We start from the raw sequence: 54,563 nt of genomic DNA, 5'->3' as shown, positions 1-54,563 counted from the left end.
CGGTGGGCTCGTCCAGCATCAGGAAGCTCGCGCCGGTGCGCAGGATGCGCGCGATCGCAAGCATCTGCTGCTCGCCGCCGGACAGCTTGGTGCCCTGGCTGTTGAGCCGCTCCTTCAGGTTCGGAAACAGGTCGAATATCTGCTCGAGCGGCAATCCGCCCGGGCGTACCACCGGCGGCAGCAGCAAATTCTCCCGCACGTCGAGACTGGAGAAAATCCCCCGCTCCTCCGGACAGAACGCGATGCCCATGCGCGCGATCTTGTCGGACGTCGCCCGAATGATGTCCTGATCGTTGAATTTGATCGAACCGGCGCGCTTACCGATGATGCCCATGATCGACTTCAGCGTGGTGGTCTTGCCAGCGCCGTTGCGCCCCAGCAACGTCACGACCTCGCCCGCCTTCACGTCGAAATTGATCCCGTGCAGGATGTGGGACTCGCCGTACCAGGCTTGCAGGTTGCGCACCTCGAGGATGTTGCCGCCGGTCGCAGCCTTCACTGGTGCCTCGGCCATTGCAGTTTCAGGCATGACCGGCTCCCAGATAGGCTTCCTTGACGCGCTCGTCCTTGGTGAGGTCGGCGTAATGGCCCTGCGCGAGCACCTGCCCGCGCGTCAGCACGGTGATGATATCGGAGAGATTGGCGACGACGCTCAGATTATGCTCGACCATCAGGATGGTATATTTCGCGGAGATGCGCTTGATCAGCGCCGCGATCTTGTCGATGTCCTCGTGGCCCATGCCTGCCATCGGTTCGTCCAGCAGCATCATCTCCGGATCGAGCGCCAGCGTGGTCGCGATCTCGAGCGCGCGCTTGCGCCCATAGGGCATCTCGACCGCGGGCGTATTGGCAAACTCGCTGAGGCCGACATCGTTGAGCAATTCCAGCGCGCGGTTGTTGAATCGGTTGAGCACCGATTTCGAGCGCCAGAAATCAAACGAGCTGCCATGCTGGCGCTGAAGCGCGACCCGAACGTTTTCCAGCGCGGTCATGTGCGGGAACACGGCCGAGATCTGGAATGAACGAACCAGCCCCATGCGCGCCACATCGGCCGGCGCCATCGCGGTGATGTCCTGTCCCTTGTACAGGATTTTTCCGGCAGACGGTTTGAGGAATTTGGTCAGAAGGTTGAAGCACGTCGTCTTGCCGGCCCCGTTCGGGCCGATCAACGCGTGGATACTCCCACGGCGAACCTTGAGCGCGACGTCGCGGACGGCGAAGAAGCCCGCGAACTCCTTGGTCAAGCCTTCCGTTTCGAGAATGAACTCATCGGCCAAACAGATTTCCCCCCGCCCGCGCAAACAGCGCGTGGCTGTCCTTGTTACTTCGGCTTTCCGGAGGCCTTGGAGCCTTCCCGGAACGCCGCCTCCGGGCGCGGAATATGCCGGAGGTGACGGGGGTTAGGCAAGGCGGAAAGCTGAGCAGGTCAGGCCTTTGACCGGGAGTCTTATGCTCCCTTAGTTGGAGGTTTTCAGACGTCGCCCGCCGGCTTCCCGGTTCGCAAGACACCGGTCATCAAGCCGTCGTTAACGGTCTTTGGTCCCGCGCGCCAGCCTTCATCAAAAATTTTCCCGCTCCGGCGATGATGCCCGGGTTTCGTTCTCCGGGAATTGCATTTTGGATTTCGCCAGCGCCGCTCCCTCCGTCGTCAAGTCGATCAAGCAGCGTGACCTGCTCAACACGTGGCTGCGACTTTATGCGCGCCAGCAGATTGCGCCGGCGATCTGGGAGTATCAGCCCGCGCGGCTCGAGGAAGAGCTGTCCGACCTCATCTATTACACGGTTGACAATTCGACGCCGACGCCGCGCCTGACCATCCAGAGCGAGGGCACGCGTATCTCGCGCGCCTACGGCCATACCGGCAAGGGAGTCCTGCTGGAGGACTATGTCGGGCCGCGGCTCGCGCCCTTCGTGATGCCGGTTTATCGTGAGTGCGTCGCGCGCGGCCTTCCGGTCTACAGCGTCGCCGACGTCGACGACATCTACGGCCGCGTCGTCGCCTATGAACGGCTGCTGCTGCCCTTCTTCACCGACGACAAGGTCAGCCACGTCATCGCCTCGCTCAAGACCTTCTGCGAGGATGGCGGCTTCGAGATCAAGAATCTGATGCGCGGAAATGACGCGCCGCCGCGTCCGAAACTGCGCACGGTGATCGACCGCGACCTGTTTCACCGCGCTCCGGGCCGCATCGCGGCTGCCGAAATTGTCGAATTCGCCGATCAGCCCAGTGGTCCTGGTATCACCGCCGAAATCATCGAGCTGAACTAGCCCTTGCGCGATTTTGCGCTGATTTCCTTGTCATAGATATCGGGCTTGAAACCGACCAGCAGCTTGCCACCGATCTCGAGCACGGGCCGCTTGATCATCGATGGTTGCGCTAGCATCAGCTCCAGCGCCTTCTTTTCCGTCAGGCCTTCCTTGTCCGCATCGGACAGCTTCTTGAAGGTCGTGCCGGCACGATTGAGCAGCGTCTCCCAGCCGAGCTTGTCGCTCCATTGCTTGAGCTTGTCCTTCCCGACGCCCGCGGCCTTGTAGTCATGGAACTCGTAGGCGACGCCATGGGTATCGAGCCAGGCGCGCGCCTTCTTCATGGTGTCGCAGTTCTTGATGCCGTAGATGATGTTGGGCAAGACGATCCTCGCGCATGCGTCGTGACGTGCTATGGCGTTGTACGAAACTCCTGATCGCGCGACAATATTGCGAACGACGCTTTCGACATCCCTGAACGGACCGACCATGCACGTCACCCACGATCCCGCCGCATCAGCCTCGCCAACCATCGACTTCAACACCTTCCTCGCGGTCGATATCCGCGTCGGCACCATCGTCGATGCCAAGCCGTTCCCCGAGGCGCGCAAGCCGGCCTGGCGGCTGTGGATCGACTTCGGCCCTACTATCGGTGTGCGCAAGAGCTCGGCGCAAATCACCGAGAATCATCCGCTCGAAACGCTGGTCGGACAGCAGGTCGCCGCGGTCGTCAATTTCCCGCCGCGCCAGATCGGACCTGTGGTCTCGGAGGTGCTCACGCTCGGCTTCCCCGATGCCGACGGCAAGGTCGTGCTGATGCAGCCGAGCAAGCCGGTGCCGAACGGCGGGCGGCTGTTCTAGCCGGGCAGCTTACGGCCTCTTCGGAATATTGAGCCCTCGCTGAACCGCAGGACGCGCCAGTCCGCGTTCGAGCCAGGCACCGACCGACTTGAACTCGGTAAATGCAACGAGATCGCCGGCGCCGTAGAAGCCGATGAGGTTGCGTACCCAGCCGAGCATGGAAATGTCGGCGATGGTATAGTCGTCATCCATGAACCATTGCCGGCCGGAAAGATGCGCCTCCATCACACCAAGCAGGCGCTTGGACTCATTGACGTAACGCTCGAGCGGACGCTTGTCCTCGTAATCCTTGCCGGCAAATTTGTGGAAGAAGCCGACCTGGCCGAACATCGGCCCAATGCCGCCCATCTGGAAATGCAGCCATTGAAGTGCCTGGTAGCGGCGCGCAGCGTCCAGCGGCAAGAGCTTGCCGGTCTTCTCCGCGAGATATTGCAGGATCGCGCCGGACTCAAACAACGGCAGCGGCTTGCCGCCAGGGCCGTTGGGATCGAGGATCGCCGGGATCTTGCCATTGGGATTCAGTGAGAGGAATTCGACCGTCTTCTGATCGTCCTTGCCGAAGTCGACGAGATGGACCTCATAAGGCAGCCCGATCTCCTCCAGCATGATCGAGACCTTCACACCATTCGGTGTCGGCAGCGAATAGAGCTGAAGCAGCTCGGGGTGCTTGGCAGGCCACCGCTTAGTGATCGGGAAGGCGGACAGATCAGGCATCGGAACCCCGGCTTCGTGCGTGACATGCCGTCTAATCTAGACGCGCGAACGAACGGTGCAAGGCCAAGCTGTCAAAACTACAATGGCCGCAGCAGATGATTGACGACGTAGACCGCTTCCCTTTGTGCGCGTTGTTCTACGAAAAGCTGCCCGGTGATGAGCAATGCTCCGGTGAAAACGAGCGCGAGCATCGCTGTCGCGAACTGGCTGGCATCACGCATCGCGCGAGCTTCTCTCCATCAGGTTCGCACGGGGAACGCGGGACGACCAACGCCAGTTCCTGCATGGTTCAAATAATTTGCCTGTTTTTCCTGCACCTGCCCCTCCGCCGGCGAGTCAGTAATTGATTTCCATCCGCAGTCGGCGTGGATCGATCTCCTCTCCTCCAACACGCTGCGTGCTGTCGCGCGCCGCGACCGCGCAAGCGCAGGCGTCGATCAGATCATCGCGGCCAATGCCGGTGCCATGACGCTGGGTCAGCCACTTTGGCAGGCGCGTGAAGCCGCGCTGGGCCAGCAGCGCGATGCGCTGCTCGCGGCCGTCCAACGATGTTTTTCTTGCAAGCCGGCGTTGCCCTACGAGATTCCAGAAGATCAATTCGGGATGCGCCTCGCCGATCGTGTCTTGCAGTGCCGGCGTCATGATCTCATCGACCTCGCGGATCTTGTCGGCGATATTCCAGAGCTGGGCCGACACGCCCTTCCCTTTGCCCTCGTGCTCCCAATAGTGCCTGTTGGCCGCAGCCATGTCGGGAAATGTCCAGAGGTCGCGGCGGGCCCCGAGAAACACCGCGGGGCCGACCATCTCGCGCGCACGCAAATCGCATTCCCTGTAGCCGCTCGGCTTCAACCCGATCGGCATGTCGATCATCGCGCGTGCATGTGGCATCGCTAGCAAGCGCGTGAGGCCCGGCGAATAGTCGAAGCCGTGCCCGCCACGATCATCGATCCACGCGGCGACCCAGCCGAAGCGAAATCCGTCGAGGCCGAGATAGGTGTTCACGTGTGCGCTTCGGTCTCCAACCAACGCTTGTTCATCCAGCCTCCTTATGCCGCGCGAACAGCCGCTGCGCCAGCAGCGCGTGGCCGAGCGTACCGCCAGCGCGCACTGCTGCCGCAATCAACGACGCTTCCGCGACTTCCTCGCGCGTGGCACCGGCTTTCGCGGCCTGCGCCGTATGGACGTCGAGGCAATAAGCGCATTGCGTGGTGAGCGCGACCGCGAGAGAGATCAGCTCGCGATATTTCGGCGGGATCAATCCGTCCTTGCGCTCGACCGCATGGTTGAACGCGAGGAACGCGTTGGCCTCGACCGGTGCAAGCACGACAAAGGCCGGGATCGATTTCAGATCTTCGGGTGTTTGATAATCGGCCATGGCTTACCTCGTCAGATATTCGCGCATCAAGGCGCGGGCGCGATGCAGGCGCGCCTTTACGGTTTGCCGCGTCGCGCCGAGCGCTTCGGCGATTTCATCGATGGTCATTTCCTTGACGTCGCGCATCAGCGCGACATCGCGATAGTGCGGCGGCAGCGCCTCGAACGCCGCGGCGACGTCGAGCCGTAAATCAGCCTCAGGACGCGCGAGCAACTTGGCCTCCGCCTCGCTTTCGTCGATCGCCGGCGCAAGGCCCGCCTTGCGCGCGAGCCGCAGGCATTCACGGCGGACGACGCTGAACAACCAGGACGAAAAGGCGAGCAGCGAGCGGATCGAGCCGACATGGCGGAACAGGATCCAAAGCGCCTCCTGCGCTGCGTCCTCGGCATCCGCCGAGCTGCGGCAGGTTGCGCGTGCATAGCGGCGAATATCTGGCTGCGCCGTCTCGAGCAGGCGAGTGATCGCCTGGGGATCGCCGAGCCGCGCTGCCTCGAACTGGTCGGGCGATATCGCCGCAGCACTCACGACACACCTCCCCGCCCAATGCCCGCCATCGCGCACATCGGGCAATAGCCGACGAGACCGGTCAGCGCGAAACCGGCGCCGGCAAATGCAACCAGCCATGCCGCGGGGCCGGTGAGATAAACCAAGGCCGCAACCGTCACGCCGATCCCTGCGGCAACCCGCACCGCCTGGTGAAGGCCACCAATGTTCTTCCTGTAAAATGCCATCGCATCCTCCTGATCGAGCCGAGGCGGAATACCTCGACCAGTAGGAGGGCCCGATGGCGCGAAAGGATTCGCTGGGCCGAACAATTTTTCCGCGCTCAGGCTCCGACCGCCTGGTACGCCAGACGCTTGAACTCGAAGAAGAACGGATTCCAGAAGCCCATGTGGCGCTGGGCCATCAGGACGCCCGCGGTATTGGCCGCAGGGCAGATCCACCAATGGGTGCCCGCGAGCCCTCCCCACTGGAATTCGCCGGCGGAGTTCGGTGGATCGAATGGCGTCGGGGCAAAGGTGACGGCGCCGCCAAGGCCAAAGCCCTTGCCTGGTATCGGGCCGAGATTGGCGAAGCGGATCGTCTGGCCCTCCGGCAGCTGGTTGGTCATCATCTGCCGCAGCGTGTCAGGCTTCAGCAGCGCATCCGGCCCGGGCACCAGCGCCTTCACCAGGGCCAGCATGTCAGGCAGGGTCGAAACCAGCCCGCCGCCGCCCGACAGCCGCGGGAATGACCGCCGATAGGCCTGAGGGTAAGGCAGATTCTCGGCTCGCGTGAGGCCAGGCTTCATCGGATCGAGCACGTCGGCGCCGGTGTAGTGCGCAACCAGCCTGCCTTGCTGCGCTTCGGGCACCGCGAAGCCGGTATCGGTCATGCCGAGCGGATCGAAAACTCGTGCCTTGAGGAACGCATCGAGCGGCTTGCCCGAAACGACCTCCACAATGTGGCCGAGCACATCGGTCGCCACGGAATATTCCCAGCTGGTGCCGGGATGATAGGACAGCGGCAGATCGGCGAGCTGGTCGATCATGTCGGTCAGCGGCGTCAGCGGATTGAGCACACCCGCATCGTTGTAGCCTTTGAACAGCACAGATCCCGGATCGAAGATGCCGTAGCTGAGACCGGACGTGTGCGTCAGAAGCTGGCGGATCGTGATCGGGCTTATCGCCGGTTCGACATCGGCAAGGCTGGAAGCCCCCTGCTTCAGCACTTTGCGATTGCCGAGCTGCGGCAGAACTTTTTCGATCGGTTCATCCAGCCCAATGCGGCCCTCCTCCACCAGCAGCATGATCGCAGAGGTGACGAAGATCTTGGTGTTGGAGAACGCCCGGAAGATATGGTCGGGCCGCAGCGCCGTCTTCGCCTCGCGATCGGCAAAGCCGACGCATCGCTGGTCGACGACATCACGGCCACGCAACACCGCCCATGACACGCCGGGAATGATCTCCTGATCGACGTAGCGCTGCATCGCAGTCCGCGCCGCGGAAAAATCTGGTGTCCTGACGTCCATGGATTGGCTCCTCCCCGAGATGATTGCGATGGATATAGCAACGAATCGGCCGGGGGGAAGCCCGCACATGCGAGGCTCCGGCCGAACCGGCCATCCCGCTATTTTTGTTTCGCCACGTGTTCGTCTCCGCGCGAGCAACACAACGAAAACACCAGCAATCCCCGCGGCAAGACCTCGTTAATCGCGCGACCTTTAGCCTCACAGCCATGTTCAGCGTATCTTCAACTCCATCAAGGGTGACCGGCAATGACCTCGATCTCCGCAACGACCACCAATTCCTACTCCCCACTCGACCGCCTTAAGAGCGAGCTCACCAAGGAAGTCTCGGCGGGCACCATCTCGTCGAGCGACGAGTCCGCGCTCTCGTCTGCGCTCAACGACATCGATTCGGCGATGAAGAGCGGCGCATCGAGCTCGAGCTCCTCGTCGCCGCCCTCGGCTGACGAGATGCAGTCCAAGATCGACGACCTCATCCAGAACGAGGTGTCGAACGGCAAGCTGACCAGCAGCCAGGCCAGCGAGCTGAAGAACGTCTTCGCCAATACGTTCTCCGGCAGCGCCGGCGGGCCGCCGCCCCCGTCGGATGGCAGCAGCGCCTCATCGAGCACCAGCAGCACGGACTCGACGTCTTCGACCTCCTCGTCGGATTCCTCGTCCAGCTCGTCTTCGGCCACCACCGCAGAGCTGATGAAGGAGCTGATCTCGCTGCTCCAGAACGCGACCAGCCAGTCGACCTCCTACAGCTCCAGCGGCAACGCTGCGTCCTCCAACGCATCGAGCGCGCTGCTCGTCGACTATTCGACGTGAGGATCAAAGCGCGACTTCATCGTCGCGCTCTGGATTCTTGTTTGAGCATGATCTCCGCGCAAACGCGTTCCGCTGATGTCGCGAGGGAAAACCGCTTCGTACTTTTCCGGATCATGCTGCGGTCCGGCGCATGCCGCCGGGCCGTCACCCCTGCTTCATGAACGCCGTGACGTGCAGGCGGCGACGGAGACGCATGCCCTGCCGCTCGTAGAGTGCGATCGCGGAACTGTTGTTCGAAAACACGTGCAGGAACGGAATTTCGCCGCGCGCCTCGATCTGGCGCGCGACGGCCGCAAGCAGCGCCTGCGCGTAGCCGCGCCCGCGATAATCAGGATGGACGCAGACCGCGGTCATCTCGACGAACTTGCCCGGCTTCATCCGCTCGCCGGTCATCGCGACCAGCTTGCCGCCGTCGCGAATGCCGAGGAACGTCCCGAGCTCATGCGTGCGCGCGGCGAACGGGCCGGGCTTGGTCAGCGCTACGAGCGACATCATTGCGGGCACGTCAGCAGCCCCAAGCCTCACGATCTCGGCGTCACGCAACGGACTATCGGCGGGCGAGCCGATCATCTGATCACCGCTCTGTGCAATCACGACGTTGAACCCAGCGGGGACCTCGACCGGCTCCGGTGTGAACAGCGCGGCAACCTGCGAAGGCGCCATGAGATCGCCGAGCGCAGCAAAGCTTGCCGCCGACATGTCCACCATGTCGGCGAACGGTGTCATGTCCACGGGATAGCGCAACGCCCGAGGGCCTCCCTCCGCCAGATGCTTCTGGCTCGTCGTCAACGCGCTCCAGATCGGACGATCCAGCAACGCTTCACTGCTGTCGGACACCGGCTCAGTCCTTGTCGAAGCTGACGATGACAGCGGCGTTGGCAATGAGGATAGGATCGTTGGCCACTTCCGTGGCCGAGGGAATTTCGAGGCCGCCCTTGACTGCGGTAACGGTCACGGTGCCGTAGGGAAGCTCCTTCGCAACCGCCTCCTTGTCGACAGCCTCGGGATTGGGCACGCCGATGGTGACGTCGACGAACATGTCGTTCGCGGTCTTGCCGATCATCCGGAAGAAGCCAAGGCTCGAATGCCTGATGGCATCCGACACGGCGCGCTTCGCCGCCTTGGTGGCGTCCCGGCCGTGGACGTCGACGCCCATGCCCATCTCGGTGATACAGCGAACGCGAGTCATGTCTTATTCCTGTGGTTGGTTGGATGCCGAGTTTCCGTGATTGGGGCGCGCGAGACAAGTGCGGCCGCTCCTCTGGTGTCCCGGACGCGCTGCAACGCGCTTGGCGTTGCAGCGCAGAGACGAGGCCTCACACCTTCGCCTTCTCATGCGCGCGCAGCTCCTCGACCAGCACCCGCACGTTCTCTGAATAGTCGATCGGGATCGAGACCAAGTGCACACCGCCCTCCTTGAAGGCGGCCTCAAGGGTCGGACCAAAGCTTTCGATGCTCGCAATACGATGGCCCTTGGCACCGTACGCCTTGGCGTAAAGCGCAAAGTCGGGATTGCCGAAAGTCATGCCGTAATCGGCGAAATGATCAACGGCCTGCTTCCAGCGAATCATCCCGTAGGCGTTGTCCTCCAGCACCAGCACGACCAGATTGAGCTTGAGGCGAACCGCCGTCTCCATCTCCTGGCTGTTCATCATGAAGCCGCCATCACCGGCGACCGCAAGCACGCGACGGTCGGGGTAGAGCATCGCGGCCATCATCGCCGACGGCAGGCCGGCGCCCATCGTCGCCAGAGCATTGTCCAGCAAGAGCGTGTTGGCGACGCGCGTGCGGTAGTTGCGGGCGAACCAGATCTTGTACATGCCGTTGTCGAGCGCGACGATGCCGTTCTCGGGCATGACCTGGCGGATGTCGTGCACGATGCGCTGCGGTGTCGGCGGCCAGCGCGTCTCGGTGGCGCGATCGGCGATGTGGTTGAGGATCTGCTCCCGCAATGGCAGCAGCGCCGCCGCCTGCGGCAGCTTGCCTTCGAGCCGGTCGGCCAGAAGCTCCAGGCTCGGGCCGACGTCGCCGACGACCTCGGCATCGGGGAAATAGACCAGTTCGACGCTGGCCGACGTGTAACTGACGTGAATGACCTTCGGTCCTGATGGACCCATGATGAAGGGCGGCTTCTCGATCGGGTCATGGCCGATCGCGATGATCAGATCGGCGGCGTCGATGGCATCATGGACATAGTCGCGCTCGGACAGCGCCGCAGTGCCCATATAGAGATTGGTGCCGCCGGGCACGGTGCCCTTGCCCATTTGCGTGGTGAAGAACGGAATGCCGGTCCGCCGCACGAAGCTCGCGATGCCGTGGGTGGACCGCGGCCGGCTGGTTGCCGCGCCCATCATCACCAGCGGACGCTTTGCGGCCAGGATCATCCCGGCGGCCCGGTCGAGCGCGGCGCGATGCGCGACGGGGATCTCGATCGGGTGGATCGGGATCACCGGAACAGCCTCGACCTCGTCGCCCGCAATGTCCTCGGGCAATTCGAGATGTACCGGTCCCGGCCGCTCTTCCATCGCCACGCGGAACGCATCGCGCACCACGGTCGGGATCGAGGACGCACTGACGATCTGCCGCGACAATTTTGTCAGCGGCTTCATCGTCGCGACCACGTCCACGATCTGGAAGCGCGCCTGCCGGCTGCTCATGATCGGCTTCTGCCCGGTGATCAGGATCATCGGCATGCCGCCGAGATTCGCATAGGCCGCGCCGGTGGAGAGATTGAGCGCGCCGGGGCCGAGGGTCGAGAGACAAACGCCGGGCTTGCCGGTGAGCCTTCCATGGGTCGCCGCCATGAAGGCAGCGGCTTGCTCGTGGCGCGTCAGGACCAGCTCGATTTTGGAGGTGCGTAGCGACTCGACAAGGTCGAGATTTTCCTCACCGGGCACGCCAAAGATGCGATCGACGCCTTCGTTCTCAAGCGCCGCGACGAACAGGTCCGATCCCTTGACTTTGCGTTCCTGCCCGCTCATGTCGCCTCCCGCTTGCTGCTCCCGTGCTTCGGGATCGGCGGCATGGTAGCCCATCGCTGCTTCGAGACAACTCACAAAGAGTGGCACATCTGCATCAACGGCGTCATTGCGAGCACAGCGAAGCAATCCAGAATCTCTCCGCGGAGACAGACTGGATCGTTGCACTCACTTCACCTTCAGCGACAGCTCCGTACCGCCCTTGAGCGGCAGCGTCATCGACACGAAGCCGTTGCTGGGGTCACGAATGTAGGCGAGATAGTCGGGCTCGCCGTTATCGTTCATCGCGTAGCCGCCGATGAGCAGCTGCGGCGCCACGATCTCGATCACTTCGCGGGCAAGCGAGGGACCGCCCTCGCCCGGCCAACCGTCGATCAGCACGAAATCGACGGGGCCGCCGAGATCGTTCAACGTCTTGCGGGCGTCGCCTTCGCGGATCTCGGCATACTCGGCCAGTCCCGCTTCAGCGAGGTTGCGTTTGGCGGCCTCGACCTTGGCTGGCACAATCTCGGAGCCGATCACAGTGCCGCCGCCATTGTCGCGGAGGGCAGCCGCAAAGTAGAGCGTCGACATGCCGACCGAGGTTGCGAACTCGGCGACGCGCGTGGCGCGCAGGCCGCGGCACAACAGGTAGATCAATTCGCCCTGCTCGGGGTGAATCGAAAAGCCCTGCTCGGCATAGGCGTGAGGATCGCGGTTGCCGAAGGCGCCGCGCGGGCCACCACCGGAAGGCCGCTGCCGCGCGCCTTGCAGACGCGCGATCACGGCGTTGACGCGCGGATCTTGAATCGGGCTGTGCGGCTGATCATCCATGACTGGCATCCCTTCTCGTTACTTGCCGAGGATTTCCGCGGCCGCACGCTCCAGGATGCCGGCGACGCGACGCGCCTCGGCGGAATCGCTGCCGTGCTTGCTGCGCAACGCGCGCTTGAGGTTGTGGCGGGCGCGGTGCAGCTCGTCGGAGGCATCGGCATCGAGATCGCTGACGCCGGCGAATGCCTCGCGCACCTCGTCCATACGGCGACCGATCCGCGACAATGCCTGGAGGATCGCGTCAGCGGTCCCGCGCTGCTCGGCGAGGAAAGCCTCGCCCTGCGCCGTGATGCTGTAGAGCTTGCGGCCGCCATCCTGCGCAACGCTCGCATGGCCGACCTCTTCGAGATAAGTCAGCGCCGGATAGATCACGCCGGGGCTCGGCGTATAGAATCCCTCGGAGCGTTCCTCGATGATCTTGATCAGCTCGTAGCCATGTGCGGGCTTGTCGGCGAGCAGCGCCAGGATCACCAGCTGGAGATCCTGCGAGGACAGCCGCCGTGCGCCCGGAAACTCGTCGCCGCCGCGCCCGAAAAAGCCATGGCCGCCGCGGCCGAAGCGATGCCGCCCGCCATGCCGACCCACGGCGAAATGGGCGAAGTGCCCGAAGTGGAAGTCTTTGTGGTCTCGGTGTTTGCCGAACATATCGTACGTCTCCTTCTCAAAATATATCTTACGATATAGTTTGCGATAATTCAGACGCAAATCACGGGTCCGTGATCGGCTCTCGGTAAGAACAGCGACGACCGGCCGCTATTCGGCGGCTTCGCTGTGCGGAACGCCCTGCTCGACCTCGAGCTGGAGAATGTCGTTGAAGCGGTTGAAGGCACCGCACAGCGCGATGCGCCAGGTCAGCTCGACGATCTGGGCCTCGGAGAAGTGGGCGCGCAGGCGAGCAAAGATCTCGTCGCGCGTTCTGTTCCAGTTGTTGGTCACAGCAATGGAGTATTCGACGACGAGCTTGTCGAGCTCATCGAGTTCAGGGTGATCCTTGTACGCGACGAGGCGCGCGGCGCCCTCCTCCGACACGCCCTGCACCGCGAGCTTGGGCGCGTGATGCGAGACGCAATAATCGCATTTGTTGAGCAGCGACACCGTGACCAGCGCCAGCTCGAGATGGCGCTTCGAGATCATGCCCTCGCTGGCGAGATCGACCAGCAGCGACCACATGTGCTTGAAGATCGGCGCGCGATGCGCCATCACACCGGCCTGATTTTCGAACGCACCATAGGTCGTCATCTTGTCCCACAGCGGGCGCAGTGCTTCCGGCAGATCGTCCCTGGTCTTGATCGACAAGCGCGACATGACATGTCATCCCCTCTTGGAAGGCGCATGCTGCCACAAGGGCGGGCTCGCGCGCTACCTTGTGATTGCAAACGCATGACACCCAAGACATTCGAAACACGCTGCCTGCGCCTGCCCGCTGCCACCAAGGTGGTGCAGTGGGAAGGCACTTCCGTGTTCAAGGTCGGCGACAAGATGTTCGCGATCAGTGGCGGCTTCACGACCGGCTCCGGCGGCTACATGATCAAGGTCTCGAACATGGCCTATGCCATGCTGATCGAGCACGGCCTGGCGCGGCCCGCGCCCTATCTCGCGCGGGCCAAATGGGTGCAGCTTGTCAGCAACAACGCGCTGTCCGATGCCGAGCTGACGGCCTATCTCGCACAGGCCCATGCGTTGATTGTCGCAAAGCTGACGCGGAAGGCCCGCAAGGCGCTCGGGCTTGTGGCGCAAGAAGCCGGGCCCACATGACGATCTCCACGTGCAGCGGATGATCTGCGCGCCGGATCAGTTTCAGAGCTTCGCCTCGGCAAAAATGCCCGAGATCCAATCGAGGAAGACGCGCAGGCGCAGCGCAAGCTGGCGGTTTTGCGGATAAAGCGCGGAGAGCGGCGTCGGCGACGGCGGGTGATCGGCGAGCACCTCGACCAGCGTGCCGCTGGCGAGGTCCTCCGCGAAGCGATAGCGCGGGGCCTGCGCGAGGCCGAAGCCGAGCCGGGCGAGATCAGCCATGGTGTCGGAATTGTTCACCCGAACCCGGCTCGGCAGCACGATGTGGCGCAGCGCGCCCGCAACTGAAAATTCGAGCGGCAGCACATCGCCCGTCCGCGACGAGACGAACGCGACCATCTGATGGCCGTCGAGCGCATCCGGCGTCGTCGGCAAGCCGTGCTTCGCAATGTAGGACGGACTCGCCACCGTGATTTCCGCGATCGTCCCGAGGCGGCGCAGAATCATGCCGCTGTCGCCGGGATCGCCCGATCGGATCACGCAATCGACGCCTTCGCGTACGAGATCGACCAGCCGGTCGCCCTGCCCAATCTGCAATTGGAGCTGCGGATGCCGCGCCAGGAAGGCTGGCAGATGCGGCAGGATGAAGGTGCGGGTTAGCAAGGGATGCGCATCGATGCGGAGGAGACCGCGCGGCTCTGAATCGCGCATCGCTCCTTCCGCTTCCTCGACCTCCGCGAGGATGGCGACACAGCGGCGGTAATAGTCCTCACCGTCGAGCGTCGGCGTGACATGCCGCGTCGTGCGCTCGAGCAGGCGCGCGCCGAGACGCGCCTCGAGACCGCGCAAGACCTCGCTCGCGGTCGAACGGGGAATACCCATGTCCGCGGCGGCAGCCGTAAAGCTCTGCCGCTCGACGAGGCGGACGAACAGGCGCATGGCGTCAAAACGGTCCATGGCGATTGTTCACCACAGCCGACAGGTGATGGCAAGTTCACGATGATTATCCGAGGAGAGCGATCAGCTATCTCACGAGCCGAAAGCACGACGGAGGTCCACATGACCACTCAACAGCAGCGCGCCGCCATCGTCACAGGCGGTTCCCGCGGCATCGGCGCGGCCATCGCCCGCCGGCTGGCGCAAGACGGCATCGCAGTAGCAATCAACTACGCCACCGGCAAAGCGGCTGCCGATGCGCTCGTAGAGCAGATCCAAGCCGCCGGCGGACGCGCCCTGGCGGTGCAGGCCGATCTTGCCGATCCAACGACGGCGGAGCAGCTGTTCGATGCGGCCGAGAATGCCTTCGGCAAAATCGACATCCTCGTCAATAATGCCGGAGTGATGGAGCTCGCCCCGCTCGCCGAAATGAGCGATCAAGCGTTCGCCCGGCAGATCTCGATCAACCTCGAAAGTGTGTTCCGATCGTTGCGCGAAGCGGCGCGGCGGCTCTGCGAGGGCGGCCGCATCGTCAACTTCTCGTCCAGCGTCGTCGGGCTGTACCAGCCGACTTACAGCGTCTATGCCGCGACCAAGGCAGCGGTCGAAGCCATGACACACGTCCTCGCCAAGGAGCTCGGCAGCCGGCGCATCACCGTCAATGCGATCGCGCCCGGACCGGTCGAGACCCGGCTGTTCCTCGACGGCAAGAGCGAGCAGCAGGTGCGCGCCATTGCGGCAATGAACCCGTTCGGCCGGCTCGGCCAGCCCGACGAGATCGCCGGCATCGTCGCCTTCCTCGCAAGCCACGATAGCGGTTGGATCAACGGCCAAATCATCCGCGCCAATGGCGGCGTGATCTGACGCGGCACAGATTTCACACGGAGAGACCTCATGCCTTTCGCCAACATCAAGATCCCGCAAGCCGCGCTGTCGCGGAGCCAGAAGACCGAGATCGTGCACCGCCTCACGGCACTGTTCGTCGAATATTTCGGCGAAGCGGCGCGGCCGCACACGATGGTCCTGATCGAGGAAGTCCCCGACGGCGGCTATGGCCGCGCCGACGAGGTGTTCGTCGTTCCCGACGCTTATCGCGCCAGCGACGCATGACGCAGCGGTCACTTCGTCAAGTTGACCGCGACGCGATATCTGACTAAAGTCAGATAATGCTCGATCCCGTCTCCCGCGTCCGTCGCTTCAACCGTGCCGTGACCTCGGCCGTCGGCGCGCTCGATACATCCTTTCTCGGGCGCGGGAGACCGCTGGGGGCGGCGCGTGTGCTCAATGCGATCGGGCACGGACGGTCCGATGTCGGCGAGATTCGCGACTATCTCGGCCTCGATTCCGGACTGATGAGCCGGCTGTTGCGCAGCCTGGAGGATGAAGGGCTGATCGAGACACACGCGCATGAGGACGATGCGCGGCGGCGCGTTGCCAGCCTGACGCGCGCGGGCAAGCGCGAGTTTTCGGCCTATGAGGCGATGTCGAACACGCAGGCCGAGAGGTTTCTCGCCCGCAATTCGCAACGCGAGGCGCTGCTGGCGGCGATGGATCTGATTGCCTCGGCGCTGACGCGGGACCGTATCGCGCTCACGGAGATGGATCCGCAAAGCGACGAGGCACGCCATTGCCTCGGCGAATATTACGCCGAGCTCGGCCGCCGCTTCAAACAGGGCTTTGACGTCTCGCTGTCGCGTGATCCCGATGCCAAGGACATGCGCCGTCCGCAGGGCAGTTTCATCGTTGCGATGTCGGACACGCTGCCGATCGGCTGCGTCGGCCTGAAGGGCTCAGATCACGGCTATGCCGAGATCAAGCGTCTCTGGGTCGCCCCCTCCGCGCGCGGATTGGGGCTCGGCAAGCGCCTGATGAACGCAGCCGAGGACGCCGCACGCACGCTCGGCATCGCGCTGCTGCGATTGGACACCAACAGCGCGCTGCCGGAGGCCGGTCAGCTCTACCGCACCACCGGCTGGCGCGAGATCCCGCGTTTCAACGACGACCCGTACCCGGACCTGTTCTTCGAAAAACAGATCCGGGCCTAGGCTCCGTCAGGCCGCAATCGGGGCTGGCTCCGGCTGGCTTTGCGGCTTCGGGAACGGACGGAACGTCATCGCCATCAGGAACGCACCTAAGCCCATCGCCCAGGAGCCGATGTAAAGCCAGGCGTAGCTGGAGAACGCGTCGTAGATCAGGCCGCCGGCGAGCGGACCGGTTGCCATGCCGAGGCTGCCGGCCATCGCCGTGCCGCCGATCACGGTGCCCATCATCTTCAGCGGGAAGTTTTCGCGGATGATCACCGCATAGAGCGGCATGGTGCCGGCATAAATAAAGCCGAACACCGTCGCGACCAGGTAGAAGGTCGTGAGCTGATGGGCGAAGACATAAGCGAGTGCGCCGAAGGACTGCGCGAGCAGGCCCGAGACCAGCACGCGCTTGGCGCCGAACCGATCGCCCATCAGGCCGAAGGCGATGCGGCCACCGAGGCCGGACAGTCCCTCGACGCTGTAGATCGTCACCGCAGAGATCAGCGGAATGCCGCAGCTCACGGCATAGCTGACGGTGTGGATGATCGGGCCGGAATGGGTGGCGCAGCAGAAGAAATTGGTGGCGATCAGGATCAAGAATTGCGGCGAGCGTAGCGCCTCTCCCACCGTCATCTCCGACTGCGGGCCGCCGGCGCCTGCGGCCGGACCTTGCGGATGCGCCAGCGCCGGCGGACGGCGCACCAGCAGCGCCACCGGGATCATGATCACGGCAACCACCAGCGCCACGATCTGCATCGCCGTGCGCCAGTCGTGATGCGACACCAGCCAGGCCGCGAGCGGCGCCATCGTCATCGGCGCCACGCCCATGCCGGCCGACACCAGCGAGACCGCAAGGCTGCGATGGGTGTCGAACCAGCCGGTGACGGTCGCCATCATCGGCGCGAAGATCGCCGCGCAGGAGGCGCCGACCAAAAGGCCGAACACGAACTGGAACACGATCAGCGAGGTCGCGTGGCTCGCGGCGAACAGGCTCAGCGCCAGCACGGTCGATCCGGTCAGCACCACCGGCAGCGGTCCGAACCTGTCCGTCAGCGTGCCCCAGATCATGCTGCTGCACGCCATCGCCAGGAAGCCGATGGTCATCGCGCTGGAGATGCCGGTCACCGACCAGCCGGTGTCCCTGGCGATCGGCTGCAGGAACACCGGCAGCGAAAACATGCCGCCGATGGCGACGCAGCCGAGCACGCCGCCGGCGGCGACGATCACCCAGCGATATCTGGACGCAGTCATTGTTGTCTCCCGTCAGGTCTGTCTCACGTGGAAGACGATTGGAGAGGCCAAAAGCAGACGGGGCGAGCCTACTTTATTTCGCAGACCCTCGCGACCGCAGACGGCGCACAGTTCCACGGCAAGCGCCTCTGGTGCGCTCCGCTCGCACTGCCTACGTGCTGGCGGTAGATGTCAGGACGGTCCCGCATGCCCAAAATCGATGTCGCCAGCGTCCCGGCCCGCAAGGGCTCGGGCTATCCCGCACCGTTTGACGCCCCCTGCGCGGATCGCATCCGCAAGCGGCTCGGCAATGCCGGGGGCCTCACTGATTTCGGCGTCAACCTGATGCGCCTGCCGCCGGGCAACTGGTCGAGCCAGCGGCACTGGCACTCGCACGAGGATGAGTTCGTCTATGTCCTCGAAGGCGAAGTGGTGCTGATCGAGGACGATAGCGAAACCGTCCTGCGCGCCGGCGACTGCGCCGCCTTCCCGAAAGGCAGCGGCAACGGCCATCACATGATCAACCGCTCGGATACGGTGGCCGTCTATCTCGAGGTCGGCTCGCGCGCGCCCGAGGACCTCACGACCTGTTCGGACATCGACATGATGAGCGCCAATTCCGACGGACGGTTCGTGCACAAGGACGGCACGCCCTATTCGGACTGACTGTCTCTTTGTTTTTCGATGCCAAGCGTCAAAAACAACCCCATGCACAGTAGATGGCCGCAGCGAAATCAATGAGTTGCGATCCCGATCATGGGCGATGCCGGTGACACGCGATTGAGAGCCGCGATTTGACACGTCGGGCAAAACACCGGCCGCGCGATCGCTTCGGCCCTCACGCAGAGCGACGTCAACGCTCTGTTCGACTGCGCCGCCAGCGCGACGAGAGCATAAGGTGCCTCGTGTCGCAGGACATTGGCGGTGGGGCGCCGGGCGAGAACAGGAAGCAATCCGACGTCCTTGGGCGGAGACAGTCCGGATTGCTTCGTCGCAAGGGCTCCGCGGACGATATCCCGGCCCGTCATCTTTCGGTGCAAGGCATGGAGTGCAACATCACCCCAATTGAGCTCGCCTGTGCTGACGCCAATCGCTGACGGTGAGCCAGACGGCCGAGACCAGGAAGTAGATCGCACCGACACCGGCATAACCCGCGACATCAGCGATCGACGGCACCGCGGGCGTCGTGGCTTGAAAGATGAAAAAGCCGCCTGCGAGCGCCGACTGAGCGCCGCTGAGCACCATGGCCCATTGCGCGCCAAAACTCTTCCAGCGCCGGATGGCGGTCCCCAACTGGAGCAATCCGGCCAGGATCGCCCAGGCACCGAAGACGCCGAGCACCCAGTTCATGCTCGTCTGCAAGGCAGCGATGACTGCGATCATGGTCGCCAGGCTGACGAATACGTTCAGCGCCTGCGTTCGGTTTTGCGCGAGGCCACCGCTGCGCAAGGCGTCGACGAAATTGGCTGCGGCGTCCCATGCCGGATAGAGCACGAGCAAGGCGCCGGCGATCGCCGGAGAGGACGGTGCGACAGAAAACGCGGCAACGACCCAGGCAACGGAAAACGCCGCGCGGATGAAATAGTATTGTTTGAGCCATTGCCCGCGATCGTCACGAACGAGATCGATTTGAGCCATTTCTTTCAATCCTTTACCTACTAGTTGGTAGTTTGATGTCGCAAATTGCGTTCCCCAGGGGGGCGTTGTCGTCTCGCCGATCTCTCTCAGTGCTTCGCGGACAGCCGCTCCAGCAGCGGCGCGGTGATCACACCGAACATTTTGGGATCACCATAGGCACGCGCCGACAGCATCGCGCCGTGAATGGTCGCCATGAATCCTTCAGCTTCGACCTTGGCTGAGTTGGAGAGGTGAAGCCGCCCCTTCCGCTTGCCGCGCTCCATCACCGAGGTCAGCCAGGACGCGAGCGCGCGGAAGTGGGCGCGGACTTCGAGCGCCACCTCCTCCGGCAGGATCGGCAGTTCGCTGGCGAGAAGCGCGCAGACGCAGAAGGGCGCCGTTGCGTCGGTGATGCACGCTTCCCAATATCCGACATAGGCTTTGAGCTGGTCGCGCGGGTCCGGGATATTGCGCTCGAGCGCCGACAGTCCCGCCACCGCTTCCTCGCGGTAGCGCGACACGAGAGTGCGAACCAGATCGACCTTACTGGCGAAATGGTGATGGATGCTCGGTTTGCGGATGCCGACAACTTCGGCCACGTCAGCGTAGCTGAAGCCGTTGTAACCGCCCGCGATGATCAGCGTGCGAGCACAGGCCAGGATCTCGTCGGCGGTTGAGGAAGGATTGGTCATGGGGTATAGCTACCTTCTAGTTGGTAGATCGTCAAGAACGAGGTGTTTCACTCCCTCGTGAGTGCTAGGGAGCCTCACATGGCCATTCGCCCCATCGTCCGCTATCCCGACCGCCGGCTCGCGATGCCGGCCCGCCCCGTCACCGCCTTCGACGACGGCTTGCGCGCGCTTGCGATCGACCTGCTGGAGACGATGCGCGCCGCGCCCGGCATCGGCATCACGGCGCCGCATATCGGCGTACCCTTGCGCGTCGTCGTGCTCGAGCTCGACGCCAAGGCGGGAGCGCAGACCTACGTCAACCCGCAAATCGAGTGGGCCTCGCCCGAGATGATCCTGCACAAGGAAGGCAGCGTGTCGATGCCCGGCGTCAATGACGATGTGCAGCGCCACGCCCGGGTGCGGATCAGCTATCAGGATCTCGACGGCAACATGCAGAGCGAGGAATCCGACGGCTTGCGCGCCGTCTGCCACCAGCATGAGATCGACCAGCTCGACGGCATGTTCTGGATCCAGCGGCTGTCGCGGCTGAAGCGCGAGCGGCTGGTGAAGAAGTTCGAGAAGATGTCGCGGGGGTGAACACCTCTCCCGTAGGGAGAGGTGAAACCGAGATCGCCGGGCGATCTTCGCTTCTAACGGAGCGCTGCCGTCGTTTAGGCGCCCTATTTCAGCGGCAAGAACAGCTCCGCGACCGTCTCGTGCTCCGGCACGTCAGGAAAGAAGCTCAGCCGCTGGCAGTAGAGCGGAAAGTCGCGCGTTTCCTCGCCGCTATCAGGAAGCCAATCGCGATACAGAAAGAGCGCGGCAGGCTCGAGATTGTCGGTGTAGCCGACGACGCGCAGCACGGCGCAGCGGCCGCCGGGGATTTCGCCGGCCTTGATCCCTTCGCCATTCGCCCCGATCGGCTGGTCGGTGCCGACGCAGAGGTCGGTGCTGTAATCGGCAGGCGATGCGGGATCGCGTTCGGATCGCCAGACATTGAAGGTTGGGCTTGTGCTGGGGTGCAGGCCGCGGGCCTTGCGCCAGGCGATGAAGCGCTGGATGGTCGCGCCAAGCGTCGCCGGGCTCCCGCGATGCTCCATGATCGCCACCTTCGTGGTCGGCACTTCGCGGATGGTGACGTTGGCGGCCGTATAGTCTGTCTTCATGAGCTTGCTCCTCGCGATATCCAGAGGCCCGAAGGCCGCAAGCCACGGTTCCCACACCGGCGATTTCCGGAACGACGACGGCGATTGCCCGAACCGTTGCCGAAAGGCGCGGGCGAAGGCATCGGGCGCGTCATAACCGGCATCCATCGCGATCTCGGTGACATCGAGGGCATCCATATGGGCCAGCTGATATGATGCGCGCTTCATGCGGGCCAGCTGGACATAGCGATGCACTGACAGACCGAAGGTCGCCGTGAACTGCCGGTGGAAATGGAATTTCGAGAAGGCCGCAACGGCGCTCACCGCGTCCAGGTCCAGATCCGCGTCGAGATGCCGGTCGATATGATCCAGCACCCGCCGCATCCGGGCCTCATAGTTCTGCAATGCCGCCGTCATCGTCCCTCCTCCGTGGCGGATGCAGTTAGGCCGGGATGGCCGGGGTGTGCTCGACCGATCTTGCGGTTTGGCTGGAACCGGTAGCCCGGATGGAGCAAAGCGCAATTCGGGACGGACCAACCGCTTCGCGCGACTGCCGATGGGGCGCCCCCCGGATTACGCTTCGCTCCATCCGGGCTACGAAGCGCCCCGTTGCAGTCCCTCGTGGCGGAGCGATAGCCGCTCGACTGATCCTGCAAGCTCCGATCTCGATCAAGCTGCCTTGGTCGGCTCGGACATCGTGATCCGGTTCCTGACGCTAGGACGCTGCTGCATCCTTGCATACCATGCCAAAAGAGCCTCGCACTCCACCGGCACGCTCACGAGTCCCGCGAAGATCAAGCCGCCGATGAGGGTGATATCGGCCATCGTGAACGCCTCGCCGGCGACGAACGGCTGTTCTCTCAGAATGCCGTCAAAATAGTGCATCCCCCTGAGTGCCTTGTCGCGCTGGCGGAATCCCCATTCGGGATTCTGATAGATCTCGACATGAGGCCCAAGACCCGGCGTGGCGTGATGGAAATAGACACTGATGGCATCGAGCACCTCCAGTTCGGCGCGCTTGCTCATCATATGAATCACGCCCTTTTCGCGCGGGGTCCTGCCGGTCAGCGTCGGCGCGCCATCGAGCGCATCAAGGTACTCGGTAATTGCCGTGCACTCGCCAATGAAGGTCCCGTCGTCGAGTTCGAGCACCGGCAGGGTGCCGGAGTAGTTCTTGGCAAGGAATTCGGGCTTCTTGTGCTCGCCCTTGTAGAGATCGACCAATACGAACTGCACTTGCGACTGCAGGTTCTTTTCAGCCAGGGCGATACGAACGCGGGCCGGGTATGGACCCGTTGGCCAATCGTAAATCTTCATCACGACTCCTATTTTGTCTACCTGTCACTTGGTAGGCCCGATATGAAGACTTCCCATCCTGGGGGTCAAGCCCTACCTGTCACTTGGTAGATAACGAAGCAGTGAGGCATTGAGGTGAGTTCAAGCGCTCGGGAGGCCATCCTGGCGGCAGCAAAGCGGACCGCGCAGGCGCGCGGCTATGGCGGCCTGAATTTCCGCGATCTCGCTGATGAAGTCGGGATCAAGGCCGCCAGCATCTACCACCATTTTCCAAGCAAGGCCGATCTGGGCGTAGCCGTCGCACGGCGCTACTGGGAGGACACCGCCGCCCAGCTCGAGGCGATGCTGGCAGAAACCGCCGATCCTGTCCGCTGCCTGCGTCGATATCCCGAAATGTTTCGCAAAGCGCTCGAGAACGACAATCGCATGTGCCTCTGCAGCTTCATGTCAGCGGAAATCGAGGACCTGCCGGACGCCGTCAAGAAGGAAGTGCTGGCATTTGCCGACGTCAACGTGGCGTGGCTGAGCAAGCTGTTGGTGGCTGCTAGCCTGGTCAGTTCGAGAAAGAGCGAACAGCGGGCCCGCGCCATTTTCGCCGCCATCGCCGGCGCGCAGCTCTTCGCCAGAAGCCGCTCCGATATTTCGCTCTACGACTCGACGATCGACAGCTATCGCGCCGCGGGTCTTCTGCCAGCGTAGATGGCGCTGACGTAAGACCACGGTGCACAGCAACGCCCTGCTCCCATTCGATCGTCAGTTTCGCTGCGCTCTACCAATCCTACGGGCTCTCAAAACACCTCACTCAACCGTAATCTTGGCTTTCGTTGCTGAACGCTTCTTGGCAACTCGCTCGGGTTTCGCGGAATTTGTTGCAACAGATCCTCGACGCCTCGTGCTCAACAACGTGAGATGCCTCTCTCCTCTTTCGGTCAGCGTCACACCTCGAAATAGGCTTCCATCTGCTTCTTTTTTCTCGGCGAACGTCAGCAACCCGAGTTCCTTGAATTGGAGGATGCAGGCATCTAGCTGGCTGCCCTCCATTCCGATCTTCCTGCCTTGAACGCGATCTACAATTTTTGATCTAATGTGCGCTTCTAAGCTGTCTTGAAACGGATATGTGCCCGCATCGTTATATCCGGTTCCTTTTCTCACGATGTAGCCGTAGATCGTTGGCCCAATAACCTTGAATACCTCATCCCAGGTCAGTACGATGTTTTCACAGACAAGCTTTTTGTCCTGGCTCTGGAACGTGATTGTTAGCTCACATGGGTCATCACCTTGAGCCAACATATCTTCAGGCACTTCATCTCCAAGAATTGCTCGGTCGCGAAGCTCCCTCTTGAGCTCGCCGACAAGATTTCGCGCCGCTTCAAGCTCGTCACTCAGCTTGCGCTCGCGAACCAAATCTTCTTCTGAGCGTGCCTGGTCTGCACGAACCCACCCCGTTCTCGGTCTAACGCGAGCCTCCGCCATAAGGCTCTTCATAACAGCCATACCAAGCTCAGTAGGTGTCGAGTACTTTCTGCACGTTCGAGACATTACCTTTTGTCGGAAGGCGTCAAGCTGCTTTCGGCCCTTCTCCGTTTTCTCGGCGTTATTTAGAGATATCTCACCCACGTTATCTCGAACAAATCCAAGAACCGGTATACCTCTCGCGACGGCGTAGTCGTATTCCATTTCCGTGAAGCTCGTTCCCTCCGGCCCGACGCTTCCATAGCGACCCGCGACAATAACAATGTAGTAATCGCATTCCTCAATGACGCGCTTTATCAACTCCCATTGCGAGTCGTCGGAAGCCGGAAAGAGCTCCATCCCAGAGGGAAAGCAACCAGCCTCCAATATAGCCTGAGTGGCCTGCTGACGTTCGGCCCGGAGATCTTCATAGGTTGAAGAAACAAACACCTGGTACCGAACCGGAGGGTTCATAGTTGGCCTTTTCCAGTTGTTCTAGGAAACGTTAGAAATCATTCCCACTCGATCGTCCCAGGCGGCTTGCTGGTCACGTCGTAGACCACCCTATTCACGCCCTTCACCTCGTTGATGATGCGCGTGGCGGTCTCGCCCAGGAATTTCATGTCGAACTGGTAGAAGTCGGCGGTCATGCCGTCGGTTGAGGTGACGGCACGCAGGCCGACCACATAGTCGTAGGTGCGGCCGTCGCCCATGACGCCGACGGTCTTGACGGGGAGCAGCACGGCGAAGGCCTGCCAGATGTCGTCGTAGAGGCCGTGCTTGCGGATCTGGTCGATGTAGACGGCATCGGCCTTGCGCAGGATGTCGAGCTTATCCTTGGTGATGTCGCCGGGGCAGCGGATGGCGAGGCCGGGGCCCGGGAACGGGTGGCGGCCGACGAAGATTTCGGGCAGGCCGAGCTCGTAGCCGAGCTTGCGCACCTCGTCCTTGAACAGCTCGCGCAGCGGCTCGACGAGCTTCATGTTCATGCGTTCAGGGAGACCGCCGACATTGTGGTGCGACTTGATCGTCACCGAGGGGCCGCCGGTGAAGGAGACGCTCTCGATCACATCAGGATAGAGCGTGCCCTGCGCGAGGAAGTCGGCGCCGCCGAGCTTCTTGGCTTCCTGCTCGAACACCTCGATGAAGAGACGGCCGATGGTCTTGCGCTTTGTCTCGGGGTCGGTGACGCCTTCGAGCTCGCCGAGGAACTGCTTGGAGGCGTCCACGTGCACGAGCGGGATGTTGTAGTGGTGGCGGAACAGGTCGACGACGGTCTTGGCCTCGTCGAGGCGCAGCATGCCGTGATCGACGAAAACACACGTGAGCTGGTCGCCGATGGCTTCATGGATCAGCACGGCCGCGACGGCGGAATCGACGCCACCGGAGAGACCGCAGATCACCTTGCCCTTGCCGACCTGGGCGCGGATTTTTGCGATCTCCTCCTCGCGGAAGGCGCGCATGGTCCAGTCACCGGTGAGACCGGCGATCTTGCGGACGAAATTGCGGATCAGCTTGGCGCCATCGGGCGTGTGCACCACTTCGGGGTGGAACATCAGGCCGTAATATTTGCGCGTCTCGTCCTGGATGATGGCGAAGGGCGCGTTCGGGGAGGTGCCGGCGACGGAGAAGCCCGGCGGCATCCTGGTGATGCGGTCGCCGTGGCTCATCCAGACCTGGTTCTTGCTGCCTGACGACCAGACGTCCTCGAACAGCTTGCTCTCGGCCTTGACCTCGACATCGGCGCGGCCGAATTCGCGGTGGTGGCCGCCTTCGACCTCTCCGCCGAGCTGGGCGGCCATGGTCATCTGGCCGTAGCAGATGCCCATCACGGGCACGCCGGAGGCGAAGATCAGCTGGGGGGCGCGGGGGGAGCCTGCCTCGTGGACCGACTCCGGCCCTCCGGAGAGGATCACCGCTTTGGGCTTCATCTCCTTGAAGGCCTCTTCGGCCTTGTTGAACGGGACGATCTCGCAATAGACGCCGTCCTCGCGCACGCGACGCGCGATCAGCTGCGTCACCTGGCTGCCGAAGTCGACGATGAGAATCTTGTCGTGCGCCGAGGCCACGGAGGGCGTCGACGCTGAGCGGTCGTTCTGTGCTGCTGTCATGGCAAGCAAATACGCGACGGGGGGCCGCGCCGCAACCGCGCGAGTGCGCGCGCCCACATGCTTCTTTGGGCGTGGACAAATGGATATAGGTAAGTATTATTGACCTAATATGCCTCGCCTGCCAAACAGGGGCCGATCAGGGAGAACGCCATGACCAAATTTCATCAGCCATCCACGCTTGCCGCGCTTGGCCGCACCTGGGTCGAGGCCTGGAACGCGCGCGATCTCGAGCGCGTGCTGACGCTTTACGACGACGCCACCGTGATGACCTCGGACCGCATTCCGGCGATGGGGTTCGACGCCAGCGGCACCGTGCGCGGCAAGGACGCTTTGCGGGCGTATTGGAGCAAAGCGCTCGGGCTCCTGCCGGAGCTGCACTTCACGTTGATCGAATTGTTCGTCAGCCCTGACAGCGTGGTGGTGTTTTACGAGAACGAGCGGGGTAAGAGGATCTGCGAATATCTGCGGGTGAATGATGCGGGGCTGATCGTGCAGGGCTCGGCGAATCATTTGCCGCATTGAGGGCTGCTATCTTCTCCGTCATTGCAATGACGGAGACTGTAGAGGCAGCTTGCGCTAACAACTCTCCGCCGCCTCCGCCATAGGATTTCCCATCATGAAGCTCCCCACCTCGCCCTTCACCGTCACCGACTGGAGCAAGGTCGAGGCGACCACGCATCCTGGCGAAACCGGCGAAGCCAAATGGCGCACGCTCAACATCGGCGATCTCCGCGTGCGGATGGTCGAGTATTCGCCGGGCTATCTCGCCGATCATTGGTGCGACCGGGGCCACGTGCTCTACGTGCTGAAGGGCGAGCTCGACAGCGAGCTGCGCGATGGGCGCAAGTTCAAGCTGACGCCTGGCATGAGCTACCAGGTCTCGGACTTTGGCGACGCCGCGCATCGGTCGTCGACCGCGGTGGGCGCGACGCTCTTCATCGTGGACTGATGGAACTATCGTTCAGGAGGCGTTTTGCAGCGCAAAATAGCAAATCTTACCCGGCTCGCCACGAGCGCGTGCCGCCTTGAAGTTGCCCCAAAAAATCGCTAGATTGTGAACATCGATCCTTGGCCGAACGACTGGGCCGCTCCGTCTCATTTCCAATGGGCGAGCACGTTTCAGGTATTTCTCCAAAATCGACCAATCGGGACAGTGGGCGCAGACTGCGCATTTGTCCCCCTGAGTGCATCGTCAATTGAAAGGAAATGACTATGGCAATGGGCACCGTGAAGTGGTTCAACAACCAAAAGGGCTTTGGCTTCATCCAGCCGGATGACGGCGCAAAGGACGTCTTCGTTCACATCAGCGCCGTTGAGCGCGCTGGTCTGTCGACCCTCAACGAGGGCCAGAAGGTCTCCTTCGACATCGTTGCGGACCGCCGCAGCGGCAAGTCCTCGGCCGACAACCTCCGCGCCGGCTAGTTGACCCCGACATTCGCGATCTGACCGCGGACGTACCGGCAGATCGTTGAGTTCGAAAGACCCCGCGACCGGGATCCGGTTCGCGGGGTTTTTGTTTGCGGCCAAGCCGTCATTCCGGGGCTCGCGAAGCGAGAGCCCGGAATCCATTGATCCTCAGATTATGCCGCCCGATGGATTCCGGGCTCGCCCTTCGGGCGCCCCGGAATGACGACGGAGCGGAATCAGCCCGCCTTCTTCAGAACCGAGACGAAGAACCCGTCGGTGCCCGTGCGGCGCGGGGTCATCAGCCAGCCCTCGTCCGATCGGAGTGCGGCTTCTGCAAACGCCTCGGCCTTGTCCCAGAGCACGCTTGCGGTCTGTTCCGGCGGCACCACCGCAAACTCCGGATGCCTCGCGACGAAGGCCTCCACCTGCTCGCCGTTCTCCTCAGGGAGGACCGAGCAGGTGATGTAGGCGATGCGGCCGCCGGCCTTCACCAGCGGAACCGCGCGCGCGAGCACCTCGGCCTGGTCCTTCAGACGAATCTCCAGCGCGCCCGGGCGCATGCGCCATTTGGCATCGGGGTTGCGGCGCCAGGTTCCGGTTCCCGTGCAGGGCGCGTCGATCACCACGAGGTCGGCGGTCGTGCTGATGTCCTGGAGCGGATCGGCCTCGCCCTTGGGCGTGCGGACGTCGGCATTGTGGACGCCCGCGCGCGACAGGCGTTCGTGGATCGGCGCGAGCTGGCGCTTGTCGCTGTCGGTGGCAATGAGCCGGCCCTTGCCCTGCATCAGCGCTGCGAGCGCCAGCGTCTTGCCGCCGGCACCGGCGCAGAGATCGATCACCTGCTCGCCGGGTTTTGCCGCGGTGAACAGGGCCGCCAGCTGCGATCCCTCATCCTGCACTTCAACGCCGCCCTTGATGAAATCCTCTTCGGCCTGGATGCCGGGGTTGCGTGCATCGGCCGAAAGCTCGATGCGCAGGCCATTTGGCGACCAGGGCGTCGGTTTCGCATGAAGATGAGCAAGTGCCTTCAGCACCTTGTCGCGATTGGACTTTAGCGTGTTGACGCGCAAATCGAGCGGCGCCCGGCTCGCCATCGCCGCCGCCTCCGCGGCGCGGTCCTCGCCGAACACTTTGGCGAGATGAGAATCCAGCCACTCCGGATAGTCGCCGGCAATCGCGGCGGGCGCGCCTTCGAGGGAGCGCGAGCTGAGGGCGGCCTGCTCGGCCTCGGTCAGCGGCTCGGGCGCGAAGCGGCTGCCGTCGAACAGAGCGGCCATGGTCGCGATGTCCATGTTGCGCTCGAGGCGCAGCATGCCGATCAGCCGCGCGCGGGCGGTGTCGGAATCCATCAGGAAGGCGCTCGAGGCATAACGGCGCAGCACGTCCCAGACCAGGCCGGCAATCGCGGCGCGGTCACCGGAGCCGGCGAAGCGGTGCGCGGTGCCCCACTCCTTCAGCGCCTTCGCCGCGGGCACGCGGTCCTTCTCGATGGTGTTGATCACTTCGATGGCTGCGGACAGCCGGGCAGCGGGAGTCATTTGAATCTTTCAGATCGGGATTGGCGTGCAAGCGCCTAGATCAGCAACAGGATTTTCAGGGCGAAGTAGATCCACATCGCCAGCAGCACGAGGACGCCGGCGAGCCAGACCGTCGAGCGCCGGCCAAGATCGTTCGTGGTGACGAACACGCCGGCATGGGCAAAGCGTGTCACCACGAACACCCAGGACATCAGCACGATGAAGAGATCGGCGTGCCGCAGCGGCAGCGCCAGCGCGATCAGGGCGTAGAACAGCACTGGCAGCTCGAACTGGTTGCGGTAGCAATTGGCGATTTGCGTGGCGCCCTTGGGCCAGTTGGGCTCACCCAGAGCGATGTCGCGGATCTTTGTCTCGCCAGAAACCAGCGCATTGCGGCGCCCAAACACCATGCCGATCAGCAGCGCGAAGGTGAGCCCAATCTGCGCGAAGACCGGCAGCAAAACCATTTGAACGGACATCGGAACTTTCCCGAAAATGGCGCGAACGGCGCGCGAGGCGATCACCGCTACACGGTGCGGTCGAATTCGACAACGCCGGACTTGGCCAAACGAAACAATTGCGCTGGCCGCGCCGTCGCTTTGCTGACGGAACCGGTCACGGGCTCGATCATCCGGAGCTCGTCAACCTTGCGGCGAAAGGCGCTGTCGTTGAGCGAGCGGCCGAGCGCGGCCTCATAGGCGCGCCGCAGCTCCGGCAGCGTGAATTCCACCGGAAGCAGGAAGGCCGGCAGCGACGAATAGGCTGCACGGCGCCGGCAGCGCTCCAGCGCGCCGGCGACGATGGCGTCATGGTCGAACGGAAGCCCCCTCGCCTCAGCAACCGGCAGCATTTTCAGCGACGCATCGCCCCGCGCGGCGAAATCCGCGCGCGGCAGCAGCGCGTAATAAGCGATCGACGCCGACCAGCCGCGCGGATCGCGCTTCCCGCCCGAAAACGTCATCAATTGCTCGAGCACGCGCACGGAAAGCCCGGCCTTGTCGCGCAGCACGCGGACTGCCGCGGCATGAGTCGACACGTCCTCCTCGGGATGAACGTAGCCGCCGACCAGCGCGAGCTGTCCGGCGTGCGGGGCCTTTTCGCGCGCCTGGAGCACGACATGGATGCGGTCATCGTGCAGGGTCAGCAGCACGACATCGACGGTGAGAATGGGGCGGATCAGTTCGGCGGCCATAGGGCATCCTAGCTCGCGCGAATAGCAAATTGCAAATAACAAGTTGCAATACATGGGCGACGGGCCCAGGCTTCGTCAAGGCGATGGCAATCATCGTTTGAGACACTGACGTAAAGAGAGAGGCCAACATGATCGTCGTCTGGCGTGTCGTGAACAGTTGCAACCTTGCCTGCGGATTCTGCGCCTATGACAAGCGTCTCGGCTTTCCGCGCAGCCAGGCTGCGCCCGCCGAGATCCTCCGCTTCGCCACGGTGCTGGCCGAGCATCAGGCGCAAACCGGAGACGGCGTTCTTCTGAGCTGGCTCGGCGGCGAGCCGCTGCGCTGGCAGCCCCTGCAGGCTTTGACCCACGCCGTGCGCGGGCTTGGCCTCGAGGTCAGCGCGACGACCAACGGCACCACGGTCGGCAGCCTGGCGCTGCGCCAGCATCTTTGCGAGACCTACAAGGAGCTGACCATCAGCGTGGACGGTTTTGCCGCCTTCCATGACCCCTCGCGAGGCTGGGCGGGCGGTTTCGAGAAGCTGCGCCGCTGGGTGCCTCAGCTGGCGCGTGAGGCGCGCGTGCACGGTTCGAGACTGAAGCTGCGCGCCAACGTCGTGCTCATGCACCAGAATGTCGGCGAATTCGCCACGCTGTGCGATGAGCTTGCCGACTGGGGCATCGTCGAGATCACCTACAATCAGCTCGGTGGCCGCGACCGGCCGGAGTTTTATCCGCAGCACCGTCTCACCGGCGCAGATGTCGATGCGCTGGAACGGGCTCTGCCGGCAATTCGCCAAAACCTCGCTTCACGCGCGGTCATGCTGATCGGCGGCGAGCACTATCTGGCGCGGATCCGTGCGAGCACGCTGGGCCAGCGGATGCCGGTCAGCGATTGCGATCCTGGACAGAGCTTTCTGTTCATCGATGAGAAGGGCCAGGTCTCGCCGTGCAGCTTCACGACGCAGGACTACGGCATCGACATCGGCAGCCTGCGAAGCGCCGCCGATCTGGCCGCCCTGCCCGCCCGCTTCCGCCTGTTGCAGCAAGCCGCACGTTCCCGGGAGTGCGACGACTGCCTGAGCACGCAGGTCTGCGGCAAGTTCAACGCCGCGCGCCGTAAGGCACCGGCCATGGCGGCCGCGGAATAGCGCTTCAGAATCCAAGGCAGAATTTCGGCCAATCCATTTGAACAGCCACCGCAAATGCCGCCGGTGCCACAGCGCCGGCAGCCTCGTTCGCGGCAAGGGCAGCGATCGTCCGCGAACGACTTGAACCGGCATTCCCGATCTTGCGACCAACTGCCGATCGGCAAAGCGATTTTGCCCCCCGGAGCCGGCGAAGACCGCCATGAACACCCTGTCCAGCCTTTGGGCCGAAACCTCCGACGGCCAGCTCGGCCTCTGGATGTCGGCGCTGTCAGGCGTTGCGGCGGCTCTGGCCGTCGCGCTGGCGCTGACGGTCTATTTCCGCCTGAGCTACCGGAGCTGGCGCGATGTCGTCAGGCACGGATTGGCCCTGTTCGCTGCCATCGCCCTGTTCGCGTTCGTCGGCTACGACATGCGCCATGCCGCGCTCGCTTTTCTCGGCGTCAACCCGTCGAAGCCCGCAGTCGAGTTCGAGATCCGCATGCCCCGCGAGACCCTGACCACGGCGGCCACCGACCCCCAGATCGAGCTGCACACCGACCGCAACCAGACCCTCGCGCTCGTCGACGGCGTCAGCGACCTTTCTGACGGACGCGCGGTGCTGCGCGGCGCGGTCGCGCTCAACTATCGCACCACCGACCGAATGCTGGTGATGAACCTGCCCGGTAAAGGCACATTCGAGTTCCGCCTGCGTCTGCCCGCCGAGCCGCATCGCAGCGAGCAGTTCGGCCCCTGGCATCTCGCCGATCGCATCGCCTCGCCGGTCACTGGCGGCGTCGCGCAGCAGGACGCCTATTCGATCCGTTATCGCGTGCTGTGACCGATATGCCCCGAGCAAGATCTCGCGCAACGGCCGCGCTCACTCTCGCGACTATCCTTTGTTCTGCGCCGCTGAGACCGGTCATCGCTGGACCAGCCGACATCGCGGCCTGCGACCGGCTCGCCGCACATCCCACCGATGTGGACAGGCCTGCCGATGTGAAGGGCAATCTCGACATCGCCGATGTTCCAACAGCGCTGAAGGCCTGCAAGGCGGCCGCAGCGGCGCCCGATGCGCCGCGCCGGATCTGGATGGAGCTCGGCCGCGCCTATGAGTTCAATCGGCAGATGACCGAGGCCGCCAGCGCCTATCGCAAGGCCGCCGATGCCGGCAGCACAGCCGCGATGACCGGACTCGGCGTGCTCCTGATCAACGGCAACGGCCTCAAGAAGAACATCGCCGAGGGACGAATGCTGATCGAGAGAGCGGCTGAAGCCGGCGATGTCGACGGCATGACCAACCTCGCCTCGCTCTACGGCGCCGGCGTCGGCGGCAAGACCGATTTCGGGATGGCGCGCAAATGGTACGCCAGGGCAGTCGAAGCGAATTCCAGCGAAGCCATGTATCAGCTGGGATTAATGACCCAGGACGGTGATGGCGCGGCGAAAGATGACGTCGCCGCCAAGGCGCTGTTCGAAAAGGCCGCTGCGCTCGATCATGCCGACGCACTCGAGCGGCTTGGCGCCTACGCCGAAGCCGGCCGCGCCGGGGCGAAGGATGCGAGGGCCGCGATCGCCTATTACAAGCGCGCTGCCGCTCTCGGCAATGAAGATGCCGGCAGGGCGCTGGAACGTCTGCGTTGTCCGTTCGCGCTTCGGGATCGCGACGGCAAATCCGCCGGGCGGATTTGCTTTGACGGCGGATAGATCCGCTCTCGTCTGCTTTAAACGTTGTCCGCTTTAAACTTTGTTTCATCGCGGATCTTGCGCAGATGTCATCGTTCCGACGTTTGGCTAGATGATACTTTGCGCATGTCAGAATTTCGCCTCGTCCAGATTTCCGACACGCATCTCGGCCGGCGCTTCCCCGGCCTGATCGCGAACTTCCAGGCGGTCAGCGAGCACATCGACGCAAGCCGGCCTGATCTCGTCATCAACACCGGCGACGTGTCGTTCGACGGCCCGAGCGACCGCGACGATGTCGAGTTTGCGAAGAGCCTGCACGCGGCCCTTCCGGTCGAGTGCCGCTACATCCCCGGCAATCACGATATCGGCGACAACCCGACCGCGCTCGGACCTGCGCCCAAGCCGCCGATCGCGGAAGCGCACCGCCAGCAATTTTGCGACATCATCGGCGAAGACCATTGGTCTTTCGAGGCCGCCGGTTGGCGCTTCATCGGCCTCAACTCGCTCGTCATGAATTCAGGCCTCGCATTCGAGGCCGAGCAGTTCGACTGGCTCGCTTCGGAGATTTCACGCGTGAACGGCAGGCCGGTCGCGCTGTTCATCCACAAGCCACTGTTTCTCAACCTGCCCGACAATCCTGAACTCCCGGAGACGTCGATCCGCTACGTGCCGCAGCCGGCGCGTGCGCGCCTGATCGAGATGTTCTCACGCGTCGATCTCCGCCTCATCGCCAGCGGTCACGTGCACCAGCGTCGCGACTTCACGTTTCGCCAGACGCGCCACGTCTGGGCGCCGTCGGCCGGATTCAAGATCAACGATCAGCGCCAAGACCGGATCGCGATCAAGGAGACCGGCCTCGTCGAGTACCGCTTCGCCCCTGACAGTTTTGAAGTCCGCCACGTCCGCGCCGCGGGCCAGGTCGACGTCGATATCGAGGAGCTCTTCGCCCAGATGGGCGGCGCGCATTAGCGTGCGGTTCAGGCGACGCTCTTGAGATCCTGCTGGATTGCAGCGAGCAACGATTGCAGCGCATCGCTGGTCACCGGCTTGGCCGCCGGATCATTGGCAGGCGCAATTCTGGTGGGCTCAGCCGCCTTCACGACCGGACGGTTCGGAAAGCGCGGCGGAGGCGCCGGCATCGCGGCTTGCACGAAGGTACCTTCGTCCTCGCTGTGCACGAACTTGCCGTGGATGACGTCGTCATGGCGGCCCATGACAAACATGGTCGCCCAATAGCCGGCGGCCAGAAGGATTACGCTGAAAATACCGATCTCTAACATCGCAACGCCCTAAATATGCGCGATGATTCAATGCCTTCACCCTGACGTCAATGAACCCTCGGTCACACAGGCGGGTTTTTGCGGGAAGGTGTTGCCGATCGGTTACATTTTGTTAACCACCGGTGTCAGGAGTGTGACACCGGTGCAACTACGAGACGTCCCAGACCTATCGGAGACGGTTCAGCCTGGCAGGTCTAAGCCTTGTCCGGCCCGACCCGGACCAGCTGCTTGCCGAAATTGGCGCCCTTCAGCAGTCCCATGAACGCGCCGGGAGCGCTCTCCAGGCCCTCGGTGACGAACTCCTTGTACTTCACCTTGCCGTCGCGGACCCAGTTGGACATGTCGCGCAGGAAGTCGCCATGGCGCGAGGCGAAGTCGGAGACGATGAAGCCGCGGAAAGTCAGCCGCTTGGTCAGCGTCGCGCGCATCATCGCTGCGGCCCATTTCGGCGGCTTGGCTTCGGTGTCGTTGTAATGCGCGATCAGGCCGCAGACCGGCACGCGCGCGAAGGGATTGAGCAGCGGGAACACCGCCTCGAACACGGCGCCGCCGACATTCTCGAAATAGACGTCGATGCCTTTCGGGCAAGCATCCTTCAGCTTCGCCGCGAGATCAGGATCACGGTGATCGACGCAGGCATCGAAGCCGAGCTCCTTCACCACGTAGTCGCACTTGTCCTTGCCGCCGGCGATGCCGACTGCGCGTGCGCCCTTGATCCTGGCGATCTGTCCCACCGCCGAGCCGACCGCGCCCGAAGCACCGGCGACGACGACAGTCTCGCCGTCTTGAGGCTTGCCGATGTCGAGCAGGCCGGTATAGGCGGTCATGCCGGGCATGCCGAGCACGCCGATCGAGGTCGAGATCGGACCGAGCTTCGGATCGACCTTGATCAGACCCTTGCCGTTGGAGATCGCGTGCGACTGCCAGCCAGTCCGGGCACGAACGATGTCGCCCTTGGCAAAGTCCGGATTGTTGGAGGCCGTGACCTCGCTCACCGCTTCGCCTTCCATCACACCGCCGACCGGCACCGGCGCGGCGTAGGACGGACCCTCGCTCATGCGGCCCCGCATATAGGGATCGAGCGACAGCCAGATCGTACGCAGCAGCACCTCGCCAGCGCCGGGCGCCGGCACTGCGAATTCCTCCAGACGAAAATCAGATGATTTGGGCTCGCCGACGGGACGTGCGGCGAGAACGATGCGTTTTGCTTGGGACATGGCTTCCTCCGGATTTTCTTTCAAGCCGGACGGAAGCGGAGGCAGCGAGGCGCGTCAATACAAAAACGGTGGCGCCACATACTCACCGTCATCGCCCGCGAAGGCGGGCGATCCAGTATTCCGGAGGCGATTGTAATTGAGCCGAGACGCCGCGGCGTACTGGATGCCCCGGTCAAGCCGGGGTATGACAGCGGAGCGCGCAATAACTAACCCCCGCCCGGATAGTTCGGGCTCTCGCGCGTGATGGTGACGTCGTGGACGTGGCTTTCGCGCAGGCCGGCGCCGGTGATGCGGACGAACTGGGCCTTGTCGTGCAGCTCCTGCATGTCCTTTGCGCCGACATATCCCATCGCCGCGCGCAGGCCGCCGGCGAGCTGGTGCATGACGTGGCCGACCGCGCCCTTGTAGGGCACCTGGCCCTCGATGCCTTCAGGGACGAGCTTGAGCGTATCCTTGATGTCCTGCTGGAAATAGCGGTCGGCCGAGCCGCGCGCCATTGCGCCGACCGAGCCCATGCCGCGATAGGCCTTGTAGGAGCGGCCCTGCCACAAAAACACTTCGCCCGGCGTCTCGTCGGTGCCGGCGAGCAGCGAGCCGACCATGGCGATGTCGGCGCCGGCGGCGAGCGCCTTGGCGAGATCGCCGGAGAACTTGATGCCGCCGTCGGCAATGACGGGAATGTCGGCCTTCTTCGCCGCCTCCACCGCATCCATGATCGCGGTGAGCTGCGGCACGCCGACGCCGGCGACGATGCGCGTGGTGCAGATCGAGCCCGGACCGATGCCGACCTTGATGCAGTCAGCGCCCGCGTCGATCAGCGCCTGCGTGCCTTCGGTGGTGGCGACGTTGCCGGCAACGACCTGCACGGAATTGGAGAGACGCTTGATGCGGTTCACCGCGTGCAGCACGTGGCGGGAGTGGCCGTGCGCGGTGTCGACGACGACGAGGTCGACGCCGGCATCGATCAGACGTTCGGTGCGCTCGAAGCCGGTGTCGCCGACTGTGGTGGCGGCCGCAACGCGCAGGCGGCCCTGCGCGTCCTTGCAGGCGAGCGGATGGGCGACCGCCTTCTCCATGTCCTTCACAGTGATCAGGCCGACGCAGCGATATTGTTCATCGACCACGAGCAGCTTCTCGATGCGATGCTGGTGCAGCATCCGTCGCGCTTCGTCCTGGCTCACATTCTCACGCACTGTCACGAGCTTCTCGTGCGTCATCAGCTCGGAGACTTTTTGCCGGCGATCGGTCGCGAACCGCACGTCGCGGTTGGTGAGGATGCCGACCAGCTTGCCGGGCGTGTTCTTGCCCGCGCCGGTGACGACGGGAATGCCGGAGATGCCGTGATCGCTCATCAGCTTGAGCGCATCGTCGAGCGTGGCCTCGGGGCTGATGGTGAGCGGGTTCACCACCATGCCCGACTCGTAGCGCTTGACCTGCCGCACCTGTGCGGCCTGCCCTTCGGGATCGAAATTGCGATGGATGACGCCAAGGCCGCCGGCCTGCGCCATGGCGATCGCCATGCGGGCCTCGGTGACGGTGTCCATGGCCGAGGCCATGATCGGGATGTTGAGCGGAATGGCGCGGGTGACGCGGGAGCGGATGTCGACCTCGCCCGGCATGACGTCCGACAGGCCCGGCTTCAACAGCACGTCGTCGAACGTAAAAGCTTCGCGGATGCCTTGAAGTTGCACCGTGGCCATATGCCAACTCCTTCCTGCGGCCCTGCCGCAAATGAGAATGGATGAGCGCCACCCTCGGCGTACCTTGCGGCATCGCCTTGAGAATCGGAGCCCATCGGTGGGGTTGACGCGGGTCGATAGCACGGCCGCGTGACGAATCAAAGGAAATCGGACCGCTGGCCAGCCATGCACAGGCATTTTTGCGCAAATTCAGCGGGGGAAAGCCCATCCACGCCGTCATTCCGGGGCGCGCCACTTGGCGCGAGCCCGGAATCCATCGAGCCGCAGGGACGCTGCCTGATGGATTCCGGGCTCGCGACTTCGTCGCGCCCCGGAATGACGAGGGAGCGCCAGCCGGCATCTAGGTGCTATGCGCTGATCCGCAATGGCCCCGGCCGGATGGCGGTGATAAGCCGCAATTCTCGCTGTTCCTCGTGATTTCCATTACCAATCCGTCATGGTCGACAAGCAACGCACCATTCCGCTGATCGTGGCCACTGCTCTCTTCATGGAGAACATGGACTCGACCGTGATCGCCACCTCGTTGCCGGCGATCGCTGCCGATATCGGCACCAGTCCGCTGACGCTGAAGCTCGCGATCACCTCCTACCTGCTGTCGCTCGCGGTGTTCATCCCGGCGAGCGGCTGGACCGCCGACAGGTTCGGCGCGCGCATGGTGTTCGCGATCGCCGTCGGCGTGTTCATGATCGGCTCGGTCGGCTGCGCCCTGTCGGGCTCGGTGACCGATTTCGTGATCGCGCGCATCCTGCAAGGCATGGGCGGCGCGATGATGACGCCGGTCGGGCGCCTCGTGCTGCTGCGCTCGGTTGACAAGAGCGCATTGGTCAACGCGATGGCCTGGGTGACGGTCCCTGCCCTGATCGGTCCCGTGATCGGCCCGCCGCTGGGTGGTTTCATCACGACTTACGCGTCGTGGCACTGGATCTTCCTGATCAACATCCCGATCGGGCTGCTCGGCATCTTCATGGCGCTGAAGTTCATCGATCCCATCAAGAGCGAGACGCAGGAGAAGTTCGATCTCTACGGCATGGTGCTCGCAGGGCTCGGGCTTGCCGGCATCGCCTTCGGCCTGTCGGTCGCCGGCCTCAATCTGTTGCCCTGGAGCACAATCGCGGCCCTCGTCCTCGGCGGCTCGATCTCGATGACGCTTTACGTGATTCACGCCCGCCGGACCGGATCGCCGGTGTTGGACTTTTCACTGCTCAGGCTGCCGACGCTGCGCGCGGCCATCATCGGCGGCTTCATGTTCCGGCTCGGCATCGGCGCGCTGCCCTTCCTGCTGCCGCTGTTGATGCAGATCGGTTTCGGGCTGTCGCCGTTTCATTCCGGCCTCGTGACCTTCTCCTCCTCGCTCGGCGCCATGGGCATGAAGACGCTGGCAGCGCGTCTCATCCGCGCCTTCGGCTTCCGCAACCTGATGACGGTGAATGCGATCGTCAGCGCATTCTTCCTCGGCGTCTGCGCGCTGTTCACGGTGACGACGCCGCTTCTGATCATCATGGTGATCCTGGTGGTCGGCGGCTTCTTCCGCTCGCTGGAGTTCACCGCGATCAACACCGTGGCCTATGCCGACGTCGAGAGCCCGCAGATGAGCCGAGCCACGACGCTGGTCAGCGTCAACCAGCAGCTCGCCGTCTCCGCCGGCGTCGCGGTCGGTGCCGCCTCGGTGGAGACGACGATGTGGCTGAACCACGTCAGCGAGCTCAACGCCACCGTGTTCATGCCGGCCTTCATCGTGGTGGCGCTGACCTCGGCGGCCTCGAGCTGGTTCTTCTGGCAGATGCCGGCCGATGCCGGCCACGAGATCTCCGGCCGCAAGGCGATCGAGGTCGCGAGCCGCAAGGGCGCGGCGAAGAGCGCCGCGAGCGCCGCCGTCAAGGCAGCGACGGAAGACACGCAGGACATGCGGGATCAACGGCTGGGGTAATCAGGCCTAGGATTGGAGCGGCATGAGCGCATAGCCGACGCCGCGCACCGTTGCGATCGGTGCCGCCGTTCCGTCGTACTGCATCTTGCGACGCAGCCGCACGATCAAATTGTCGACCGTGTGCTCGCTGATCTCGCGCGGATCGCGATTGGAGATGACGTCGAGCAGGAAATCGCGGCTCAGCGGCCGCGTCATTTGCGAGGCAAGGGCCGCCAGGATGTTGAATTCGCCCGAGGTCAGCTTCACCATGCTGCCGTCGGGCCGAAACAACTCGCGCCGGACCGGATCGAGAATCCATCCGTCGAAGGTAATGATCTTCTCCTTGGTCCGCCGCAACACGCTGCGGATGCGGGCGAGCAGCGTGCGCAGATTGATCGGTTTGGAGACGTAGTCGTCGCCGCCGGCCTCGAGCCCGGATAGGACGTCCTCATCGGAATCGCGGCTGGTGACGAAGATCAGCCCGCATTGCTCCCCGAGGCGCAATTCACGCGCAAGCGCGATGCCGTCGGCGTCCGGCAGATTGATGTCGAGCAGGACGATGTCGGGCCTGAGCGCTGCGAGCCCCGCACGCAGCTCGCCGCCGGTCGCCATGCCGTGCGCAACCATGCCCTCTTCCCGGAGGAACGAGGTCAGCATCAGCCGGATCTCCGGCGCGTCTTCAACCACGAGGATGATCGTCGACATTGGCCCCTTCGAACGCGCTGTTGATTGCCGCCGGCACCAGCCTGCTCTGACCGGCGACATCCAGGTCCCGCAGGACGAGCCTGATTTGCCGCCTGAGCGCTCCAACGGCTTCGTCCCGGTCGCCGCGCCTCACCCCCGTGGTCTTCGCCGCCATCAGCGCATCATCGGCGCGCGTGGCGAGTTCGGGCATGCGCAGATTCGCCGCACTCCCCTTGATGCGGTGGGCGATGCTTGCAAGATCCTTTGGCGTCAGATCGCCGCGCGCCAAGTCGCGGTCCAGTTCCAAGAGGCTGTGCGCGAACAACCCCTGCAATTCATTGATGCGATCACGCTCGAAGACCTCTTCGAGCGCGAACGATCCGTGCGCCTGCGGAGGCGCCAGGAACGCCTCGATCTTCCATACGATGTCGTCAGTCGCAAGCGCGGGCGCCAGCGCGAGATCGGCGCCCTCCTCCAGCAGACCCACGGCTTCGCCGTCAGTGGGAACGCCGACGATGAACATGCCTTTGCCTTCCCCTGCGGTGCGCTGGCGCAGCGACCGCAGAAATCCCGACGGCGGAGCGACCGCCACCAACGCCGCGAATTCCCGCGCGGACACCATCGTGCCGGCGGCTTCGAACGATCGGGCCGGGAAAACACGAAATCCGAGTTGCTGGAGCGCAGCGTGCGTCGCCTTGCGTTCGTCGCCCACCACGAGAACGTCGCCGCCGGCATTCAGGGATACGCTCGGGCCGGATACGGGCCAGCGCCGGGATAGCAGCGCCGCCTCGATCGCGGCATGCAGTGCCGCGACATCGATCGGTTTCGCCAGATGTCCGTCCATGCCCGCGGCGCGGCATGCGGCGACATCCCCCGACATGACATTGGCCGTGAGCGCAACGATCGGCACCTGGCCGTGCGGAGCCGCGAGGGCGCGGATTCGGCGCGTCGCCTCGAGCCCGTCCACGTCAGGCATCTGCATGTCCATCAGGACCGCGTCGAACCGCGCGCTCTGCACGAGTTCGATCGCCTGCTCGCCGGACTTGACCAGCGCGATCCTGTGGCCCGTTTTTTCCAGAATCCCGCGCGCAACCATCGCGTTGACGGGAAGGTCCTCGACCAGCAGCAGATTGAGCCGCCTGACCTGCGCAGCCGCCGCGTCGATCGCATCGCGCTCGACCGGCTCACGGGTTGCCGGCAGCGGCAGGCTGAAGCGAAAGCGGCTGCCCTGCCCCGGGGTGCTCTCGACGTCGATCTCGCCGTTCATGCCATCGACGAGCCGCTTGCAGATCGCAAGTCCGAGCCCGGTGCCGCCGAAGCGGCGCCGGATCGACGCATCGGCCTGCCCGAATGCCTGGAACAGGTGCGCCCGTTGCTCCGGCGTGATTCCGATGCCGGTATCCGACACGCAGAATGTGATCCGCGCCTGCTCGTTCGGTGCAGCTGCCGTGACCTCGATGCCGACGTTGCCCTGGCTCGTGAATTTCAGGGCGTTGCCGATCAGGTTGAACAGGATCTGCCGCACCCGCGATTGATCCCCGAGAACCCATTGGGGCACCAGCGGCGAGAGCACCAGTTGCAGGCTCAATCCCTTCTCGCGAGCGCGCGGCGTCATCAGATTGACGATCTCGCGCAGGCTCTGCCTGAGATCGAACGGCGCGCGCTCGTAGAGCTCGGCCTGCCGTTCGAGCTTGGAGATGTCGAGAATGTCGTCGAGGATGCCGAGCAGCCCCTCTGCCGACGATTTGATGATCGACAGGCGCTTGCGCTGCACTGGCGGCAGCGGCTCATCGAGCGCCAGTTGCGCCATGCCGAGGATGCCGTTCATGGGCGTGCGGATCTCGTGGCTCATGACGGCCAGGAAGTCCGCCTTGACGTTCGCGGCCGCTTCCGCCGCATCCTTGGCCTCGCGCAAATCGAGGTTGACCTGCCGCTCACGCGCAATGCGCAGATATTCCTCGCGCCGGAGCCTGTTAAACTGGGTGCGCGCCACGGCGCCGACGACATAGCCGACCAGCACGACCAGCATGATAATCGTGAGATCGAGCGGGCTCTCCGGATCCGGCCTCAGCACGGCCCAGAACAACAGGCTGACGATCGGCGCATAGGCGCTCATCAACGCAACCCAGCGAAATCGCCCGGGGACGCATAGGTTGAGCGCGATGGCAATCAGCGGCAGCAGCAGGCCGCCATGACGGGTCAGGCTCGGATGGTTGAAGACCAGCGCGTTGAGCGTGAAGAACGCAAGCTGATGCAGATGCGTGATCACAACGATGCGCGCGTAGCGGTTCGTCCGCAATAGCGCCAGCACGGCGGCAACCGCGGCGAGCGCGATCAGGACCCGCACCTCCACGAAGAACGCCAGCCGTGGGCCGGTCAACGTCAGGACATCCAGCGGCACGAAGGACAGGCTCGCGACCGTCTCGGCGAGGACGCACAACAGGGCCATCGCGCGCGCCGACTGCCAGACGCTCGCGGCGAACGCCTCCTCTGTCTTGCCGTCGCGAAACTCGCCGGTCTTGCCGATCAGTCCAGGAAGGTCAAATTCTACCGCCGGCATCCCGGCCTATCCTCACACTCGTCACTTGCGGCCTTCAATTGCAGAAGTGATCGGCTCTCGTCCAGAGCCAATGTCGATACAGCGTCGCCGCTTCAGGCTGGCAGGATTTCGGCTTAGCACGACCCCGCCATCCCAAAGATCAACCCGCGTTGATGGCCGTTTCCGTCTCTTTCGCCTACGAGCCATTTCCAGTCGATCCCAGATACGTCCGACGTCGCGCCGCCTGGACTTACGGCCGTCGACCGGCCGCGCCGTCAGTGCCGTACCGCATCACGGTCAGTCTTCGGCAGGGATGCGGACAGGTTGGGGATTGGGTATGATTTTCTTTGGTCTCGATACACGCGCGCGTCTCGGCGGCGTCGCACAGAATATCGCGGCGGCGATCCGGGCTCTGTCCCGCCTCCTCGTGCTGCTCGCACTCGGTCAGGCAATAGGTATCGGCTCGGCGTTCGCGGCGACCAGCTGCGCCGACATCAACGCCGGCGTCTTCAATTTAGGCGGAGCCGACAACCAGTCCGCCACGGTGTCGCTGACCGCCGGCGACGTCATCACGCTGAACTACACCTTTGTCGTCGACACGACGTTCTTCTACAGCATCGAGCTTGGCGTCGGCGGCCATTATGCCGACGGCTCCGGCACCGTATCGGGCTCGCTGCATGTCACCGTGACCACGACGGGCACACAGACTTTCAGCTGGCGCTCCCTGAGCGAAATGGTGCCGTCGCAGATCGATGTCACCGTCGCTTGCACGGCTGCGCCCAGCCCAGGCCCCGTGGTGACCAGCACCAATCCGGCCTCGGGCCCGGTCGCCGGCCAGCAAACCACAATCGTGATCGGTCAGAACCTCGCGGGCGCCACGTCGGTGAAGTTCGGCGGTGTCAACGTGCTCAGCTTTACGGTGCTGAGCGTGACGCAGATCTCGGTGGTGACGCCACCGCACGCAGCCGGCGCCGTCGACGTCACGGTCACGACGCCGCTCGGCTCGGCCACGGGCACAGCCATCTACCGCTATGCCGCGATGCCGGACCCGACCGCAGATCCGACGATCAAAGCGATGGTCGATTTTCAGGTTCACACCGTGCAGGTGATGGGTCAGCAACAGATCGACAATGTGCAGGACCGCCTGATCGAGCTGCACAATGACGACGTCCCCCTGATCAGCAACAGGGCCGCCTTCGCGCAGATCCCCTCGCCGCAGCGCCAATATGGCCCGCCGGCGGATGCGGGAGACCGCGCGAGCTCCACATCCGACATGGCGCAGACCCGGCAGACGCCGAAAGATGGGCAGGCCATGCCGGTGCCCGCGAATTCGGATTCATCGCTGCGCTACTGGACCGCGGGCTCGCTGCTGTTCGGTCGCGACACCACTTATGCCAAATACAATGTGTCCTCCATCGGGCTGACCGCCGGCCTCGATTCGCGCCTGACCCGAAACCTGAAGGTCGGTGTCGCCGTCGGCCTCGGCATCGATCATGCAACGATTGGCAGCGACGGCTCGCACATCAACGCCAATGCCTGGTCGACGCAGGCCTATGCCAGCTACCGCGTTGCGCCGCAGTGGTTCATCGACGGTATCCTCGGCTATGCCGCGGGCAGCCTCGGCAACTTTCGCTACGATAGCGCGGCGCGGGCCTTCGGCTCCGGACATCGCGGCGCCGAGGACCTGTTCGGCTCGGTGTCGGTGAGCCGCGAGATCAAGGTCGAGCGCTGGAAGATCGCCCCCTACGCACGCCTCGATCTGCAATGGATCAGACTGGACGGCTATGTCGAGGCCGGCGCCGGCATTTACAATCTGGCCTTCAACCAGACCTCAGCCGTCGATCTCGCGGGCGTGCTCGGGACAAGGTTCAGCCACGTGATGAACACTTCGGCCGGAGCGCTCAAATCGAGCCTCGAGCTCGCCTATCGTCGCAGCTTCAGCGGCGCCTATACGCAGCTGATCGCGTACAGCTTCGACCCCACAACCACCTACAGCCTGTTCGGTTCGGCGGAGAAGCGCGATCAGGCCCTGATCGGTCTCGGCTTCGAGCTGCAAGTGAACCGCTCGGTCAGCCTCGGCATCCAGCTCGATGAATTGATCGCCAATAATTCGCGGAACGAGCGCGGCCGGGCCCACCTCAAGATTGGGTTCTAAGGCCGCACGCGCCATCCGCGGGTCGCGGCGAAGTGAAATACGGATTCTGTTCATGCCAAGCTTGGAGAGTTACCGATAATGTCAATCGGAGAGCGAGAGGCGCGCGAGAGCATCATTCCGGCTCCGCTGCTAAGCGAGAATACGCTGCTGATGATCGCAGCCGCGGGCTTCGTCATTCTCCACGTCCTGACGGCCGTGCGCCTGCTGCCGCCCTCGGTGACGACGATCGCGGCTCCATCACTGGAACAGATGCTCGCGCATTATGACTGATGGCAACGAAGGTCGGTACGGCGGCGCAGATTCGTGCTACCCGCCACGAAACCCCGTCGCGAGCACATAGCGCTCCGACGAATCCTGTCGGCTTGCCGCCGGCTTCACGTGACGCACCGTCGCAAAATCGCGCTTGAGCTGCGCGAGCAGATCGGCGTCGGCGCCGCTCTGGAACGTCTTGGCCAGAAACGTTCCGCCGGGCTTGAGCACGTCACATGCAAAGGCAGCCGCCGTCTCGACCAGGCCGACGATCCGGAGCTGATCGGTCTTGCGGTGGCCGGTGGTGTTGGCGGCCATGTCGGACATCACGACATCGGCGCCGCCGCCCAGCATCGCGGTGAGCTTGTCGGGCGCGTCATTGTCCATGAAGTCGAGCTGCGCGAAGTCGACGCCGGGGATCTCCGGCATCTCCAAGAGGTCGATCGCGACGACCTTGCCCTTGCCGTCGACCGAGCCGACGCGCTTCGCGGCGATCTGGCTCCAGCCGCCAGGTGCGGCGCCGAGATCGATCACGGCCATGCCTGGCTTCAGCAGCCGAAACTTGTCGTCGATCTCCAAGAGCTTGAACGCGGCGCGCGAGCGATAGCCCGCGGCCTTGGCCTTGGCGACATAGGGATCGTTGAGCTGCCGCTCCAGCCAGAGCTTCGACGACAATTTGCGCTTGCCGCCGGTCTTGACCTGAACGTGCAAGCGGCCGGTGGTGTCCTTGGCCATCTCACCAGCTCCTGAGCGCGCCGTCCTCGCGCATCATCTCGACCAGCATGCCCTCGCGCAGGCCGCGGTCTGCGACACGCAGGCGCGGCAGCGGGAATGCGCGCCTGATGGCATCGAGGATGGCGCAGCCGGCGAGCACGAGATCGGCGCGCTCGACGCTGATGCAGGTGTTGTTGGCGCGGTCCTCGTAGCTCATGCCGAGCAGCTTGTTGATGGTCGCGGTGATATCGGCATCGTTCATCCAGATGCTGTCGATGCGGCGGCGATCGTAGCGCAGGAGATTGAGATGGATGCCGGCGAGCGTGGTCACGGTGCCCGACGTGCCGAGCAGATGCATGTCGGTGAGGTCACGGCCGTGCTCCGCGGCGAACGGCGCCACGTGGCTCGCGACCTCCTGCTCCATCGCGGCATAGATCTCCGGCGTCACATCGCGGCCGCCGAACTGCTCGGCCAGCGTCACGACGCCAAGCGGGATCGACATCCAGGCCTTGATGCGCGGCTGCGGATTTTGCAGGTCACGCTCGATCCGCACCAGCTCGGTCGAGCCGCCGCCGATATCGAACAGGATGGCGCCGCGTCCCCTGGGATCGACCAGCGGCGAGCAGCCGAGCATGGCGAGCGCGGCTTCGGTCTCGCGGTCGATCACTTCGAGCTCGATCCCCGTCTCGGCCGCGACGCGGCTGCGGAAACCCTCCGCGTTCGAGGCCGCGCGGCAAGCTTCGGTGGCGATCAGCCGCAGCCGCTTGGCCTTGCGCAGATTGATCTTGTCCCGGCAAATGCTGAGCGCGGCGATGGCGCGGTCGATCGCCGCCTCGCTGATGCAGCCCGTCGCCGAGACGCCCTCGCCGAGCCTGATGATCCGCGAGAACGAATCGACCACACGAAAGCCGTCGTGGGTCGGACAGGCGATCAGGAGCCTGCAATTGTTGGTGCCGAGGTCCAACGCCGCGTAGACGCCGGTTCCCGGCGCTTGCGCGCCGACGACAGGCTCCGTGGCCAACGCCACCGCCGCCATCGACCCCTCGAGCTCACCGTGCGGCGCAAGGCCGTCGCGGAGCCGCGTGTGGTCATTCATACAAACTGTCTTTCCACGACCCTCAGGGCCGATCCGAAATTGCTTTTTCGCCTGAAACATTAGCAGCGCGGCTGACATGCGCAACAACGCATCACAATGGGACCATGCCCATTCGTGCGTTGTCGTGAACGGGGCCGTGGGCTATTTTTGGAGGGTCCGGTCCCCCTAGGCGCCCTCCAAAACGCGCAATTGCCGGCTTTTCAGGTCAATTCCATGCAAGAACACACGAAATCCTCCACGCTCGAAAACGCTATTGCACTGCAAAAATACGGGGTCGGGCAGCCGGTCCGCCGCAAGGAAGACGACACGCTGGTCCGCGGCAAGGGCCGCTACACCGACGATTTCAACCTGCCCGGCCAGGCCCATGCCGTGATCGTCCGCTCAACCCATGCCCATGGCGTGATCCGCGGCATCGGCCTTGACGCCGCCAAGGCGATGCCGGGCGTGCTGGGGGTCTGGACCGGAACGGACCTGAATGCCGCCGGCTACGGCCCCTTCACCTGCGGCCTGCCGCTGAAGAGCCGTGACGGCTCACCCCTGCTGCAGACCAACCGCCAGCCGCTGGCGACCGACAAGGTGCGCTTCGTCGGCGACCCCGTCGCCTTCGTGGTGGCTGAGACGCTGGCGCAGGCGCGCGATGCGGCCGAGGCCGTCGAGCTCGATATCGAGCCGCTGCAGGCCGTGACGGACCCTGAGGAGGCGGCAAAGCCCGGCGCGCCGCTTCTCTATGACCACATCCCGAACAATGTCGCGCTCGACTACCACTACGGCGACACGGAGAAGGTGAACGCGGCCTTCGCCAGCGCCGCCCATGTCACCAGGATCGATATTGAGAACACCCGTGTCGCCGTGGTGTCGATGGAACCGCGCGTCGGTCTTGCTTCCTATGACAAGGCGACCGAGCGCTACACCATCCAGATGCCGACGCAGGGCGTTGCGGGCAACCGCGCCAACCTCGCCAAGAATTTGAAGGTGCCGAACGAGAAGGTGCGCGTCCTCACCGCCAATGTCGGCGGCTCCTTCGGCATGAAGAACGTGAACTACCCCGAATATATGTGCATCCTGTATGCGGCGAAGGCGCTCGGGCGCCCGGTGAAGTGGCTCGACGAGCGCTCCACCAGCTTCCTCTCCGACAGCCATGGCCGCGCGCAGAAGATCCACGCCGAGCTGGCGCTCGATGCCGAGGGCCATTTCCTCGCGGCAAAATTGTCCGGCTACGGCAATCTCGGTGCCTACATCACCGGCGTTGCGCCCAGCCCGCTTTCGCTCAACACCGGCAAGAACTTTTCCAGCGTCTACCGCACACCGCTGATGGCGATCGACATCAAGACGGTTTTGACCAACACCACGCTGATGGGGGCCTATCGCGGCGCCGGACGGCCCGAGGCCAACTACTATATGGAGCGGCTGATCGACCGCGCCGCCGACGAGATGGGCATCAACCGGCTGACGATGCGCAAGCGTAACTTCATCAAGCCGAACCAGATGCCCTTCCCGGCCTCGTCAGGCGTCACCTATGACAGCGGCGACTTCCAGGCCGTGTTCAACAAGGCGCTCGAAATCTCCGACCACGAGAATTTTTCCAAACGCAAGAAGGAGAGCAGGAAGGTCGGCAAGCTGCGCGGCATCGCCGTCGGCTCCTATCTCGAAGTCACCGCGCCGCCAGGCCCCGAACTCGGCAAGATCGTGTTCGATCCTGATGGCACCGTGCAGTTGATCACCGGCACGCTCGATTACGGCCAGGGCCACGCCACACCGTTCGCACAGGTGCTGTGTGCGCAGCTTGGGGTCCCCTTCGAGAGCGTGAAGCTGGTGCAAGGCGACAGCGACATCGTCCATACCGGCAACGGCACCGGCGGCTCGCGTTCGATCACCGCGACCGGTCAGGCCATTGTGGGGGCCGCAAAGCTCGTCATCGAGAAGGGCAAGCGCGCCGCCGCGCACATGTTGGAGGCCGCGGAGGCCGACATCGAGTTCGCCGATGGCGCCTTCACCATCGCCGGCACCGACCGCAGCATCGACATCATGGAGCTGGCCAAGAAGCTGCATGACGGCAAGGTGCCGGACGGCGTGCCTGACAGTCTCGACGTCGACCACACCAGCGATCCCATCGCCTCGGCGTTCCCGAACGGCTGCCACGTCGCCGAGGTCGAGGTCGATCCTGAGACGGGTGTGGTGCAGATCGTGCGTTACAGCGCGGTCAACGACTTCGGCACGGTGATCAATCCGATGCTGGTCGCAGGTCAGCTTCATGGTGGCGTGGTCCAGGGCATCGGCCAGGCGCTGATGGAGCACGTCCGCTATGACGAGAGCGGCCAGCCCATCACCGGCTCGCTGATGGACTACGCGCTGCCCCGCGCCGAGGACGTGCCCTACATGGAGGTCGGCGATCATCCGGTGCCGGCCAAGAGCAATCCGCTGGGCACCAAGGGCTGCGGGGAAGCCGGCTGCGCCGGCAGCCTGTCGACGGTGGTGAACGCGGTGGTCGATGCGCTCTCAGAGTACGGCATCAAGCACATCGACATGCCGCTGACGCCGGAGCGGGTGTGGCGCGCAATCCAGGCCGCGAAGGGCGCGGTGTAAGACCTGGTTTTCAACCTCACGATCAGGGCGGCGACCTGTCGGTCACCGCCCTGATTGAACATCTGCGCATTTCGCACGGGTTTTTGGCAGTGGCACCATGCTGCGTCGATTGAAGGTGATGTTCCATTATCTCTCCGCCGATGCGGCCGCGCGACGGAGCCAATTCGACCGCGCCATCGATCGGTTGAGTGACGTCATCGCCTTGGACCCTGGCAATCCCGCAGCCTATCATGACCGGGGCGTAGCTCAGCAGGGATTGGGCAACTACCGCGGATCACTCGACGATTTCGACAAAGCCATTGCCTTGTCTCCGCGGATGGCACGCGCCTACTCGAGCCGCGGGATCTCCTGGAAGCTGCTGGGCGACTTCGATCGCGCCATCGCGGATCAGACTCAGGCCGTTGCCTTGTCTCCATGGTTCGCGGAAGCCTACTCCGAGCTTGGCGTTGCCTATCTGTGCAAGCCCGATTTCTACAATGCTGTCCACTGCCTGACCGAGGCCATCCATCATGCGCCGAAGAATGCAGGCAACGTGAAGCAACGTGGCATCGCGCTCTACTGCCGCGGCGACTTCAAGGCCGCCATCCCCGACCTGCAACGCGCCTTCGATACCACCAACGACATCTACGCCCTGCTCTTCCTGCATCTCGCGCGCGCGAATTCGCGTGAGAATGCGTCCGCCGCGCTCGAAATCGACGCCGTCAAGGTAAGAAGCTGGGCATGGCCCTCCGCGGTTGTCGGACTTTTCCTCGGCCGGCTTTCCGCCGAAGAGACCATCGCGGCCGCGGGTACACCAGATGAGCGCGCCGAAGCGCAATTCTATCTCGGACAGCAGCACCTGCTTCGGGGCGATCACGCCGAGGCGAGGAAGGCACTAGAGGCGGCTACTCAGACATGCCCACCATGGTTCAATGAGCACTTGGCAGCCGTTGCTGATTTGCAGAGGCTAGGCTAGTCCGGCCTCGCCTACGCCGCCGCCTGCTCGCGCGGCTGGTAGATCGCAATGTGCTGGCAATGCGCAATCGGGGTCGTGCCGTTGGCGACGACCAGCGCGTCGAGCTCGACGAAGCGATGACCCTTCTTCTCGTAATTCGCGGTGACCTTGGCCCGCGCGACGATCTCGTCGCCGGCGCGCGCGGCTGACAGCAGCTGCATGCGGCTGCCGACATGAATCCACGGGCCGAGAATAGTGTTGTCGACCAGCACGCGGTTCATGACGCGCTGGATCAGGCCGGGATGGCCGAGCCCCTCGCGCGCGAAGATCGGATTGGTGTCCCTGATGTCGGCGAGATAGCCGGTCGCGTCCGGCCCGGCCCAGCGGCGCGGTGTCGTGCCGAGCCATTTGCCGACCTCGAAGAGGGCTGGGCTGACGGGCTTGCGTTCGGCAACCGCGGGCACCTCGACATAGTCACCGAGTGACACGGCTGGTGGCGAGCCCGGCAGCGAAGCAGTGCCCGTGGCACACAGCTCGGTACGGCTGAACACCTCGATCGTGAGCAGGCCGTTGTGCTCGGTCGCATCGACATCGGCCGTCTCGCCGTCGTAAACGGGCTTGACGAAGCGCGCCTCGACGAGCCCACGCGACAGGAATTCGCGGCCCCAGCGCGCCACCGGCACGTGCATCATGTAGGCGAAGACGTCGACGCCAGGGACGAGGCCGCCGGAAAAGCCGAAGCGGCGCGCCACCGTGTCGTCATGCATCTTGTTTTCGGACTGTTTGGCGGTGTTGTAGGCCTCGACGCGCCAGGTTTCGAGCCGGTTCGGCATGGGTCATCTTCCCCGAATTCTTGTTGTTTCGGAGCCAATCGTAGGCCCCCGGGAACACCGGTCAATCCCCTCGCCTTTGGAGCCCGAATGGGGTACCACGCGGCGAATGACCGACACCCCCACCCGCATCTATGTCGACGCCGACGCCTGTCCGGTAAAGGACGAGATTTATCGCGTCGCGCTCCGTCACGGCGTGCCCGTGAGCGTGGTCGCCGGCAATTTCATCCGCGTACCCCATGATCCCCTGATCGAGCGCATCGCGGCCGGCTCAGGCATGGATGCCGCCGACGACTGGATCGCAGAACGGGCCACGCCCGGGGACGTCGTCATCACCTCGGACATTCCGCTGGCAAGCCGTTGCGTGAAAGCCGGCGCCGACGTGATCGCGCCGAACGGCAAGCCGTTCACGGAGGAGTCGATCGGGATGACGCTTGCCGTGCGCAACCTGATGACGGATCTGCGCTCGGCCGGCGAAGTTACGGGCGGCCCGCGTTCATTCTCGCCGCGCGACCGCTCCGCCTTCCTCTCGGCGCTCGACCAGACGCTCCGCCGGATCCATCGCCGCCGTGCCGACCAGGCCGCAACGAGTCAAGGCTAGTCATGGCGCCGCCGCTGATCCAACTCAAGGACATCAAGTTGACCTTCGGCGGCACGCCGCTGCTGTCGGGCGTCGAGCTCAACGTCGCGCCATCCGAGCGCGTCTGCCTGATCGGCCGCAACGGCTCGGGTAAGTCGACGCTCTTGAAGATCGCGGCCGGCCTCATCGAGCCCGACGGCGGCACGCGTTTCGTGCAGCCCGGCGCGACCGTGCGCTATCTGCCGCAGGAGCCTGACTTCGGCGATCACAAGACCACGCTCGCCTATGTCGAGTCCGGGCTCGCCCCCGGCGACGACCAGCATCAGGCGCGCTATCTGCTGGAGCAGCTCGGCCTCACCGGCGAGGAGAATCCGCATAACCTGTCCGGCGGCGAAGCCCGCCGCGCGGCGCTGGCCTATGTGCTGGCGCCCTCGCCCGACATCCTGCTGCTGGACGAGCCGACCAACCATCTCGATCTCTCCACCATCGAGTGGCTGGAAAAGGAGCTCGACTCCAGGCGCAGCGCGCTGGTCATTATCAGCCACGATCGCCGCTTCCTGACCAATCTCTCGCGCTCGACGGCCTGGCTCGACCGCGGCAAGATCAAGCAGATCGATCGCGGCTTTGCCTCGTTCGAGAGCTGGCGCGACGAGGTGCTGGCAGAGGAAGAGCGCGACCAGCACAAGCTCGACCGCAAGATCGTCGACGAGGAGCACTGGCTGCGCCACGGCGTCTCCGGCCGCCGCAAGCGCAACGTCAAGCGCCTTGCCAATCTGCACACGCTGCGCGACCAGCGCCGCAACTATCGTGGCACCGCCGGCACCGCCAGTCTTGCAGCTGCTGAAGCCGAGCAATCCGGCAAGCTGGTGATCGAGGCCAAGGGCATCACCAAGGCCTATGGCGATCGCGTGATCGTCGACAATTTTTCGACCCGCATCCAGCGCGGCGACCGGCTCGGCATCATCGGCCCGAACGGCGCCGGCAAGACCACGCTGGTCAATCTGCTGACCGGCGGCATGCAACCGGATTCCGGCGCCGTGCGGTTGGGAGCCAATCTCGAGACGGCCACGCTCGATCAGCACCGCGAAAGCCTCGATCCCAAATCGACGCTGGCCGAAGCCCTGACCGGCGGCCGCGGCGATCAGATCATGGTCGGCGGCAAGCCGAAGCATGTCGTCGGCTACATGAAGGATTTTCTGTTCGCGCAGGAGCAGCGCGGCACGCCCGTTGAGGTGCTCTCCGGCGGCGAGCGCGGCCGCTTGATGCTGGCACGTGCGCTGGCGAAGCCGTCGAACCTGCTGGTGCTGGACGAACCGACCAACGATCTCGATCTCGAGACCCTCGACGTGCTGGAGGAGATGCTCGGCGACTACGAGGGCACGGTGATTCTGATCAGCCATGACCGCGACTTCCTCGATCGCGTCGTCACGTCGGTGATCGCGCCCGAGGGCAACGGCAAGTGGACCGAATATGCCGGCGGCTATAGCGACATGCTGACCCAGCGCGGCGCCGACCTGAAGCGCGAGACCGGCAAGACGCAAGCGCCCGCGGAGAAGAAAGAGGAGCGCGCTGCTGCTCCGTCGCCTGCTTCCAAGCGGAAGCTGAGCTTCAACGAGAAGCACGCGCTGGAAACGCTGCCGAAGAAGATGGAGACGCTGCAGGCCGATATCGCCAAGCTCCAAAGGGTCCTCGACGATCCCAATCTTTATGCGAAAGATCGCAAGAAATTCGACGACGCCTCCGCCGCCATCGCCAAGGCGCATGAAGAACTCTCAGCCTCTGAAGAGCGCTGGCTTGAACTTGAAATGCTTCGCGAAGAGATAGAACAGGCATAACCAATGACCACTCCCCTCGCCGCCAAGATCGCCCGCGAATACGGCACGCCCTGTGCCGTCATCGACATGGATAGGGTCGAGCGCAACATTGCGCGGATCCAGAAAGCCTGCGACGATGCCGGCGTTGCCAACCGACCGCACATCAAGACCCACAAGAACCCGACGATTGCGAAGATGCAGATCGCGGCCGGCGCCAGGGGCATCACCTGCCAGAAGATCGGCGAGGCCGAGATCATGGCCAATGCCGGCATCGACGACATCCTGATCAGCTACAATCTGCTCGGCGACGAGAAGATGGCGCGTCTCGGCGCGCTGAATGCCAAGACCAACATGACGGTTGCCGCCGACAATTCGACTGTCGTTGCCGGATTGCCCAAGGCTGCCGCTGCGTCAGGGCGTCCGCTCTCGGTCGTGGTCGAATGCGACACCGGCCGCAAGCGCGCGGGCGTCGAGACGCCGGCGGAAGCGATTGCGCTGGCGCGCGAGATCGCCGCGTCCAAGGGGCTGCAATTTGCCGGCTTCATGCTCTACCCCACCGAAACAGGCTGGAGCGATGCACAGAAGTTTTTCGACGAGGCGCTGGCCGGCGTTCGCGCACACGGGCTCGACGCAAAAATCGTCTCGACCGGCGGCACGCCGAACCTCCCCAACATCGGCAAGCTCAAGGGCGGCACCGAGCACCGCTTCGGCACCTATATCTACAACGACCGCATGCAGGTGGCGGCCGGTTCAGCCACCTGGGACGATTGCGCGCTTCACATCTATTCGACGGTGGTCAGCCGCGCCGCGCCCGAGCGCGGCATTCTCGACGCCGGCTCGAAGACGCTGACGACGGATACCGGCGGGCTCGAGGGCCATGGCCTGATCCTGGAGCATCCCGAAGCCAGAATCGCGAAATTCGCCGAGGAGCACGGCTTCCTCGACCTCTCCCGCAGCAACACGCGCCCCAATGTCGGCGACGTCGTACGCATCGTGCCGAACCACGTCTGCGTCGTCGTCAACATGATGGACGAGGTGGTGATGGTCCGCGGCGATGAGATCATCGGCACGTTGCCGGTCGCGGCGCGCGGCAAGCTGAGGTAAGAGCACGCTGCGCTCGCAATGACGGTGGTTAGCGCTTCAGCCACTCCAGCGCACCTCTGCCCGCTGCCGCGCCCGTCGCAAACGATGCCTGCAGCAAGTACCCGCCGGTCGGCGCCTCCCAGTCCAGCATCTCGCCGGCGGCGAACACGCCGGGCAATTTGCGTAGCATGAAATGATCATCGAGCTCGTCGAAGGTCACCCCGCCCGCGGTCGAGATCGCGCGCTCGATCGGGGCGACACCGGTC

The 54,563-nt window shown here is 63.9% G+C and carries 61 protein-coding genes (2 of these 61 running past the window's edge); 25 read left to right on the top strand and 36 right to left on the bottom strand.

Translation table 11 applies throughout. The annotated features are described in order from the left end of the window. Positions 1–529, bottom strand: the 5' portion of a protein-coding gene (locus M2427_RS13320) for an ABC transporter ATP-binding protein (RefSeq protein ID WP_280706763.1). 218 nt of this gene lie to the left of the window's left edge; only the first 529 of its 747 coding nucleotides appear in the window; the start codon lies at positions 527–529; its stop codon lies beyond the left edge, outside the window. Next, positions 522–1,277: an ABC transporter ATP-binding protein gene (locus M2427_RS13315; RefSeq protein WP_280706762.1), complete on the bottom strand. Its 756-nt coding sequence runs from the start codon at positions 1,275–1,277 to the stop codon at positions 522–524. The genes M2427_RS13320 and M2427_RS13315 overlap by 8 nt, the downstream gene beginning before the upstream one ends. 340 nt (positions 1,278–1,617) lie before the next feature. Here M2427_RS13315 and M2427_RS13310 point away from each other — a divergent pair, with 340 nt between their 5' ends. Further along, positions 1,618–2,268, top strand: a complete 651-nt coding sequence (locus M2427_RS13310; RefSeq protein ID WP_280706761.1) for a hypothetical protein — start codon at positions 1,618–1,620, stop codon at positions 2,266–2,268. Here M2427_RS13310 and M2427_RS13305 read toward each other — a convergent pair. Then, positions 2,265–2,630 carry an ArsC family reductase gene (locus M2427_RS13305; protein WP_280706760.1) on the bottom strand — a complete coding sequence of 122 codons (366 nt, stop codon included), beginning with the start codon at positions 2,628–2,630 and terminating at the stop codon, positions 2,265–2,267. The two genes, M2427_RS13310 and M2427_RS13305, sit on opposite strands and share 4 nt — an antisense overlap. A gap of 106 nt (positions 2,631–2,736) precedes the next feature. Here M2427_RS13305 and M2427_RS13300 point away from each other — a divergent pair, with 106 nt between their 5' ends. Continuing rightward, positions 2,737–3,108: a tRNA-binding protein gene (locus M2427_RS13300; protein ID WP_212233243.1), complete on the top strand. Its 372-nt coding sequence runs from the start codon at positions 2,737–2,739 to the stop codon at positions 3,106–3,108. A gap of 9 nt (positions 3,109–3,117) precedes the next feature. Here the strand turns inward: M2427_RS13300 and M2427_RS13295 are convergent, their stop codons facing one another. The 7 genes from M2427_RS13295 to M2427_RS13265 all read right to left on the bottom strand — a co-directional run bounded on the left by M2427_RS13295 (position 3,118) and on the right by M2427_RS13265 (position 7,208). After that, positions 3,118–3,822, bottom strand: coding sequence for a glutathione S-transferase N-terminal domain-containing protein (locus M2427_RS13295; protein WP_280706759.1), 705 nt, complete (start codon positions 3,820–3,822; stop codon positions 3,118–3,120). A 77-nt stretch (positions 3,823–3,899) separates the two neighbouring features. Then, complete coding sequence (locus M2427_RS13290) at positions 3,900–4,043, bottom strand: hypothetical protein (protein ID WP_280706757.1); 144 nt, start codon at positions 4,041–4,043, stop codon at positions 3,900–3,902. A 115-nt stretch (positions 4,044–4,158) separates the two neighbouring features. After that, positions 4,159–4,824, bottom strand: coding sequence for a DUF429 domain-containing protein (locus M2427_RS13285; protein ID WP_280706756.1), 666 nt, complete (start codon positions 4,822–4,824; stop codon positions 4,159–4,161). Between the two features lie 31 nt (positions 4,825–4,855). Beyond that, the gene (locus M2427_RS13280; RefSeq protein WP_280706755.1) at positions 4,856–5,197 is read right to left on the bottom strand and encodes a carboxymuconolactone decarboxylase family protein; all 342 of its coding nucleotides are present in this window, start codon (positions 5,195–5,197) and stop codon (positions 4,856–4,858) included. Between the two features lie 3 nt (positions 5,198–5,200). Next, positions 5,201–5,722, bottom strand: a complete 522-nt coding sequence (locus M2427_RS13275; protein ID WP_280706754.1) for a sigma-70 family RNA polymerase sigma factor — start codon at positions 5,720–5,722, stop codon at positions 5,201–5,203. Further along, positions 5,719–5,928: a DUF2892 domain-containing protein gene (locus M2427_RS13270; RefSeq protein ID WP_280706753.1), complete on the bottom strand. Its 210-nt coding sequence runs from the start codon at positions 5,926–5,928 to the stop codon at positions 5,719–5,721. Before M2427_RS13270 ends, M2427_RS13275 begins: the two co-directional genes overlap by 4 nt. 95 nt (positions 5,929–6,023) lie before the next feature. Next, a complete protein-coding gene (locus tag M2427_RS13265) occupies positions 6,024–7,208 on the bottom strand; it encodes a serine hydrolase domain-containing protein (protein WP_280706752.1) in 1,185 nt (394 codons plus the stop codon). Positions 7,209–7,454: 246 nt separating this feature from the next. Between M2427_RS13265 and M2427_RS13260 the strand changes: the two genes are divergently transcribed. After that, complete coding sequence (locus M2427_RS13260; RefSeq protein WP_280706751.1) at positions 7,455–8,015, top strand: hypothetical protein; 561 nt, start codon at positions 7,455–7,457, stop codon at positions 8,013–8,015. A gap of 144 nt (positions 8,016–8,159) precedes the next feature. Here the strand turns inward: M2427_RS13260 and M2427_RS13255 are convergent, their stop codons facing one another. The 6 genes from M2427_RS13255 to M2427_RS13230 all read right to left on the bottom strand — a co-directional run bounded on the left by M2427_RS13255 (position 8,160) and on the right by M2427_RS13230 (position 13,111). Next, positions 8,160–8,852, bottom strand: coding sequence for a GNAT family N-acetyltransferase (locus M2427_RS13255; protein WP_280706750.1), 693 nt, complete (start codon positions 8,850–8,852; stop codon positions 8,160–8,162). Positions 8,853–8,856: 4 nt separating this feature from the next. Beyond that, positions 8,857–9,204, bottom strand: a complete 348-nt coding sequence (locus M2427_RS13250) for a Lin0512 family protein (RefSeq protein ID WP_008134681.1) — start codon at positions 9,202–9,204, stop codon at positions 8,857–8,859. 127 nt (positions 9,205–9,331) lie between these two features. Beyond that, positions 9,332–10,996 carry an acetolactate synthase large subunit gene (locus tag M2427_RS13245; protein ID WP_280706749.1) on the bottom strand — a complete coding sequence of 555 codons (1,665 nt, stop codon included), beginning with the start codon at positions 10,994–10,996 and terminating at the stop codon, positions 9,332–9,334. Between the two features lie 165 nt (positions 10,997–11,161). Beyond that, entirely contained in the window at positions 11,162–11,806 is a 645-nt protein-coding gene (locus M2427_RS13240) for a class I SAM-dependent methyltransferase (protein WP_280706748.1), read from the bottom strand. 18 nt (positions 11,807–11,824) lie between these two features. After that, positions 11,825–12,451: a PadR family transcriptional regulator gene (locus M2427_RS13235; protein ID WP_280706747.1), complete on the bottom strand. Its 627-nt coding sequence runs from the start codon at positions 12,449–12,451 to the stop codon at positions 11,825–11,827. Positions 12,452–12,559: 108 nt separating this feature from the next. After that, positions 12,560–13,111 carry a carboxymuconolactone decarboxylase family protein gene (locus M2427_RS13230; RefSeq protein WP_280706746.1) on the bottom strand — a complete coding sequence of 184 codons (552 nt, stop codon included), beginning with the start codon at positions 13,109–13,111 and terminating at the stop codon, positions 12,560–12,562. Positions 13,112–13,186: 75 nt separating this feature from the next. Here M2427_RS13230 and M2427_RS13225 point away from each other — a divergent pair, with 75 nt between their 5' ends. After that, complete coding sequence (locus M2427_RS13225) at positions 13,187–13,561, top strand: MmcQ/YjbR family DNA-binding protein (protein WP_280706745.1); 375 nt, start codon at positions 13,187–13,189, stop codon at positions 13,559–13,561. A 42-nt stretch (positions 13,562–13,603) separates the two neighbouring features. Here M2427_RS13225 and M2427_RS13220 read toward each other — a convergent pair whose 3' ends face one another. Next, a complete protein-coding gene (locus M2427_RS13220; RefSeq protein ID WP_280706744.1) occupies positions 13,604–14,497 on the bottom strand; it encodes a LysR family transcriptional regulator in 894 nt (297 codons plus the stop codon). Between the two features lie 102 nt (positions 14,498–14,599). Between M2427_RS13220 and M2427_RS13215 the strand changes: the two genes are divergently transcribed. The 3 genes from M2427_RS13215 to M2427_RS13205 are packed head-to-tail and all read left to right on the top strand — an operon-like array spanning position 14,600 to position 16,521. After that, a complete protein-coding gene (locus M2427_RS13215) occupies positions 14,600–15,340 on the top strand; it encodes an SDR family oxidoreductase (protein ID WP_280706743.1) in 741 nt (246 codons plus the stop codon). A 30-nt stretch (positions 15,341–15,370) separates the two neighbouring features. Continuing rightward, positions 15,371–15,586: a 4-oxalocrotonate tautomerase family protein gene (locus M2427_RS13210; RefSeq protein ID WP_280706742.1), complete on the top strand. Its 216-nt coding sequence runs from the start codon at positions 15,371–15,373 to the stop codon at positions 15,584–15,586. 56 nt (positions 15,587–15,642) lie between these two features. Further along, entirely contained in the window at positions 15,643–16,521 is an 879-nt protein-coding gene (locus M2427_RS13205; protein WP_280706741.1) for a helix-turn-helix domain-containing GNAT family N-acetyltransferase, read from the top strand. Positions 16,522–16,527: 6 nt separating this feature from the next. On the opposite strand, the gene M2427_RS13200 is transcribed toward M2427_RS13205, so the two are convergent. Beyond that, the gene (locus M2427_RS13200; RefSeq protein WP_280706740.1) at positions 16,528–17,754 is read right to left on the bottom strand and encodes an MFS transporter; all 1,227 of its coding nucleotides are present in this window, start codon (positions 17,752–17,754) and stop codon (positions 16,528–16,530) included. 186 nt (positions 17,755–17,940) lie between these two features. Here M2427_RS13200 and M2427_RS13195 point away from each other — a divergent pair, with 186 nt between their 5' ends. Continuing rightward, a complete protein-coding gene (locus M2427_RS13195) occupies positions 17,941–18,399 on the top strand; it encodes a cupin domain-containing protein (RefSeq protein ID WP_280706739.1) in 459 nt (152 codons plus the stop codon). Positions 18,400–18,789: 390 nt separating this feature from the next. On the opposite strand, the gene M2427_RS13190 is transcribed toward M2427_RS13195, so the two are convergent. After that, positions 18,790–19,371 (bottom strand): DUF308 domain-containing protein, encoded by a 582-nt coding sequence (locus M2427_RS13190; protein ID WP_280706738.1) that lies wholly within the window; start codon positions 19,369–19,371, stop codon positions 18,790–18,792. Between the two features lie 86 nt (positions 19,372–19,457). Continuing rightward, the gene (locus M2427_RS13185; protein ID WP_280706737.1) at positions 19,458–20,042 is read right to left on the bottom strand and encodes a TetR/AcrR family transcriptional regulator; all 585 of its coding nucleotides are present in this window, start codon (positions 20,040–20,042) and stop codon (positions 19,458–19,460) included. A gap of 78 nt (positions 20,043–20,120) precedes the next feature. Here M2427_RS13185 and M2427_RS13180 point away from each other — a divergent pair, with 78 nt between their 5' ends. After that, positions 20,121–20,618 (top strand): peptide deformylase, encoded by a 498-nt coding sequence (locus M2427_RS13180; RefSeq protein WP_280706736.1) that lies wholly within the window; start codon positions 20,121–20,123, stop codon positions 20,616–20,618. Positions 20,619–20,701: 83 nt separating this feature from the next. Here M2427_RS13180 and M2427_RS13175 read toward each other — a convergent pair whose 3' ends face one another. Further along, the gene (locus M2427_RS13175; RefSeq protein ID WP_280706735.1) at positions 20,702–21,583 is read right to left on the bottom strand and encodes an AraC family transcriptional regulator; all 882 of its coding nucleotides are present in this window, start codon (positions 21,581–21,583) and stop codon (positions 20,702–20,704) included. A gap of 252 nt (positions 21,584–21,835) precedes the next feature. Next, entirely contained in the window at positions 21,836–22,483 is a 648-nt protein-coding gene (locus M2427_RS13170) for a glutathione S-transferase (protein ID WP_280706734.1), read from the bottom strand. Between the two features lie 114 nt (positions 22,484–22,597). Here M2427_RS13170 and M2427_RS13165 point away from each other — a divergent pair, with 114 nt between their 5' ends. Next, positions 22,598–23,161, top strand: coding sequence for a TetR/AcrR family transcriptional regulator (locus M2427_RS13165; protein ID WP_280706733.1), 564 nt, complete (start codon positions 22,598–22,600; stop codon positions 23,159–23,161). Positions 23,162–23,260: 99 nt separating this feature from the next. Here M2427_RS13165 and M2427_RS13160 read toward each other — a convergent pair whose 3' ends face one another. Beyond that, positions 23,261–24,388 (bottom strand): DUF4062 domain-containing protein, encoded by a 1,128-nt coding sequence (locus tag M2427_RS13160; protein WP_280706732.1) that lies wholly within the window; start codon positions 24,386–24,388, stop codon positions 23,261–23,263. Between the two features lie 38 nt (positions 24,389–24,426). Continuing rightward, positions 24,427–26,025: a glutamine-hydrolyzing GMP synthase gene (guaA, locus tag M2427_RS13155; protein WP_280706731.1), complete on the bottom strand. Its 1,599-nt coding sequence runs from the start codon at positions 26,023–26,025 to the stop codon at positions 24,427–24,429. Positions 26,026–26,175: 150 nt separating this feature from the next. Here guaA and M2427_RS13150 point away from each other — a divergent pair, with 150 nt between their 5' ends. The 3 genes from M2427_RS13150 to M2427_RS13140 all read left to right on the top strand — a co-directional run bounded on the left by M2427_RS13150 (position 26,176) and on the right by M2427_RS13140 (position 27,447). Then, positions 26,176–26,547 carry a nuclear transport factor 2 family protein gene (locus tag M2427_RS13150; RefSeq protein WP_280706730.1) on the top strand — a complete coding sequence of 124 codons (372 nt, stop codon included), beginning with the start codon at positions 26,176–26,178 and terminating at the stop codon, positions 26,545–26,547. A gap of 94 nt (positions 26,548–26,641) precedes the next feature. Beyond that, on the top strand, positions 26,642–26,974 hold the full coding sequence (locus M2427_RS13145) for a DHCW motif cupin fold protein (protein ID WP_280706729.1): 333 nt from the start codon (positions 26,642–26,644) through the stop codon (positions 26,972–26,974). A gap of 263 nt (positions 26,975–27,237) precedes the next feature. Next, complete coding sequence (locus M2427_RS13140; protein WP_027532363.1) at positions 27,238–27,447, top strand: cold-shock protein; 210 nt, start codon at positions 27,238–27,240, stop codon at positions 27,445–27,447. Positions 27,448–27,668: 221 nt separating this feature from the next. Here the strand turns inward: M2427_RS13140 and M2427_RS13135 are convergent, their stop codons facing one another. From M2427_RS13135 to M2427_RS13125, 3 genes are read right to left on the bottom strand one after another with little or no spacing between them, the layout of a single operon-like run. Continuing rightward, complete coding sequence (locus M2427_RS13135) at positions 27,669–28,970, bottom strand: RsmB/NOP family class I SAM-dependent RNA methyltransferase (RefSeq protein WP_280706728.1); 1,302 nt, start codon at positions 28,968–28,970, stop codon at positions 27,669–27,671. Positions 28,971–29,005: 35 nt separating this feature from the next. Further along, positions 29,006–29,428, bottom strand: coding sequence for an MAPEG family protein (locus tag M2427_RS13130; RefSeq protein WP_280706727.1), 423 nt, complete (start codon positions 29,426–29,428; stop codon positions 29,006–29,008). A gap of 47 nt (positions 29,429–29,475) precedes the next feature. After that, positions 29,476–30,141 (bottom strand): NUDIX domain-containing protein, encoded by a 666-nt coding sequence (locus M2427_RS13125; protein ID WP_280706726.1) that lies wholly within the window; start codon positions 30,139–30,141, stop codon positions 29,476–29,478. Between the two features lie 128 nt (positions 30,142–30,269). Between M2427_RS13125 and M2427_RS13120 the strand changes: the two genes are divergently transcribed. The 4 genes from M2427_RS13120 to M2427_RS13105 all read left to right on the top strand — a co-directional run bounded on the left by M2427_RS13120 (position 30,270) and on the right by M2427_RS13105 (position 33,902). Next, positions 30,270–31,271, top strand: a complete 1,002-nt coding sequence (locus tag M2427_RS13120; RefSeq protein ID WP_280706725.1) for a radical SAM protein — start codon at positions 30,270–30,272, stop codon at positions 31,269–31,271. A 199-nt stretch (positions 31,272–31,470) separates the two neighbouring features. After that, positions 31,471–32,088 carry an acriflavin resistance protein gene (locus M2427_RS13115; RefSeq protein WP_280706724.1) on the top strand — a complete coding sequence of 206 codons (618 nt, stop codon included), beginning with the start codon at positions 31,471–31,473 and terminating at the stop codon, positions 32,086–32,088. A gap of 140 nt (positions 32,089–32,228) precedes the next feature. Then, positions 32,229–32,954, top strand: a complete 726-nt coding sequence (locus M2427_RS13110) for a tetratricopeptide repeat protein (protein WP_280706723.1) — start codon at positions 32,229–32,231, stop codon at positions 32,952–32,954. Between the two features lie 105 nt (positions 32,955–33,059). After that, entirely contained in the window at positions 33,060–33,902 is an 843-nt protein-coding gene (locus M2427_RS13105; RefSeq protein WP_280706722.1) for a metallophosphoesterase, read from the top strand. An 8-nt stretch (positions 33,903–33,910) separates the two neighbouring features. Here M2427_RS13105 and M2427_RS13100 read toward each other — a convergent pair whose 3' ends face one another. From M2427_RS13100 to guaB, 3 genes are all read right to left on the bottom strand, one after another. Next, the gene (locus M2427_RS13100; protein ID WP_280706721.1) at positions 33,911–34,213 is read right to left on the bottom strand and encodes a hypothetical protein; all 303 of its coding nucleotides are present in this window, start codon (positions 34,211–34,213) and stop codon (positions 33,911–33,913) included. Positions 34,214–34,407: 194 nt separating this feature from the next. After that, positions 34,408–35,430, bottom strand: a complete 1,023-nt coding sequence (locus tag M2427_RS13095; protein ID WP_280706720.1) for an NADP-dependent oxidoreductase — start codon at positions 35,428–35,430, stop codon at positions 34,408–34,410. 206 nt (positions 35,431–35,636) lie between these two features. Further along, positions 35,637–37,130, bottom strand: coding sequence for an IMP dehydrogenase (gene guaB, locus M2427_RS13090; RefSeq protein ID WP_280706719.1), 1,494 nt, complete (start codon positions 37,128–37,130; stop codon positions 35,637–35,639). A 436-nt stretch (positions 37,131–37,566) separates the two neighbouring features. Here guaB and M2427_RS13085 point away from each other — a divergent pair, with 436 nt between their 5' ends. Next, positions 37,567–39,057, top strand: a complete 1,491-nt coding sequence (locus tag M2427_RS13085; protein WP_280706718.1) for an MFS transporter — start codon at positions 37,567–37,569, stop codon at positions 39,055–39,057. A 6-nt stretch (positions 39,058–39,063) separates the two neighbouring features. Here M2427_RS13085 and M2427_RS13080 read toward each other — a convergent pair whose 3' ends face one another. After that, complete coding sequence (locus M2427_RS13080; RefSeq protein ID WP_280706717.1) at positions 39,064–39,741, bottom strand: response regulator transcription factor; 678 nt, start codon at positions 39,739–39,741, stop codon at positions 39,064–39,066. After that, entirely contained in the window at positions 39,716–42,280 is a 2,565-nt protein-coding gene (locus M2427_RS13075) for an ATP-binding protein (protein ID WP_280706716.1), read from the bottom strand. Before M2427_RS13075 ends, M2427_RS13080 begins: the two co-directional genes overlap by 26 nt. Before the next feature lie 316 nt (positions 42,281–42,596). On the opposite strand from M2427_RS13075, the gene M2427_RS13070 reads away from it, so the two are divergent. Both M2427_RS13070 and M2427_RS13065 read left to right on the top strand, forming a co-directional pair. Continuing rightward, positions 42,597–44,414 (top strand): autotransporter outer membrane beta-barrel domain-containing protein, encoded by a 1,818-nt coding sequence (locus M2427_RS13070; RefSeq protein ID WP_280706715.1) that lies wholly within the window; start codon positions 42,597–42,599, stop codon positions 44,412–44,414. 78 nt (positions 44,415–44,492) lie between these two features. Continuing rightward, entirely contained in the window at positions 44,493–44,684 is a 192-nt protein-coding gene (locus tag M2427_RS13065; RefSeq protein ID WP_088901434.1) for a hypothetical protein, read from the top strand. 36 nt (positions 44,685–44,720) lie between these two features. Here the strand turns inward: M2427_RS13065 and M2427_RS13060 are convergent, their stop codons facing one another. Continuing rightward, positions 44,721–45,398 carry an RlmE family RNA methyltransferase gene (locus tag M2427_RS13060; protein WP_280706714.1) on the bottom strand — a complete coding sequence of 226 codons (678 nt, stop codon included), beginning with the start codon at positions 45,396–45,398 and terminating at the stop codon, positions 44,721–44,723. Position 45,399: 1 nt separating this feature from the next. Beyond that, positions 45,400–46,473: a Ppx/GppA phosphatase family protein gene (locus tag M2427_RS13055; RefSeq protein WP_280706713.1), complete on the bottom strand. Its 1,074-nt coding sequence runs from the start codon at positions 46,471–46,473 to the stop codon at positions 45,400–45,402. A 213-nt stretch (positions 46,474–46,686) separates the two neighbouring features. Between M2427_RS13055 and M2427_RS13050 the strand changes: the two genes are divergently transcribed. After that, the gene (locus M2427_RS13050; RefSeq protein WP_280706712.1) at positions 46,687–49,056 is read left to right on the top strand and encodes a xanthine dehydrogenase family protein molybdopterin-binding subunit; all 2,370 of its coding nucleotides are present in this window, start codon (positions 46,687–46,689) and stop codon (positions 49,054–49,056) included. Positions 49,057–49,174: 118 nt separating this feature from the next. Further along, on the top strand, positions 49,175–50,011 hold the full coding sequence (locus M2427_RS13045) for a tetratricopeptide repeat protein (protein WP_280706711.1): 837 nt from the start codon (positions 49,175–49,177) through the stop codon (positions 50,009–50,011). Positions 50,012–50,022: 11 nt separating this feature from the next. Here M2427_RS13045 and M2427_RS13040 read toward each other — a convergent pair whose 3' ends face one another. Next, complete coding sequence (locus M2427_RS13040; RefSeq protein WP_280706710.1) at positions 50,023–50,823, bottom strand: hypothetical protein; 801 nt, start codon at positions 50,821–50,823, stop codon at positions 50,023–50,025. A gap of 106 nt (positions 50,824–50,929) precedes the next feature. On the opposite strand from M2427_RS13040, the gene M2427_RS13035 reads away from it, so the two are divergent. From M2427_RS13035 to M2427_RS13025, 3 genes are read left to right on the top strand one after another with little or no spacing between them, the layout of a single operon-like run. After that, on the top strand, positions 50,930–51,421 hold the full coding sequence (locus M2427_RS13035; RefSeq protein ID WP_280706709.1) for a YaiI/YqxD family protein: 492 nt from the start codon (positions 50,930–50,932) through the stop codon (positions 51,419–51,421). A gap of 2 nt (positions 51,422–51,423) precedes the next feature. Then, on the top strand, positions 51,424–53,235 hold the full coding sequence (locus M2427_RS13030; RefSeq protein ID WP_280706708.1) for an ATP-binding cassette domain-containing protein: 1,812 nt from the start codon (positions 51,424–51,426) through the stop codon (positions 53,233–53,235). A gap of 3 nt (positions 53,236–53,238) precedes the next feature. Continuing rightward, the gene (locus tag M2427_RS13025) at positions 53,239–54,318 is read left to right on the top strand and encodes a D-TA family PLP-dependent enzyme (RefSeq protein ID WP_280706707.1); all 1,080 of its coding nucleotides are present in this window, start codon (positions 53,239–53,241) and stop codon (positions 54,316–54,318) included. A gap of 28 nt (positions 54,319–54,346) precedes the next feature. Here the strand turns inward: M2427_RS13025 and M2427_RS13020 are convergent, their stop codons facing one another. Continuing rightward, positions 54,347–54,563 carry the 3' portion of a TIGR03862 family flavoprotein gene (locus M2427_RS13020; protein ID WP_280706804.1) on the bottom strand. It continues 1,001 nt past the right edge of the window, so 217 of the gene's 1,218 nt are visible here — the last part of the coding sequence; the start codon falls outside the window, past its right edge; its stop codon occupies positions 54,347–54,349.

Origin of the sequence: Bradyrhizobium sp. BR13661, from assembly GCF_029892425.1 — a bacterium.
Taxonomy (GTDB): Bacteria; Pseudomonadota; Alphaproteobacteria; order Rhizobiales; family Xanthobacteraceae; genus Bradyrhizobium.
The sequence above is the reverse complement of the archived record's forward strand: the minus strand, read 5'-3'. Positions and strand labels throughout refer to the sequence as shown.

Coding starts and splice junctions, on each gene's coding strand:
- M2427_RS13300 (WP_212233243.1), top strand. CDS start 2,737: ATGCACGTCACCCACGATCCCGCCGCATCAGCCTCGCCAACCATCGAC.
- M2427_RS13295 (WP_280706759.1), bottom strand. CDS start 3,822: ATGCCTGATCTGTCCGCCTTCCCGATCACTAAGCGGTGGCCTGCCAAG.
- M2427_RS13290 (WP_280706757.1), bottom strand. CDS start 4,043: ATGCGTGATGCCAGCCAGTTCGCGACAGCGATGCTCGCGCTCGTTTTC.
- M2427_RS13280 (WP_280706755.1), bottom strand. CDS start 5,197: ATGGCCGATTATCAAACACCCGAAGATCTGAAATCGATCCCGGCCTTT.
- M2427_RS13270 (WP_280706753.1), bottom strand. CDS start 5,928: ATGGCATTTTACAGGAAGAACATTGGTGGCCTTCACCAGGCGGTGCGG.
- M2427_RS13265 (WP_280706752.1), bottom strand. CDS start 7,208: ATGGACGTCAGGACACCAGATTTTTCCGCGGCGCGGACTGCGATGCAG.
- M2427_RS13260 (WP_280706751.1), top strand. CDS start 7,455: ATGACCTCGATCTCCGCAACGACCACCAATTCCTACTCCCCACTCGAC.
- M2427_RS13250 (WP_008134681.1), bottom strand. CDS start 9,204: ATGACTCGCGTTCGCTGTATCACCGAGATGGGCATGGGCGTCGACGTC.
- M2427_RS13245 (WP_280706749.1), bottom strand. CDS start 10,996: ATGAGCGGGCAGGAACGCAAAGTCAAGGGATCGGACCTGTTCGTCGCG.
- M2427_RS13240 (WP_280706748.1), bottom strand. CDS start 11,806: ATGGATGATCAGCCGCACAGCCCGATTCAAGATCCGCGCGTCAACGCC.
- M2427_RS13235 (WP_280706747.1), bottom strand. CDS start 12,451: ATGTTCGGCAAACACCGAGACCACAAAGACTTCCACTTCGGGCACTTC.
- M2427_RS13230 (WP_280706746.1), bottom strand. CDS start 13,111: ATGTCGCGCTTGTCGATCAAGACCAGGGACGATCTGCCGGAAGCACTG.
- M2427_RS13225 (WP_280706745.1), top strand. CDS start 13,187: ATGACACCCAAGACATTCGAAACACGCTGCCTGCGCCTGCCCGCTGCC.
- M2427_RS13220 (WP_280706744.1), bottom strand. CDS start 14,497: ATGGACCGTTTTGACGCCATGCGCCTGTTCGTCCGCCTCGTCGAGCGG.
- M2427_RS13215 (WP_280706743.1), top strand. CDS start 14,600: ATGACCACTCAACAGCAGCGCGCCGCCATCGTCACAGGCGGTTCCCGC.
- M2427_RS13210 (WP_280706742.1), top strand. CDS start 15,371: ATGCCTTTCGCCAACATCAAGATCCCGCAAGCCGCGCTGTCGCGGAGC.
- M2427_RS13205 (WP_280706741.1), top strand. CDS start 15,643: ATGCTCGATCCCGTCTCCCGCGTCCGTCGCTTCAACCGTGCCGTGACC.
- M2427_RS13200 (WP_280706740.1), bottom strand. CDS start 17,754: ATGACTGCGTCCAGATATCGCTGGGTGATCGTCGCCGCCGGCGGCGTG.
- M2427_RS13195 (WP_280706739.1), top strand. CDS start 17,941: ATGCCCAAAATCGATGTCGCCAGCGTCCCGGCCCGCAAGGGCTCGGGC.
- M2427_RS13190 (WP_280706738.1), bottom strand. CDS start 19,371: ATGGCTCAAATCGATCTCGTTCGTGACGATCGCGGGCAATGGCTCAAA.
- M2427_RS13185 (WP_280706737.1), bottom strand. CDS start 20,042: ATGACCAATCCTTCCTCAACCGCCGACGAGATCCTGGCCTGTGCTCGC.
- M2427_RS13180 (WP_280706736.1), top strand. CDS start 20,121: ATGGCCATTCGCCCCATCGTCCGCTATCCCGACCGCCGGCTCGCGATG.
- M2427_RS13175 (WP_280706735.1), bottom strand. CDS start 21,583: ATGACGGCGGCATTGCAGAACTATGAGGCCCGGATGCGGCGGGTGCTG.
- M2427_RS13170 (WP_280706734.1), bottom strand. CDS start 22,483: ATGAAGATTTACGATTGGCCAACGGGTCCATACCCGGCCCGCGTTCGT.
- M2427_RS13160 (WP_280706732.1), bottom strand. CDS start 24,388: ATGAACCCTCCGGTTCGGTACCAGGTGTTTGTTTCTTCAACCTATGAA.
- guaA (WP_280706731.1), bottom strand. CDS start 26,025: ATGACAGCAGCACAGAACGACCGCTCAGCGTCGACGCCCTCCGTGGCC.
- M2427_RS13150 (WP_280706730.1), top strand. CDS start 26,176: ATGACCAAATTTCATCAGCCATCCACGCTTGCCGCGCTTGGCCGCACC.
- M2427_RS13145 (WP_280706729.1), top strand. CDS start 26,642: ATGAAGCTCCCCACCTCGCCCTTCACCGTCACCGACTGGAGCAAGGTC.
- M2427_RS13140 (WP_027532363.1), top strand. CDS start 27,238: ATGGCAATGGGCACCGTGAAGTGGTTCAACAACCAAAAGGGCTTTGGC.
- M2427_RS13135 (WP_280706728.1), bottom strand. CDS start 28,970: ATGACTCCCGCTGCCCGGCTGTCCGCAGCCATCGAAGTGATCAACACC.
- M2427_RS13130 (WP_280706727.1), bottom strand. CDS start 29,428: ATGTCCGTTCAAATGGTTTTGCTGCCGGTCTTCGCGCAGATTGGGCTC.
- M2427_RS13125 (WP_280706726.1), bottom strand. CDS start 30,141: ATGGCCGCCGAACTGATCCGCCCCATTCTCACCGTCGATGTCGTGCTG.
- M2427_RS13120 (WP_280706725.1), top strand. CDS start 30,270: ATGATCGTCGTCTGGCGTGTCGTGAACAGTTGCAACCTTGCCTGCGGA.
- M2427_RS13115 (WP_280706724.1), top strand. CDS start 31,471: ATGAACACCCTGTCCAGCCTTTGGGCCGAAACCTCCGACGGCCAGCTC.
- M2427_RS13105 (WP_280706722.1), top strand. CDS start 33,060: ATGTCAGAATTTCGCCTCGTCCAGATTTCCGACACGCATCTCGGCCGG.
- M2427_RS13100 (WP_280706721.1), bottom strand. CDS start 34,213: ATGTTAGAGATCGGTATTTTCAGCGTAATCCTTCTGGCCGCCGGCTAT.
- M2427_RS13095 (WP_280706720.1), bottom strand. CDS start 35,430: ATGTCCCAAGCAAAACGCATCGTTCTCGCCGCACGTCCCGTCGGCGAG.
- guaB (WP_280706719.1), bottom strand. CDS start 37,130: ATGGCCACGGTGCAACTTCAAGGCATCCGCGAAGCTTTTACGTTCGAC.
- M2427_RS13085 (WP_280706718.1), top strand. CDS start 37,567: ATGGTCGACAAGCAACGCACCATTCCGCTGATCGTGGCCACTGCTCTC.
- M2427_RS13080 (WP_280706717.1), bottom strand. CDS start 39,741: ATGTCGACGATCATCCTCGTGGTTGAAGACGCGCCGGAGATCCGGCTG.
- M2427_RS13075 (WP_280706716.1), bottom strand. CDS start 42,280: ATGCCGGCGGTAGAATTTGACCTTCCTGGACTGATCGGCAAGACCGGC.
- M2427_RS13070 (WP_280706715.1), top strand. CDS start 42,597: ATGATTTTCTTTGGTCTCGATACACGCGCGCGTCTCGGCGGCGTCGCA.
- M2427_RS13065 (WP_088901434.1), top strand. CDS start 44,493: ATGTCAATCGGAGAGCGAGAGGCGCGCGAGAGCATCATTCCGGCTCCG.
- M2427_RS13060 (WP_280706714.1), bottom strand. CDS start 45,398: ATGGCCAAGGACACCACCGGCCGCTTGCACGTTCAGGTCAAGACCGGC.
- M2427_RS13055 (WP_280706713.1), bottom strand. CDS start 46,473: ATGAATGACCACACGCGGCTCCGCGACGGCCTTGCGCCGCACGGTGAG.
- M2427_RS13050 (WP_280706712.1), top strand. CDS start 46,687: ATGCAAGAACACACGAAATCCTCCACGCTCGAAAACGCTATTGCACTG.
- M2427_RS13045 (WP_280706711.1), top strand. CDS start 49,175: ATGTTCCATTATCTCTCCGCCGATGCGGCCGCGCGACGGAGCCAATTC.
- M2427_RS13040 (WP_280706710.1), bottom strand. CDS start 50,823: ATGCCGAACCGGCTCGAAACCTGGCGCGTCGAGGCCTACAACACCGCC.
- M2427_RS13035 (WP_280706709.1), top strand. CDS start 50,930: ATGACCGACACCCCCACCCGCATCTATGTCGACGCCGACGCCTGTCCG.
- M2427_RS13030 (WP_280706708.1), top strand. CDS start 51,424: ATGGCGCCGCCGCTGATCCAACTCAAGGACATCAAGTTGACCTTCGGC.
- M2427_RS13025 (WP_280706707.1), top strand. CDS start 53,239: ATGACCACTCCCCTCGCCGCCAAGATCGCCCGCGAATACGGCACGCCC.